50 protein-coding genes are annotated in these 50,094 nt (G+C 65.5%); 19 read left to right on the top strand and 31 right to left on the bottom strand.

Translation table 11 applies throughout. The features are described 5' to 3' along the window. From GPA27_RS18455 to GPA27_RS18465, 3 genes are all read right to left on the bottom strand, one after another. On the bottom strand, positions 1-1,267 hold a 1,267-nt coding region (locus GPA27_RS18455; RefSeq protein ID WP_169141958.1), incomplete at its 3' end, for a hypothetical protein. Between the two features lie 21 nt (positions 1,268-1,288). Beyond that, positions 1,289-2,393, bottom strand: a protein-coding gene (prfB, locus tag GPA27_RS18460) for a peptide chain release factor 2 (protein WP_169141959.1) whose coding sequence is annotated in 2 segments (ribosomal slippage) — positions 1,289-2,311 and positions 2,313-2,393 — 1,104 coding nt in all. Because the reading frame shifts where the segments join, the coding sequence is not laid out codon by codon here. A 147-nt stretch (positions 2,394-2,540) separates the two neighbouring features. Next, positions 2,541-3,218 (bottom strand): OmpW/AlkL family protein, encoded by a 678-nt coding sequence (locus GPA27_RS18465; RefSeq protein ID WP_169141960.1) that lies wholly within the window; start codon positions 3,216-3,218, stop codon positions 2,541-2,543. Positions 3,219-3,600: 382 nt separating this feature from the next. On the opposite strand from GPA27_RS18465, the gene GPA27_RS18470 reads away from it, so the two are divergent. Then, a complete protein-coding gene (locus tag GPA27_RS18470) occupies positions 3,601-4,107 on the top strand; it encodes a GNAT family N-acetyltransferase (RefSeq protein WP_256223030.1) in 507 nt (168 codons plus the stop codon). A 39-nt stretch (positions 4,108-4,146) separates the two neighbouring features. On the opposite strand, the gene GPA27_RS18475 is transcribed toward GPA27_RS18470, so the two are convergent. Next, entirely contained in the window at positions 4,147-4,842 is a 696-nt protein-coding gene (locus tag GPA27_RS18475) for a phosphatase PAP2 family protein (RefSeq protein WP_246261233.1), read from the bottom strand. Between the two features lie 93 nt (positions 4,843-4,935). On the opposite strand from GPA27_RS18475, the gene GPA27_RS18480 reads away from it, so the two are divergent. From GPA27_RS18480 to GPA27_RS18495, 4 genes are all read left to right on the top strand, one after another. Then, a complete protein-coding gene (locus GPA27_RS18480) occupies positions 4,936-5,178 on the top strand; it encodes an acyl carrier protein (protein WP_169141962.1) in 243 nt (80 codons plus the stop codon). Between the two features lie 3 nt (positions 5,179-5,181). Continuing rightward, positions 5,182-6,435: a beta-ketoacyl-[acyl-carrier-protein] synthase family protein gene (locus tag GPA27_RS18485; RefSeq protein ID WP_169141963.1), complete on the top strand. Its 1,254-nt coding sequence runs from the start codon at positions 5,182-5,184 to the stop codon at positions 6,433-6,435. A gap of 33 nt (positions 6,436-6,468) precedes the next feature. Further along, positions 6,469-7,014: a methyltransferase family protein gene (locus tag GPA27_RS18490; protein ID WP_169141964.1), complete on the top strand. Its 546-nt coding sequence runs from the start codon at positions 6,469-6,471 to the stop codon at positions 7,012-7,014. Between the two features lie 146 nt (positions 7,015-7,160). Next, the gene (locus tag GPA27_RS18495; protein WP_169141965.1) at positions 7,161-9,266 is read left to right on the top strand and encodes a DUF1631 family protein; all 2,106 of its coding nucleotides are present in this window, start codon (positions 7,161-7,163) and stop codon (positions 9,264-9,266) included. 39 nt (positions 9,267-9,305) lie between these two features. Here GPA27_RS18495 and map read toward each other — a convergent pair whose 3' ends face one another. The 3 genes from map to GPA27_RS18510 all read right to left on the bottom strand — a co-directional run bounded on the left by map (position 9,306) and on the right by GPA27_RS18510 (position 12,765). Next, positions 9,306-10,133: a type I methionyl aminopeptidase gene (gene map / locus GPA27_RS18500; protein ID WP_169141966.1), complete on the bottom strand. Its 828-nt coding sequence runs from the start codon at positions 10,131-10,133 to the stop codon at positions 9,306-9,308. Next, positions 10,133-10,366 carry a ParD-like family protein gene (locus GPA27_RS18505; RefSeq protein ID WP_169141967.1) on the bottom strand — a complete coding sequence of 78 codons (234 nt, stop codon included), beginning with the start codon at positions 10,364-10,366 and terminating at the stop codon, positions 10,133-10,135. The genes map and GPA27_RS18505 overlap by 1 nt, the downstream gene beginning before the upstream one ends. 158 nt (positions 10,367-10,524) lie before the next feature. Continuing rightward, positions 10,525-12,765 carry a DUF6351 family protein gene (locus GPA27_RS18510; RefSeq protein ID WP_211165090.1) on the bottom strand — a complete coding sequence of 747 codons (2,241 nt, stop codon included), beginning with the start codon at positions 12,763-12,765 and terminating at the stop codon, positions 10,525-10,527. 195 nt (positions 12,766-12,960) lie between these two features. On the opposite strand from GPA27_RS18510, the gene GPA27_RS18515 reads away from it, so the two are divergent. The 8 genes from GPA27_RS18515 (at position 12,961) to GPA27_RS18550 (ending at position 19,333) form a co-directional block, all read left to right on the top strand. Continuing rightward, positions 12,961-13,395, top strand: coding sequence for a M67 family metallopeptidase (locus GPA27_RS18515; RefSeq protein ID WP_256223033.1), 435 nt, complete (start codon positions 12,961-12,963; stop codon positions 13,393-13,395). After that, positions 13,392-14,843 carry a molybdopterin-synthase adenylyltransferase MoeB gene (gene moeB, locus GPA27_RS18520; protein ID WP_169141969.1) on the top strand — a complete coding sequence of 484 codons (1,452 nt, stop codon included), beginning with the start codon at positions 13,392-13,394 and terminating at the stop codon, positions 14,841-14,843. Before GPA27_RS18515 ends, moeB begins: the two co-directional genes overlap by 4 nt. 23 nt (positions 14,844-14,866) lie before the next feature. Beyond that, positions 14,867-15,805, top strand: coding sequence for a PLP-dependent cysteine synthase family protein (locus GPA27_RS18525; protein ID WP_169141970.1), 939 nt, complete (start codon positions 14,867-14,869; stop codon positions 15,803-15,805). 47 nt (positions 15,806-15,852) lie between these two features. Further along, positions 15,853-16,512: a peroxiredoxin gene (locus GPA27_RS18530; protein WP_169141971.1), complete on the top strand. Its 660-nt coding sequence runs from the start codon at positions 15,853-15,855 to the stop codon at positions 16,510-16,512. Between the two features lie 95 nt (positions 16,513-16,607). Beyond that, on the top strand, positions 16,608-17,036 hold the full coding sequence (locus GPA27_RS18535) for a hypothetical protein (RefSeq protein WP_169141972.1): 429 nt from the start codon (positions 16,608-16,610) through the stop codon (positions 17,034-17,036). Between the two features lie 163 nt (positions 17,037-17,199). Then, positions 17,200-17,820: a LemA family protein gene (locus GPA27_RS18540; protein ID WP_169141973.1), complete on the top strand. Its 621-nt coding sequence runs from the start codon at positions 17,200-17,202 to the stop codon at positions 17,818-17,820. A gap of 42 nt (positions 17,821-17,862) precedes the next feature. Next, the gene (locus GPA27_RS18545) at positions 17,863-18,762 is read left to right on the top strand and encodes a TPM domain-containing protein (protein ID WP_169141974.1); all 900 of its coding nucleotides are present in this window, start codon (positions 17,863-17,865) and stop codon (positions 18,760-18,762) included. A 31-nt stretch (positions 18,763-18,793) separates the two neighbouring features. Beyond that, positions 18,794-19,333, top strand: a complete 540-nt coding sequence (locus GPA27_RS18550) for a TPM domain-containing protein (RefSeq protein ID WP_169141975.1) — start codon at positions 18,794-18,796, stop codon at positions 19,331-19,333. On the opposite strand, the gene GPA27_RS18555 is transcribed toward GPA27_RS18550, so the two are convergent. Continuing rightward, entirely contained in the window at positions 19,236-19,712 is a 477-nt protein-coding gene (locus tag GPA27_RS18555) for a DUF423 domain-containing protein (protein WP_246261237.1), read from the bottom strand. The two genes, GPA27_RS18550 and GPA27_RS18555, sit on opposite strands and share 98 nt — an antisense overlap. A 405-nt stretch (positions 19,713-20,117) precedes the next feature. Here GPA27_RS18555 and GPA27_RS18560 point away from each other — a divergent pair, with 405 nt between their 5' ends. From GPA27_RS18560 to GPA27_RS18580, 5 genes are all read left to right on the top strand, one after another. After that, on the top strand, positions 20,118-21,323 hold the full coding sequence (locus tag GPA27_RS18560) for a TolC family protein (RefSeq protein WP_169141976.1): 1,206 nt from the start codon (positions 20,118-20,120) through the stop codon (positions 21,321-21,323). Beyond that, positions 21,320-21,883 carry a hypothetical protein gene (locus tag GPA27_RS18565; protein WP_169141977.1) on the top strand — a complete coding sequence of 188 codons (564 nt, stop codon included), beginning with the start codon at positions 21,320-21,322 and terminating at the stop codon, positions 21,881-21,883. The genes GPA27_RS18560 and GPA27_RS18565 overlap by 4 nt, the downstream gene beginning before the upstream one ends. 70 nt (positions 21,884-21,953) lie before the next feature. Next, positions 21,954-23,057, top strand: a complete 1,104-nt coding sequence (locus GPA27_RS18570; RefSeq protein WP_169141978.1) for an efflux RND transporter periplasmic adaptor subunit — start codon at positions 21,954-21,956, stop codon at positions 23,055-23,057. Between the two features lie 9 nt (positions 23,058-23,066). Continuing rightward, complete coding sequence (locus GPA27_RS18575) at positions 23,067-26,186, top strand: efflux RND transporter permease subunit (protein ID WP_169141979.1); 3,120 nt, start codon at positions 23,067-23,069, stop codon at positions 26,184-26,186. Between the two features lie 50 nt (positions 26,187-26,236). Next, positions 26,237-26,617, top strand: coding sequence for a hypothetical protein (locus GPA27_RS18580; RefSeq protein ID WP_169141980.1), 381 nt, complete (start codon positions 26,237-26,239; stop codon positions 26,615-26,617). A gap of 51 nt (positions 26,618-26,668) precedes the next feature. On the opposite strand, the gene GPA27_RS18585 is transcribed toward GPA27_RS18580, so the two are convergent. The 22 genes from GPA27_RS18585 to GPA27_RS18690 all read right to left on the bottom strand — a co-directional run bounded on the left by GPA27_RS18585 (position 26,669) and on the right by GPA27_RS18690 (position 49,040). Then, positions 26,669-28,027, bottom strand: a complete 1,359-nt coding sequence (locus GPA27_RS18585) for an MFS transporter (RefSeq protein WP_169141981.1) — start codon at positions 28,025-28,027, stop codon at positions 26,669-26,671. 73 nt (positions 28,028-28,100) lie between these two features. After that, entirely contained in the window at positions 28,101-28,817 is a 717-nt protein-coding gene (locus GPA27_RS18590; protein ID WP_169141982.1) for an ABC transporter ATP-binding protein, read from the bottom strand. Continuing rightward, positions 28,810-29,571, bottom strand: coding sequence for an ABC transporter ATP-binding protein (locus GPA27_RS18595; protein ID WP_169141983.1), 762 nt, complete (start codon positions 29,569-29,571; stop codon positions 28,810-28,812). Before GPA27_RS18595 ends, GPA27_RS18590 begins: the two co-directional genes overlap by 8 nt. After that, positions 29,564-30,541, bottom strand: a complete 978-nt coding sequence (locus GPA27_RS18600; protein ID WP_211165091.1) for a branched-chain amino acid ABC transporter permease — start codon at positions 30,539-30,541, stop codon at positions 29,564-29,566. Before GPA27_RS18600 ends, GPA27_RS18595 begins: the two co-directional genes overlap by 8 nt. A gap of 2 nt (positions 30,542-30,543) precedes the next feature. Beyond that, complete coding sequence (locus GPA27_RS18605) at positions 30,544-31,410, bottom strand: branched-chain amino acid ABC transporter permease (RefSeq protein WP_169141984.1); 867 nt, start codon at positions 31,408-31,410, stop codon at positions 30,544-30,546. Between the two features lie 179 nt (positions 31,411-31,589). Continuing rightward, positions 31,590-32,777 carry an ABC transporter substrate-binding protein gene (locus tag GPA27_RS18610; protein WP_169141985.1) on the bottom strand — a complete coding sequence of 396 codons (1,188 nt, stop codon included), beginning with the start codon at positions 32,775-32,777 and terminating at the stop codon, positions 31,590-31,592. Between the two features lie 62 nt (positions 32,778-32,839). Then, positions 32,840-34,441 carry a benzoate-CoA ligase family protein gene (locus tag GPA27_RS18615; protein ID WP_169141986.1) on the bottom strand — a complete coding sequence of 534 codons (1,602 nt, stop codon included), beginning with the start codon at positions 34,439-34,441 and terminating at the stop codon, positions 32,840-32,842. A gap of 49 nt (positions 34,442-34,490) precedes the next feature. Further along, positions 34,491-35,237: an SDR family NAD(P)-dependent oxidoreductase gene (locus tag GPA27_RS18620; protein WP_169141987.1), complete on the bottom strand. Its 747-nt coding sequence runs from the start codon at positions 35,235-35,237 to the stop codon at positions 34,491-34,493. Positions 35,238-35,392: 155 nt separating this feature from the next. Further along, a complete protein-coding gene (oah, locus tag GPA27_RS18625) occupies positions 35,393-36,523 on the bottom strand; it encodes a 6-oxocyclohex-1-ene-1-carbonyl-CoA hydratase (RefSeq protein ID WP_169141988.1) in 1,131 nt (376 codons plus the stop codon). A gap of 35 nt (positions 36,524-36,558) precedes the next feature. Further along, a complete protein-coding gene (gene had, locus GPA27_RS18630; RefSeq protein ID WP_169141989.1) occupies positions 36,559-37,626 on the bottom strand; it encodes a 6-hydroxycyclohex-1-ene-1-carbonyl-CoA dehydrogenase in 1,068 nt (355 codons plus the stop codon). A 168-nt stretch (positions 37,627-37,794) separates the two neighbouring features. After that, positions 37,795-38,574 carry an enoyl-CoA hydratase/isomerase family protein gene (locus GPA27_RS18635; RefSeq protein WP_076600689.1) on the bottom strand — a complete coding sequence of 260 codons (780 nt, stop codon included), beginning with the start codon at positions 38,572-38,574 and terminating at the stop codon, positions 37,795-37,797. Between the two features lie 45 nt (positions 38,575-38,619). Further along, positions 38,620-38,802: a hypothetical protein gene (locus tag GPA27_RS18640; RefSeq protein ID WP_169141990.1), complete on the bottom strand. Its 183-nt coding sequence runs from the start codon at positions 38,800-38,802 to the stop codon at positions 38,620-38,622. A gap of 10 nt (positions 38,803-38,812) precedes the next feature. Beyond that, the gene (locus tag GPA27_RS18645) at positions 38,813-41,362 is read right to left on the bottom strand and encodes an FAD-dependent oxidoreductase (protein WP_246261239.1); all 2,550 of its coding nucleotides are present in this window, start codon (positions 41,360-41,362) and stop codon (positions 38,813-38,815) included. Between the two features lie 57 nt (positions 41,363-41,419). Then, positions 41,420-42,061, bottom strand: coding sequence for a CehA/McbA family metallohydrolase (locus GPA27_RS18650; protein WP_169141991.1), 642 nt, complete (start codon positions 42,059-42,061; stop codon positions 41,420-41,422). Between the two features lie 30 nt (positions 42,062-42,091). Then, the gene (locus GPA27_RS18655) at positions 42,092-42,544 is read right to left on the bottom strand and encodes a GNAT family N-acetyltransferase (protein ID WP_169141992.1); all 453 of its coding nucleotides are present in this window, start codon (positions 42,542-42,544) and stop codon (positions 42,092-42,094) included. Between the two features lie 49 nt (positions 42,545-42,593). After that, a complete protein-coding gene (locus GPA27_RS18660; protein WP_246261240.1) occupies positions 42,594-42,890 on the bottom strand; it encodes a hypothetical protein in 297 nt (98 codons plus the stop codon). Between the two features lie 40 nt (positions 42,891-42,930). Continuing rightward, positions 42,931-43,215, bottom strand: coding sequence for a ferredoxin (locus GPA27_RS18665; RefSeq protein ID WP_076600695.1), 285 nt, complete (start codon positions 43,213-43,215; stop codon positions 42,931-42,933). A 91-nt stretch (positions 43,216-43,306) separates the two neighbouring features. Then, positions 43,307-44,212, bottom strand: coding sequence for a benzoyl-CoA reductase, bzd-type, subunit Q (gene bzdQ / locus GPA27_RS18670; protein ID WP_169141994.1), 906 nt, complete (start codon positions 44,210-44,212; stop codon positions 43,307-43,309). A 38-nt stretch (positions 44,213-44,250) separates the two neighbouring features. Further along, complete coding sequence (locus GPA27_RS18675; RefSeq protein WP_169141995.1) at positions 44,251-45,060, bottom strand: acyl-CoA dehydratase activase; 810 nt, start codon at positions 45,058-45,060, stop codon at positions 44,251-44,253. Between the two features lie 28 nt (positions 45,061-45,088). Continuing rightward, on the bottom strand, positions 45,089-46,399 hold the full coding sequence (bzdO, locus tag GPA27_RS18680; protein ID WP_211165092.1) for a benzoyl-CoA reductase, bzd-type, subunit O: 1,311 nt from the start codon (positions 46,397-46,399) through the stop codon (positions 45,089-45,091). A gap of 21 nt (positions 46,400-46,420) precedes the next feature. After that, positions 46,421-47,560: a benzoyl-CoA reductase, bzd-type, subunit N gene (gene bzdN / locus GPA27_RS18685; protein ID WP_169141996.1), complete on the bottom strand. Its 1,140-nt coding sequence runs from the start codon at positions 47,558-47,560 to the stop codon at positions 46,421-46,423. A gap of 583 nt (positions 47,561-48,143) precedes the next feature. Then, on the bottom strand, positions 48,144-49,040 hold the full coding sequence (locus GPA27_RS18690) for a helix-turn-helix transcriptional regulator (protein ID WP_169141997.1): 897 nt from the start codon (positions 49,038-49,040) through the stop codon (positions 48,144-48,146). A gap of 199 nt (positions 49,041-49,239) precedes the next feature. Between GPA27_RS18690 and GPA27_RS18695 the strand changes: the two genes are divergently transcribed. Continuing rightward, positions 49,240-49,707 (top strand): DUF4124 domain-containing protein, encoded by a 468-nt coding sequence (locus tag GPA27_RS18695; protein ID WP_169141998.1) that lies wholly within the window; start codon positions 49,240-49,242, stop codon positions 49,705-49,707. Between the two features lie 4 nt (positions 49,708-49,711). On the opposite strand, the gene GPA27_RS18700 is transcribed toward GPA27_RS18695, so the two are convergent. After that, positions 49,712-50,094 (bottom strand): YybH family protein (locus tag GPA27_RS18700; protein WP_169141999.1); only part of this gene is annotated, 383 nt, incomplete at its 5' end.

Genomic DNA, 50,094 nt, shown 5'->3' on the forward strand with positions numbered 1-50,094 from the left:
CTGTGGGGGCCTCCGGGCGGGGGATCACGCGGCCGTCGGACATGGCCGCGATCTCGTCTTCGCCGACCGGTACGAGCGTATCGCCGAAGTGGACATCCACGGGAAGGCGCATGAATTCGCCTACCGGGCCGTCGGCGGGGCCCGCGGACTCGCCGTCGGCCAGCAATGCCAGCAGCGACAGGCGGTAGGAGGCGGGCGCGAAGCCGCCGCCGGCCACCACGGTGTGCAGCGGGGCGGAGGCGGGCAGGATGTCGAGTCGCCGTGCAAAGTGTTCGAGCAGCGCGAGATCGTCCTGCTCGGGCGCGGCGTTCACCGCGGCGGCGTCCGGGGGCGGCAGTGCGGTGTCGGTTTCGCGGGCGCGGACTTCGTCGGAGAGCACGCTTTCGGCGCGGTCGATGAGCTCGTGGCCGCCCGCGAGCAGCGGCAGCTCGGGCACCACGAGGAGCGCGCCTTCGGCGAAGGCCGCGAAGGCAGCGGCGTCGAGTCCGCGTAACCACGCCGTCACGTCGGACGACGAGATGCCCGATGCGCCCAGGGTGACGCGCTGCGCCTCGATCTTGTTGAGCGCGCGCTGGAAGCTGGCGTCGGCACGCGCGAGCCGGGACTGGGCGAGGCCGATGCGCTGTGCGATGCGCGCGATCTCGAAATCGACTTCGGGGTCGGCCAGCAGGCTCTTGAGAATCTCGGTACCGCGCCCGAGCCAGCGCTCGTTGGCGGAAAGGCGGCGGCGTGCGCCGAGGATCTGGAACTCCGAGCCGGAGGCGATCGCCTCCTCGAAGTGCCAGGTGAGGTCGTTGAGCTTGGACAGCAGGTGGCCGAGCGCTTCGGGCGTGACGCTGCCGACCGCCTGCAGGCCGGCGAGCTGGGCGGTGAGGAAACCCAGCTCCGCGTCCTCTTCGGCCGAGAAGCGCAGCAGCATGGCGATGGCCGCCACGGCGTTGCGGCCGAGGTCCGAGAGGTGGTAGTTGCCGTCGTCCGCGTAGGCGAGGAGCTGGTTGTCGCGCAGGCGCTTCAGGACGGTTTCGAGCTTCACCGGGTCGAGGTAGGTGAAGCGCGCGCGCAGGGCATCGGGCGACCAGCGCGGCGTTTCCGCCTCCTGACCGATCTCGCGCAGCACCAGCAGGCGCAGCAAGACCTCGGCCTCGGAGCCGCGGAACAGCGTGATGAAGGCGTCGATCAGCGGTCGCGCCGCTACGAGCGGCGCGAGTTCCGGCACGTCGTCCGCGGCAACGCCGGGGGCGAGAAAATCGGCAAGCTCAGGCGTCATGCGTGCGCAGGGGCAGGGCGGTCAAACACCCTGCTTGAGGCTCGCCGCGATGAAGTCGTCCAGGTCGCCGTCGAGCACGCCCTGGGTGTTGCCGACTTCGTAGTTGGTGCGCAGATCCTTGATGCGCGACTGGTCGAGCACGTAGGAGCGGATCTGGTGGCCCCAGCCGATGTCGCTCTTGGAGTCTTCCAGTTTCTGCTGCTCGGCCTGGCGCTTGCGCAGTTCCAGTTCGTACAGGCGGGCCTTCAGCATTGACATCGCTTCGGCCTTGTTCTTGTGCTGCGAGCGGTCGTTCTGGCACTGCACGACGACGCCGGTGGGCTCGTGCGTGATGCGCACCGCGGAGTCGGTCTTGTTGATGTGCTGACCGCCGGCGCCGGACGCGCGGTAGGTGTCGATGCGCAGGTCGGCCGGATTGATGTCGATCTCGATCGAGTCGTCGACTTCCGGATACACGAACACCGACGAGAAGCTGGTGTGGCGGCGCGCGTTGGAGTCGAACGGACTCTTGCGCACGAGGCGGTGGATGCCGGTCTCGGTGCGCAGGAAACCGTATGCATAGTCCCCGCTGACCTTTATCGTGGCGCCCTTGATGCCGGCGACTTCGCCCTCGGACTCTTCCATGAGCTCGACCGCGAAACCCTTGCGCTCGCAGTAGCGCAGATACATGCGTTCGAGCATGCCTGCCCAGTCCTGGGCTTCGGTACCGCCGGCGCCGGCCTGGATTTCGATGAAGCAGGAATTCGGGTCCATCGGATTCGAGAACATCCGGCGGAACTCGAGTGCGTGCACCTTCGCTTCGAGCGGGGCGAGGTCGCCTTCGACGGCGTTCAGGGTGTCCTCGTCGTCCTCGGCCTGAGCGAGTTCGAACAGGTCCTTGAGGTCGATCGACGATTGCTCGATGTCGCGCAGGTTGATGACGATATCGTCGAGTTGACGTTTTTCCTTGCCGAGTTCCTGAGCCTTCTCGGCATTGTTCCAGACGGCCGGATCTTCCAGCGCGCGGGTTACTTCTTCGAGTTTCGACGCCTTTTCATCGTAGTCAAAGATACCTCCGAAGTTCGCGACCGCGGGCCTGCAGGTCGTCTAGTTTCAGGGCGAGGGCATTGATGCGTTCTGCTTCCATGGCGGGGCTCCGGGCGATTCTGGGAAACCCGTAAGTATACCCCGATCGGATCGCGCCGCGCGCTTGCCCGAGGGCGAGGTCTTTCGTGTGAGCCCAAAAACAACGGCGACCCGCGGGTCGCCGTTGTGTGTGCCGGGGAGGGCCGGATCAGAACTTGTAGCCGACGCCAACCATGTACACCCACGGATCGATCTCGACGCTGACCTTGACCTTCCCGAGCACGGGGTGCCGCGCGGTGGCATGACTGTCGATGCCGATACGCCACACGGCCGCATTCAGCACAATCCGGTCGGTCAGCATGTAGTCGATACCGGCCTGCAGGGCGAGCCCCCACGAGTCCTCGCGATCGAGGTGGGAAAAGCCCTGTGCCTTGCGCCCGTCCGTCAGGTCTTCATTGAAGAAGGTCGTGTAGTTGATGCCGGCGCCGACGTACGGCTGCCACTTCGAGCTGGAGTCCATCGGGAAGTACTGCAGCGTAACGGTCGGCGGCAGTTGCTCGATGGTGGCGAGCCTGCCGTTGAGACCCGCGGGCAGTCCCTTGACGCTGACGCTGTGCTTGAACGGGGTGGCTGCGAGCAATTCGACGCCGACATGGTCGGTCAGCATGTAGCCGAACGTCAGGCCGAGCTGGGTATCGTCGCTCACCGTGGCATTCGAACCCGCGATCTTGCCGGTGGCGCTGGACGAGACGTCGGACCCGCCCATTTCCGGGGCTACCCGCGCCGCACCTGCGCGGACGACGAAGTCTCCCGCCTTGTAGGCGTGTGCAAAGGGGCTTGCAGTGCCCAGGGCGAGCAGGGAGGCGATGACGAGCGATTTTTTCATGAGCTACTCCTCTTGCATGACGCGAATGAATTGTGGGGCATATTACCCACTTTTCGGGCGTGGCTATGTGCATTGCACAAAAATTTCACTCATGTTTGACGAAAGTCAAAAAAAGCCCGTAATGGAATTGTGGGATCTATCCATCCGGGGTTAATGCAGGCAGGCCGCTGGTTTCCAGCCGGCTCCCAGCTGACCGACATCCGCTGTTCGCTGATCGACCGATCTCGTTGGCTGAACGCATGGCGCAACCTTGCCCGCTTTTGCTGCAGTGCGGCAAAGATTGCGGTGATGCAGATGCCGTACGGACGCAGGTCCGCGAGCAGGAGCAATCCGCCACGGTATGATGGTTATCCGTCCGAAACGAACGTCCGAGAAAATACACGTGTCCATCGAAGTCATTCGTGCCGACTATCACGACCCCATTCATGCGAATGCCATTGTCGAGCTGCTGGACGCCTATGCGCGCGATCCGATGGGGGGCGGCGAGGCCTTGCCGGCCGAGGTCAAGGAAAGGGTCGTGCGCGAGCTTGCGCGCCTGCCGCATGCCTTCAGCCTGATCGCCTACGAGAATGGCGTCGCGGTAGGGCTGGCGAATTGCTTCGAAGCGTTCTCCACCTTCGCCGCAAGGCCGCTGGTCAACATCCACGATTTCGTCGTTCTCGCGGTGTACCGCGGACGTGGCGTCAGCCAGCATCTGCTGGAGGCGGTGGAAGCCGCGGCCAGGGAGCGGGGATGCTGCAAGCTCACGCTGGAGGTTCTCAGCGGGAATGAAGCGGCGCGGGCGGCTTATGCGAAGTTCGGTTTTCGCGATTACACGCTCGATGTGCGCGCTGGCAGTGCGCTGTTCTGGCAGAAGCCGCTTGGGAATCACCCGATCCCTATCGCCTGAAGCACGATGACGCCGCGCGGGATTGGCGGCGCCGCACCCTCAGAGCTCCTTCGGGGCCATCCGCGCCACATGCCGCAGCGAAGGCAGCGCGAAGGCCAAGCCGACAAGGACGCCGGCGATGACATCGAGCACGACATGCTGGCGCGTGGCGATCGTCGACCACACAATTGCCGCGCAGAGCAGGGCGTTTCCCCAGCGCAGCGCCGCCGGCGCCCCCACCGCCCGGGCGATGCGCTCGAGCCACAACGCCGTGAATACCGACGAGGCGACGTGCAGCGACGGGCAGGCGTTGCCGGCCGCGTCCACATTCTTGATCGCGGCCAGCTGCGGGTACGCCGACCAGTCGATGCCCGCTGGCGGCACCGACGTCGGAAGCAGCCAGTAAATGCCGAGGCAGAACAGGCACATCGCCGAGATCCATGCGCCGAACCAGAGCAGCGGGCGCAGGCTGCCAATGAAGGCGGGTGGGAGCGAGACATATGCCCACAAGCTTGCGTAAACCGGAAACGCGGCGGCGGAGAAGGGGATCCATTCATCGACGACGAGGCGGGGCATCATCGTCGGGGCCGTCAGCGGATGGCGGAGCACCGTGAAATAGCCCCAGAAGAACAGCACCATGAAAGTCATGGTGCCCGCCGCCTTGAGCGGCCAGAGAATGGCGAAACGGACAGCCAGCTGGCGGAACCAGGCGAGGCGAGGCGCCGCGACCAGCGGCAGGGCGGAGGGTGTCGGCATGGCCGCCGGATAGTATCAAACATCGGTGAACACACCGGAAATGCCCGACGAATCTATCGTGAAACATTTGATTTCATATAAAATTCGCGCCCTATGAATTCAATTGCACTTATTCGCGAATTTCTCGACGAACGCCTCGGCGTTGCGTCCGAAAAGGTGGTTGCAGACGCGCTGTTGGTCGACCTCGGCGTCGACTCGCTGATGATGCTCGAACTGATGTTCGCGTTCGAGGACCGCTTCGGGATCAAGGTCCCGAACGAGCTCGAAAATCCGAACAGTGTGGGCGACATGGTGGCCGCCATGGATGGCCTGATCACCACAACGAACGCGAGCTGAGTCATGGTCCGGCGTCGGGTTGCGATTACGGGCCTCGGTCTGGCCAGCCCCTACGGCGGCGATCTGGCGGATTTCTTCACCCGGCTGTGCGCCGGCGAATCGGCGGTCCGCCACCTGCTCACGGACGACCAGCCGCGGCCCTTGTCGATTCCGTTCGTCGCGTGTCCGGGCTTCGATGCCGATGCCGCGCTCGGCAAGCCCCTGGCCGCGATGATGGACCGTTTCGCCCAGCTCGGCATGGCGGCCGCCTTCAATGCATGGGACGCCGCCGGCCTCGTGCGCACGGCCGGCGACGAATCGCGCGACGACTGGGGCGTGTCCTGGGGCACCGCGCTCGGCGGCACCCTCGCGTATGAAAAGGGCTACCGTGAACTGTGGCAGCGGGGCCGCGAACGCCTGTCGCCGCTCTCGGTGCTGCTCGGCATGAACAACGCCGCCAACGCCCACATCTCGATCCAGCTGGGTTTGGGCGGCGTCAGCACCAGCCACACCGTCGCCTGCGCGTCCTCGGCCGTGGCGATCGGCGAAGCCTTCCGCCGCGTCCGCTCGGGCGAGGCGACGATCATGGTCACCGGCGGCTCCGACGTGCCACAGGCCTACGGCGTCGCGCGCGCCTGGGAAGCCCTGCGCGTCATGGCCCCCGGCGACGCCGAAACCTCGCCCGCAGCCTGCCGCCCCTTCGCCGCCGACCGCCGCGGCCTCGTCCTCGGTGAAGGCGGGGCCGCGCTGGTCCTCGAGGATCGGGATCACGCCCTTGCCCGGGGCGCGACCATCCACGGCGAGATCGTCGGCTACGGCGCGAGCTGCGACCACAGCCACCTCGTGCGTCCCGAGGCTGCCGGCCAGATCCGCGCGCTGCAGGCGGCGCTCGCCGACGCCGGGCTGGCCGCGGACGACATCGACTACATCAACGCCCACGGAACGGCCACCGCCGAAGGCGACCCGGTGGAGGTCGCGGCGCTGAGAACCGTGTTCGGCGAGCGCGCGAAAACGCTGCCGGTCAGCGCCACGAAGTCGATGCACGGCCACCTGCTCGGTGCCGCCGGCGCCATCGAGGCGATCGCCTCCGTGCTCGCACTGCGCGACGACGTCCTGCCGCCCACCGTCAACCTCGCCGACAATCTGGATCCCGCCTGTAGCGGCGTCGAACACCTGACCGTCGCCCGGCAAGGCGCGGCGCCGCGCGCTGCGCTGTCGAATTCCTTCGCCTTCGGCGGCAGCAACGCAGTCCTCGTCTTCCGCGCCGTCCGACAGTAAGGCAGGAAGATCCGCCGTTTTGCCGGAGAACCCATGAGCCTGCCCATCGCCAACCTGCCGCTGATGCTCACCGGCACCGCAGGCCTGCTGTGGTTCTCGCGCAAGCCGCTGCGCAATCCCGGCAGCCACGGCTTCTACCGCTTCTTCGCCTGGGAAACGATCCTCGCGCTGGCCGTTCTCAACCGCGAATCAACCGGCGATCAGCTGATTTCCGAAACCCTGCTGCAATTGAGCCTGCTGCCGCTGGTCTTCGGCTTTATCGCCCTGCGTCGTCGCGGCAAGCGCGACGCAACCCGGCGCGAGGACAGCTCCCTCTACGGTTGGGAAAAGACCACTGAACTCATTACCGGCGGCATCTTCGGCCTGATCCGCCACCCGATGTACAGCGCGCTTCTCGCCCTCGACTGGGGCATGTTCTTCCGCGCCGCGAGTTGGCCGGCGTTTGCGCTCGCGCTGTTCGGCAGCGCCTGTGTACTGCTGACCGCGCGGGCCGACGAAAAGGAATGCATCGCCTATTTCGGCCAGGCCTATATCGACTACATGCGAGGCACGCGCCGCTTCATCCCGTGGCTGTTCTGAACGGGGAATCGACAATGCGGAGGAGGGGCCGCTCGCACCGCGCGGCAGGGCGCCGCGGCGTTCAGGCCAGAATCTGCACGCGGCCGCTTCATGACAACGGGCAAATGTGATAATTGGGCCAAACGATTCTCGTGATCAGGCCGGACATGACCGAAAAAGTTGCCGCACCCCTCGGTGAGCTCGTGGCGGGTTGCCGCTCGCAGATGGAAAACGACCTCTGCGAGTTGTTCGAGGAACTGGGGCCCCTGCTGACTCAGATGGCGACCGCGCGCGGCAATACCAGCCGCGACCGCGCCGAGAGCAGAGCCGCCGCGTCGCTCAAGCTGGCCCTTCCGACACATTGGGAGAAGGTGGCCGCGTCCCTCAGGGCCAATCTCGCGGCGCGCGCCGTGGAAGCGACTAAGTCGGGCTATGGCCTGGCCGACCAGGAGAACCTGCGTCTGTTGAGCGCAGCGGAGGAATCCGTCCAGCTGGCAATGCGCGAGGTGCTGGATCGCGTGACCCTGGCCTGCCGCGACGAGACCAAGCCGCTTGAGCGGCGAATCAATTACCTCGTCCTGCGCAGGGCCATGCAGCCTGGTGACAAGACCTTCAATGTCTCGGCGCTGTGGTCCTGCATCGAGGCGGCCTGCGTCGAGGTCACGACCGACACGGGTCCGCTCATCCTGTTGCTGCAATTGATCGGCGACCAGATGGCCATAGAGATGCCGCAACTCTATCGGGTGGTCAACGAGGCGATGATCGAGGCCGATATCCTGCCGTCGCTCAAGCGCAGTTACCGGGACACTATCCCGGTTGACGCCCACGAGGTGGCGGAGGAATCCACCAGGGTGGCAAGCGCCCTGGACCGCCTGGTCGAAGCGCGCACCAAGGAGACGGGCGCCAGGGAGATGCCCAAGTCGGGGACTGCCAGCCAAGAACTGTTCAACTCCCTGAAGACCCTGCAGGCGGCGCCCGTGGCGGGAACGCCCGGCACGCACACCAACGTCGTGCGCATGGTGCGCGACAGCGGCGCCGCGCGCGACGTGAAGCCGCTTGAGGCGGTGACGCTCGACATCGTCGTCAAGCTGTTCGACCTGATTTTCAGCGATCCCAACGTCTCGGATGGCATCAAGGCGCTGGTGGCCCGCCTGCAGACGACGGTGCTGCAGGCCGCCATGCTGAACCAGCGCTTCTTCGCCGACCGCGGCCACCCCGCGCGACTCTTCCTCGACAGCCTTTCGGTGGTCGCCGTGCGCTGGGGCAAGGTTGTTAACGCCGAGGACCCGTTTTATCTGAAGCTCTCCGAGCTGGTCGACAAGGTGCAGAGCACCTACGACGGCGACATGGCGGTGTTCGAATCGGCCAACGCCGAGTTGGACGCCTTCCTCTCCGAGTGCGAGGAACGCGACGAGCTGCAGAACCGCGCGCTGGCCGACGCGGTGCTCGCCCGCGAGGAGGAAATGCGTCTCAGACGCGAGGCCCAGGCACGGGCGCAGAAGTTGGCGGATGCCTGCATCGCCCGCGTGCTGGTGCCGGAGGCGCCGTTGGAGATCGAGGAGTTCCTCCGCAGCTACTGGCGCGACGTCGTGCAGAGCCGTATCTCGCAGTCCGGCGAGGAAGGTGCGCCGACCGCCGCGGCCATTCAGGTCGCGACCGATCTGCTGTGGTCGGTAACGCCGAAGCAACGCGCGGGGGAGCAGCAGCGGCAGGCCGCTTCGCTGCCGACACTGCTGAGCGAGATCAACGTCGGTTTCGACGAGATTGGTTCGGCGCCCACCGAGCGCAAGGCCTTTTTGGACACGCTGCTCGACCTGCAACTCGCTGCCATGCGGGCGAAGAAGCCCGGCGCCGCCAAGGCGGCAAAGGTCGTGAAGGCGCGGCCGCGCGTCGCCGGGCCGACCCTGCAGGTCAGCCATGCGACGGACATCGGTGTCCGCGTCCAGGACATCTCGCTACCGGTCAGCGACAGCCTCGACGGGGAAAACGCACCGGATCGTGCGGACCTCCGCCGCGTGCGTCAGCTGGTGCGAGGCGACTGGGTGGACTTCACCACGGCGGGACAAACCCGCCGCGAGCGACTGACGTGGATCAACCGCAGCCGCACGCTCTTCCTGTTCAGCAACAGCGCCTCGCCCTGTGCAATATCGATCACGCCGGAAGCGCTGGCCGTGCGACTGAAGAACGGCACGGCGCAGATCGTGAAGCTCGACCGGCCGATCTTCGAGCGGGCCATCCATGGCGCCATCAAGTCGCTCGACCAGCGACCCTGAGCACGAATTCAGTAGCCGCTTTCGTCCAGAACCATGCGCTCAAAGTGCTTGTGCCGGCACAAGAGCTGCCGCCTCGATAGCCGGATAGTCCCCATACCCCTCCGGCCAAGGTGTAAGAATCTCGAACCCGTCCGCCGTCACCGCCACCATGTGCTCCCACTGCGCCGACAGCGAATGGTCCTTGGTGACCACGGTCCAGCCGTCGCCCAGTTCGCGGGTTTCGGGGCGGCCGGCGTTGATCATGGGCTCGATCGTGAACACCATGCCGGGTTCGAGCGTGAGTCCGGCGCCGGGGCGGCCGTAGTGGAGGACTTGCGGTTCGTCGTGATACACATCGCCGATGCCGTGGCCGCAATACTCGCGCACGACGGTGAAGCCTTCGCGGTGGGCGACGGTCTGGATCGCGTGGCCGATATCGCCGAGCGTGGCGCCGGGGCGGACGGCGAGGATGCCGGCGCGCATGGCTTCGTAGGTGGTCCGGACGAGGCGTCTGGCGAGGACGCCGGGCTTGCCGACAAAGTACATGCGGCTGCTGTCGCCGAACCAGCCGTCCTTGATCACCGCGACGTCGATGTTGAGGATGTCGCCGCTGCTCAGGCGCTTCGCGGACGGAATGCCGTGGCAGACGACGTGATTGGCCGAGGCACAGATCGTCTTCGGGTAGCCGTGATAGCCGATGTTCGCCGGAATGGCCTGCTGCACGTTGACGATGTAGTCGTGGCAGATGCGGTCGAGTTCGTCGGTGGTGACGCCGGCCCGGACGTGTTCTCCGATCATGCGCAGGACGTCGGCGGCCAGCGCGCCCGCGCGGCGTGCCATGGCGATCTCGGCCTGCGAGCGGATCGGGACCTGCTGCTTCCTTGCCATCAGGCCACCTTGCTCAGATTCGTCAGCGGGGAGGGCGCTGCGGGTGCGTCGTGCGCCTCTTCCTCCTGGATCAGGATCTGGCAGATTTCGCTGTAGCGTAGGGTCGGATTGAGCTCTGCGAGCATCCCGACGCGCAGCCAATGTTCGGCCTGGCTGTTGATGGAGCGGCTGAGCGCGCCGCTCGTCCGGCGCAGGGCTTCATGCATCTGCTCCGAGATCTTGACGATTCCCACAAGGTCACCCTATGTACGGTCTGTATATGCTCCGTATATTATCATTGCCCGAAAACACGCGGCCAATATCGTGGTTTACATAATACCAATTATGGCGGTTTCAGATGGTTCGCCAGATCGATTCAAACAGTCTCGAACCGGCACGATCTTCGTTGCCCCTAATGGACTCCCTTGACCTCGTCGCCGCCCGCCAGGTCAAGCGGACGCCCCTGGTCGGGCTGGCGATAATCGCACACGCCGTCGGGAAAGATCTGTTCGAGTTGTGACTGGTACGGACGCATGTCCACCGGCCCGTACACGCCACCGTCGAGCGCGGCCGACACGGTCTGCAAGGCGCACTTGAAGCGGTCGCCGGTGATCCCGTCGCCGGCAACCATGCGCGAGTTGCTGTAGATCGGATAGGCGCGCATGCAGGCGCCCGTGGGACGCTGGTTCCAGTTGCCGTCCCAGACCCGGTCGCCCTTGAACATGACCCGGCCGCGAGCGTCGAAACAGCGGTCGCTGGCCGTCCCGGGGCGAACCTGCGCCCACGACAGCTCGGGACGCGCGCGTTTCGCGCGCAGCCACTGGTCGATCGCGGCGAAGGCCCGCGGTGTCGGGTCGTAGGCCTTGTCACTCACCCAGATCGCCTGATTCCCCGCATCGCCCTGGGCCGCGATCATCCGCGCCCGTGCGGAGAACGATGCCGCCGTGTGGTGCATGTCCAGCTCGGCTTCGAGGTACAGGCGCTCGTCGATGACCGGAATGTCGATGCGACCGAGGAAGACCTGGCCCGAACGATACGCAGCTGCGATCGCTTCGAGGTCGCCTGCGAAGCGCGGCGCCGGACGAGTTCGCTCGGCGCCGAGGTTGATGTTGTGGGCGCTCCAGGGTGAAAAGGCGCTCAGCTCGCTCTCGCCGCCGTCGATCAGCCAATAATGCTCGCGCTGCATGTCTGCAGGCGGCTTCCAGCTGCCGATACGGGCGTTCAGCCGCAGGAACTGCTTCGGGGTGATCCGCTTGTTCTGCAGCGCCCCGAGGCCGTATTGCACGCCCACGTTGTCCCACGGAATGCGCGCGTAGCCCCGCGCGTCGGTGCCGAAGAAACGCTTCAGATCCTCGAAGTAACTCCAGCGCACCTGCTCGAAAACGTCGCGCGTTAGATGCGATTCGAAATGCGCGAACCGTGGATTCAGGACGAGCGGCGTAAGGCCTCGCCAGCCCACCACGCATTCCGTGTCGCCTTTACGTTCGGGCACCGATTCGCCGCGCATCATGAAGGCCACGCGGGTCGTGACCTCGATCTTCATCAGACCGCCCGAACTTTCATGGCGATTGCTGGCATTGAAGCCTTCGATCCAGCGTCGGTGTTCGGCCTTGCGCCAGGCGCGATTGTTGCCGTCTGTGACGTCGAAGTAATACTCGAGCAGTTCGCAGTCGAACACCGGGATCGTCTGCGTGATCATGTCCGGGTACGAATACTGGGCAATCGCCGCGTCGATTAGACCCGGGCGGTTCTGCGCGAGGAGATATTGCTGGATCGCGCCGCCCGAAGCGCCCACGCCCACCGTGTAGTCGGGCTCGCCGTACAGCGCGACGAACTGCTGTTTGACGCGCAGTGCGGTGTCCTCCGCGAGCCAGATGTCGAAGTGGTTCCGGCTCGTCGTTCCGGTCGATGCGACGACCGCGTAGCCCTGCGCAAGCTGTTCGCGGCGGTCGTCGAGAACGGCCTTCACGCTCGCCCTGCCCTGTCGATGACCGATTCCTACGCCTCCATAGAACTGGTAGATCAGGCGCCGGTTCCAGCGGTCGGCGGCGGGAGCGTCGATGAGCTCGCGCGCGCCCTTGAGCGCCGCGATGAGGTAGATGAAGCGATTGATCGTACCCATCTCGACACGCACGATGAAGGGTACGCGGGCGCCATTGACGGTGATCGTATCGACGTCCTCCGACTCGCCGTTCCAACGTGCAAAATGCTTCGCGCCCACCGGCTTGTAGAAGTACCAGGCTTTCGTCGGCGCCAGACAGTCCTTGCTGAAGGCCGCTGACTTGCGCGTGCCGTCCGTGGCGGCTTCGGTGGAATCGACCGGCGTCCCTATCCCCTCGGAATTGTCCGCGAGTGGAACCCCCAGGCCCGACTTTGCGGTGTCGCAGATGAAGGGATATTGCTTCGGCCCGGCAAAAAGGGGCTCGGCCGGGCCGACCTGGCCGAGCATGATGGGAAAGCGGAAGATTTCGGCCGGCCGTTCGAGGCGCGAGGGATGCGGTCCCGCATAGGGTTCCGTGGGCGCCCCGGCGTCATAGCCCGGCGGCAGGCCGACGACTTGGCGCTGGCCAAGTTGTCCGCGCCCGTCAGACTGGCCCCCGACGGCGAATCCGACAAGGATCAGCCCCGGCCACAGCCATCTTCTTCCCTTCATTATTGGCACCCTGCTGCGTATCCCGTCCGGCGGAGCCGTCCATGATTTATGTATAGATCACGGCTGGCCGGCTGCAACGCACGACGCCTCGGAACGAGCACCCGATGGAAATTTGCGTCTTCGGGGCCGCTTATGCGAACTCCGGCCGCCCGATCGCATTCCAAAGTAGACGAATTTAGTCGGTTATTGGATTTTGTGACCAAGGGCTCGCCCATGACGACCTTGCGACTGCCGTCCCCTCTGCGCGACACCATCATTGCTGCGGCGCAGACGGGCTATCCCGACGAGGTGTGCGGACTCCTGCTGGGGCGCCAGGACCCGGATGTCGTGACCGTGTGCGCGGTCCATCCCGCTCGCAACGTGCACCCGGATCGCACCGCGGACCGTTTCCTGATCGAGCCGCAGGATTATCTCGACGCCGAATACGCGGCCGCCGCCGATGGGCTGCAGGTGGTCGGCGTGTGGCATTCCCATCCCGACCATCCGCCCCGGCCGTCCGATACCGATCGCGAATTCGCGTGGGCGGGCTGGTCCTATCCGATCGTCTCGGTCAACGGCGGCGTCGCCACCGAGTTGCGATCGTGGCGGTTGGAGGGCGAAACGTTCGGCGAAGAGGAGGTGCTGCCATGAGCCGCGTCATCGTTCGCATTCCGACTCCGTTGCGTTCCTACACCGGCGGCGCCGACGAAGTCGAGGTCGAGGCCGCCACGGTCGGCGAGGCGCTGCACGCCCTCGCCCGTCGCCACGAAGGACTGCTGTCACGCGTATGTGCGGCGGATGGCTCGCTGCGTCCCTTCGTCAATGTCTACCTCGGCGCGGACAACGTGCGCGATCTGGGCGGACTCGCCGCCGCCCTGCCGCATGACGGCGCCGTGCTCGCGATCGTTCCGGCCGTCGCCGGTGGCGCCGGCGGCGCGCGCGAGCGACGGATCGCGGAACTCAAGGCGAGCGTGCCCGAGGTCAGTCCGCGCGAAGCCTTCGCCCAGCAGGCGCAGGGCGCCGCGCTGATCGACGTGCGCGAGGCGGACGAGATCGCCCAGGGCAGTCCCCGCGACGCATTCCGCCTCGGTCGCGGCTTTCTCGAACTGCGCGTGGAGGAGGCCATCCCCGATACCGACCGGCCGCTGCTGGTGATGTGCGGCGGAGGTGTCCGCTCGCTGTTTGCGGCCGAGGACCTGCAGCGGCTCGGCTATCGCAAGGTCGCGTCTGTGGCGGGCGGCTTCTCGCGCTGGAAGGCCGAAGGCCTGCCCTTCGAGACCCCGCGCGGCCTCGATCCGCACGCGCGCGAACGCTATGCGCGGCACCTGACGATGCCGGAAGTCGGCGAAGCCGGACAGCGGCGCCTGCTGGACAGCCGCGTGCTGCTGATAGGCGCCGGCGGTCTCGGTTCGCCGGCGGCCCTGTACCTCGCCGCGGCCGGCGTCGGCACGCTGGGCATCGTCGACCACGACGTCGTCGATCGCTCCAACCTGCAGCGGCAGATCCTGCACAACGACGAGCGCATCGGCCAGCGCAAGGTCGACTCCGCGCGCCGCACGCTGCAGGGTCTCAACCCGTCCGTGAATGTCGCGACCTACGCCGAGCGCCTGACCTCGGCCAACGTCGAACGCATCCTCGAAGGCTACGAGGTGGTCGTGGACGGGTCGGACAACTTCCCCACCCGCTACCTCGTCAACGACGCCTGCGTGCGCCTGCAGATCCCTTGCGTACATGGCTCGGTGTACCGCTTCGAAGGGCAGGTAACGGTGTTCTGGCCGCGTTACCCGGCGCGCCGCGGCCCGTGCTATCGCTGTCTCTATCCCGAACCGCCCCCCGCCGAGTTCGCACCCTCGTGCGCCGACGCGGGCGTGCTCGGCGTGCTGCCCGGCGTCGTGGGGCTGCTCGAAGCGGTCGAGACGATCAAGCTGCTGCTGGATCTGGGCGACCCGCTGGTCGGGCGGCTGCTGCATTACGACGCCTTGCGCGCACGCTTCGACGAATACCGCCTCGCCGCGAATCCCGACTGCGCCCTGTGCGCCGAAGGGCGTGCGTTCCCGGGCTACGTCGACTACGAAGCGTTCTGCGCGACGGCCGCGTAAGCGTGCCGCAATGGAAGACGGTCATGGCAGCGATCCCGATCCGCGAATCCGCCCTGCTCTCCGGCGTCGGACATGTCCCGCTGGTCGAGATCCACGCCGCCCGCGAGCTGGCGCCGGCTTGCCGCGTGTTCGCCACCCTCGAAGGCGTGAATCCCGGTGGCTCGATCAAGGACCGCCCGGTCGTGCGCATGTTGATGAAGGCCCTTCAGACCGGCCGCCTCGATGGCGGACGGCGGCTGCTCGATTCGTCTTCCGGCAATGCGGGAATCTCGTACGCCCTGTACGGCGCGGCGCTGGGCGTGCCGGTCACCCTGGTCGTGCCGGGCAATGCCAGCCGCGAACGCCTCGACCGCATCCGCGCCAGCGGCGCCGAACTGATCCTCACCGATCCGCTGGAAGGCTACGACTTCGCGGTAGCGGAAGCACGCCGCCTCGCGCGCGATCACCCCGAGCGCTACTGGTACAGCAACCAGTATTCGAACCCGGAGAACTGGCGCGCACATTACGACACCACTGGCCTGGAACTGCTGCGGGGCGTCGTGGCCAGCACCGGGAAACCGCCGGATGCCTTCGTTGCTGGCATCGGCACCGGCGGCACGCTCACGGGCGTCGCGCGCCGGCTCAAGGAAGCCCATCCGGCCACGATCGTGATCGCGGCGATCCCCGACGAATTCCCCGGCATCGAGGGCCTCAAGCCGCTCGGTCATCCGGGCGACATGGTGCCGGCGATTCTCGACGAGAGCCTGATCGACCGTCGCCTGCCGGTGCGCATGGAAGACGCGATCCCGATGTGCCGGAAGCTCGCGAAGACCGGCCTGTTCGTCGGCCCGTCGGCCGGTGCGCTGGTGCATGTCGCATGCCAGGTCGCGGCCGAGGACGGCTTGCGCTGCATCGCGACGGTGCTGCCCGACACCGGCGAGCGCTATGTGTCGACCGGACTCTGGGCTTGCGAGGACGGGTGACAGGGTAACGGGAACCACAGGGAGCAACGAATGCATGGAGGTGTGCGATGGCACTGCGACTAGGCGACGATGCACCGGACTTCACGGCGGAAACGACGCAGGGAACGATCCGGTTTCACGAGTGGATCGGGGATGGGTGGGCGATCCTGTTCTCGCATCCGAAGGACTTCACCCCCGTCTGCACCACGGAACTGGGTTATATGGCGGGACTCAAGGAGGAATTCGACAAGCGCAATACCAAGATCATCGGCCTGAGCGTGGACAGCGTCAGCGACCACGACCGCTGGTCGAAGGATATCGAGGAGACTCAGGGGCACCGCGTCAATTACCCGCTGATCGGGGATCCGGAGCTCAAGGTGGCCAAGCTCTACGACATGATCCACCCGAACGCCAGCGGCAGCGCGCAGGACCGCACGGCGCAGGACAACCTGACGGTGCGCTCGGTGTTCGTGGTCGGGCCGGACAAGAAGATCAAGCTGATGCTCACCTACCCCATGAGCACCGGCCGCAACTTCGATGAAGTGCTGCGCGTGCTGGACTCGATCCAGCTCACGGCCAAGTATAAGGTGGCGACGCCGGTCAACTGGAAGGCGGGCGAGGACGTGATCATCGTGCCGTCGGTTTCCGACGCGGAAGCGAAGACCCGCTTCCCGGACGGCTGGAAGGCTCCCAAGCCCTACCTGCGCATCGTTCCTCAGCCCAAGTAGCAAGTAACAGTGGCGAATACGTGGCCGGCTCTTGCGGTCTGTCAGGGCGGTGCTCTATACCGGGAATAGCCAGTCCTGAAGCCGAGGAGCCGATCATGCCAAGAAAAGCCATAGCTCACGAGTCCCCGCCTCCACCGCCGGTCGAGCCTGCACCCGATGAATCGCGCGCGACGTGGCCATTTGCCGACTTAACGGCGGCCTGGATGGGGATGCCATGGTTCGACCTGTGGATGCAGTCATGGGCAACGTGGCTCGGACAGCACGGCCCGGAGGGGGCTCCGACGCGTGCTTCCGGGCGCACCCGCTCGAAACGCCCGGAGCGTCGGCATGCAGAACTCCCATGGGTTCCCAAGATCGAGTCGACGGTCATTCCCTTCTGCCGTTCGGAAGATGAACCTGGGACCGAGGCGACAAAGTTGTCGATGCGCGTGCACGTGCCGATATTGCCCTGGATGGGCGGCAGCAACGTGATCTCAATCGATACCGTAATGCCCCACGGACCGGACAAGAAGCACGACGACTGAGCGGATACGTTGCCTTCCTCCTCGCCCAGTATTCCCGCCGCAGTCGCAATCGACGCGCGGCGGGTTATCATCACTCCCGCATATCGGGTGTCGCGGCAGCTATAGGCTGCGCGCGGCGCACTGAGCCGCCTGGTGCGGCTGACCTGATCCTTGGGAGTGTGACGTGTCGAGATCCTTCTTGCGCCGCCTTGCATCGGCCGCCGTTGTCGCAGCCGCGCTGAGCACTGCGGGCTGCGGCTACAACGATTTCCAGCGCCTTGACGAGCAAAGCAAGGCTGCCTGGGCCGAGGTCCTGAACCAGTATCAGCGACGCGCCGACCTGATTCCCAACCTCGTCGCGACCGTCAAGGGCGAGGCGAACTTTGAACAGGAAACGCTCACACGGGTGATCGAGGCACGCGCGAAAGCGACCTCGATCCAGCTCACCCCCGAAATGCTCGCCGACCCGCAGGCGATGGAACGCTTCCAGCAGGCTCAGGGCCAGTTGGGCAGCGCCCTGTCGCGCCTGCTCGTCGTCGCCGAGAATTACCCGAACCTGAAGGCCAACCAGGCTTTCCAGGATCTGCGCGTGCAGCTCGAAGGCACCGAGAACCGCATCACCGTTGCGCGCAACGGCTACATCAAGACCGTGCAGGAATACAACGTCCTTGCCCGCAGCTTTCCGACGAATCTGACGGCGATGGTGTTCAGCTACGCACCCAAGGCAGGATTCACCGTCACGAACGAGCAGGAGATCTCGCGGCCCCCGGCAGTGGAATTCGGCGGTGGCGCACCCAAGCGCTGACGTGCTCAGTCCCCTGCCCTGATGCCGGCCGTCGCCCGTCCCATGCTTGCGCTCGAATACGCCTTGCGCCTGGCGATGTGCGCCCTTGCACTGCTGCTGTGGCCGGGCGCCGCAAGCGCACAGGAACTGATCCCGGTTCCCCAGCTGACGGCACGCGTCATCGACCAGTCGGGAACGCTGTCGTCCGCCGAGCGGCAGGCGCTCGAAGACAAGCTCGCCCGATTCGAAACCGAGCGCGGCAGCCAGCTTGTCGTCCTGATCGTGCCGACGACGGCGCCTGAGGACATCGCCGCCTTCGCGTATCGCGTCGCGGCGGAGTGGAAGATCGGCCGGCGCGACGTCGGCGACGGACTCCTGTTGGTGGTCGCGAAGGATGACCGGCGCGTGCGCATCGAGGTCGCACGCGCGCTCGAAGGCGCGGTGCCGGATCTTGCCGCCTTCCACATCATCGACCGCGCCATCACGCCCGCCTTCCGCGAAGGCCGTTTCGCCGCAGGTATCGACGCCGGAGTCGAGGCGCTGATGGCACGCATCCGCGGCGAAAACCTCGCACTGCCCGAGCCTGAACCCGACGCCCGCGCCTCGCGCGGTTTCGGCTCGCTGCAGGACATCGCCGTCTTCCTCATGTTCGGCGTACCCATCGTCGGCGGCATGCTCTCTGCGGTCCTGGGACGCAAGCTCGGCGCACTGGCAACCGGAGGCGTCTTCGGTCTACTCGCGAAATTCCTGCTCGGCAGCTTCGTGCTGGGCATCATCGTCGCCGTCCTCGCCATCATTTTCGTCTTCGTGCTCGGCACCGGCGGCGGCGGACGCGGGGGCCGCGGCGGGCCCGGCGGACCGATCATCTTTGGCGGCGGAGGACGAGGCGGCTTCGGCGGCGGCGGTTTCGGCTCGGGTGGCGGCGGAAGTTTCGGCGGTGGAGGCGCGTCCGGGCGATGGTAGCAAAGATCAATCCGGCAACCGGGGGACGTCGATGAGCGCCCTCGCCCGTCTCGTCCGCCACCTTTGGCTGGATGCCGGCGATGCCCGACGGGCCGTCGGGCAGGACGCACTGCAGCGCCTCGAGGCGCGCGTGCGCGAAAGCGAACTGCAACACACCGGCGAGATCTGCCTGTGCGTCGAGGCGAGCCTTCCGTTGAGCTATCTGTGGCGCCACCTCAAGGGGGCTCCGATCGCCACCGTCGTGCGGGAACGTGCCGTGACGCAGTTCGGCAAACTGCGCGTGTGGGACACCGAACTCAACAACGGCGTCCTGATCTACCTGCAGCTCGCGGAACACCGCATCGAAATCGTGGCCGACCGTGCCGTGGCGCGGAACGTGAGCGACGCCGAGTGGCAGCGCATGATCGCCGAGGCCACGCCCGAATTCAGGGCCGGCCGCTACGAGGAAGGCTTGGGGCGCGCGATCGACGCCGTCAGCGCGGTTCTACGCTCCGCCTTTCCCGCGACGGATACCGGCGACGACGGCAGCGGACAAGTGAACGAACTGCCGAACCGGCCCATCCTGCGCTGACCGCCCCCCTCCGCTGCGCCACCTCCCCGCGCAGCGCCCGCCATGCGAGCAGCAGCCAGCCGGCGATCAGCAGCGTGCCGCCGATCGGGGTGATCATCCCCAGCACGCGCCATCCGCTCAGCGCCATCACGTACAGGCTGCCCGAAAACACGAGGGTGCCGAGCACGAGCAGGATCGCCGCGGGGCCCGTATGCGGCAAGCGCCAGGCGCCGAGCGCGAGGAGCCCGGTCGCGTGCCACATCTGGTACTGCACGGCTGTGTTCCACCATCCGAGTTCTGCGGCGCCGAGCACGTTGCGCAGGCCGTGTGCGCCGAAAGCACCCAGGGCAACGCCCAGGCCCGCGAGCAGGCTGCCTGCAATCAGGATGAATCGATTCATGGTTGGGTAAGAAGTCGGGTTTCCGCACGGCAAGCGCCGCGCGGCAGAGCGCTGACCGCAGCGAAAGCGTCGGGCAGGCTTGAGACCGATAGTGTCCGCTGCCGTACCCGACGGTGCAATGGCCCACCGCGACGCGGCCTGCCACACCCCCCGGCGCGTGACCCGATGCGCCGGTTGCGACGACAGGACCGCTGTCAGGCAAGCCTTGGGCAGACGTGATCGCGGCCGAAGCTTACAAAAATGTAATTCACCGGTCAGTGTTCTGTTCGTCCGGCGCAAGCATCATCGCCCCCATCATCCACGCCTGCGCGGATTGCCCGCGTTCGCCCCGACCTCATGCCAGTTCGATCCGCCCTTTCCTCTCCCCGGAGCGCCCGAGGCCGCACGAGCCGCCTGCGCTGGGGCATGCTGATCGTGCTCGGCATTTCGTCCTCGCTGGCTGCCCAGCAGCCGGATTCCCGCCCCGGAGGCGATGGCTCCGTCACGATCCGCGCCGTCGTCGCGGCCGCATGGCAGCGCAGCGCCGCGTCGCGTGCGACCGAGGCGCGGCGTGAGCTCGCGGACGCACGACGCGACGCAGCCGGCGGCTGGACGGCGGCTCCACCCAGTCTCACCCTGGTACACAGTTCTGATCGCCTGAACCGCAACGACGGCATGCGCGAAGTCGAGGCCGAACTCGAAGTGCCGCTGCGCACGCCCGGCGTGCGTGCCGCGGGTGCGGCAACGGCCGAGGCGGAAGCCGCGGCGTTCGAAGGCGACCTCGCGGCGGCACGGCTTCGCGTTGCCGCCGAGGTGCGCGAGGCCGTATGGTCGCTGCGGTTGGCCCGCAACGAACTCGACGCGAACGAACGCCGCGTCGCGCAGACGGAAGCGCTCGCCGCGGACGTCGAACGCCGCGTTCGTGCCGGCGATCTGGCTCGTGTCGATGCCAACACTGCACACGCGGCCGTGCTGGTCGCGAAGGCGGCCCTGGCCGAGGTGGTGGCGCGCGTACGACGCGAGCAAGGGCTCTACGAGGCGCTGACCGGTGTCGTGCAGGTGCCCGCAGATACGGAGTTGCCCCCCGCAACGGGCGACCTCGATGCCCATCCGGTGTTGATCGCGGCGCGCGGCACGGCAGACCTGGCACGCGCCCGGTTGCACGAGGCGGGCACTGCGACGCGCGACAGCCCGGAGCTGATCCTCGGCATGAAGCGCGAGCGCGGCGACTTTGGCGAGCGCTACGCGAACACGACGAGTGTCGGCGTGCGTCTGCCCTTCGGTTCCGATGCTCGCAACCGGCCCCTGATCGGCGCGGCGAACGCGGAACTCATCGAGGCCGAGACGACGGCCACGCTGCAGCACGAGCGCCTGAACGCCGAGGTCGAGGCGGCCCGTGCCGAAGTCGAGCAGGCCAGACAAGCCGAGACCTTTGCCGCCGAGCGGGCCCGACTTGCCGCCGACAGCCGGCAACTCCTGGTCAAGGCGTTCGAACTCGGACAGATCGACCTTCCCGCGCGGCTGCGTGCGGAAAACGAAGCATTCGACGCCGAGCTCGCGCTCGGCCGCGCGCGTCTCGAATCCGGCCGCGCGGCATCCCGACTGAAACAAGCCTACGGATTGCTTCCATGAACCCCGTATATCATCGCTTCACGCGACGCCTTCGATGGCTGGCCATCGCAGGTACGGTCATCTTTGCGACGCCCGTGCTCGCCGGCCCGGGGCACGACGGCGGACACGACCATGACGAGGTGCAGCCCGTCGCATCCGGCCCTGCGGTCCCGCGCTTCGAGGCGCACTCGGAGCTGTTCGAGGTGGTCGGCGTCGTTTCGCGCGGTGCACTAACGCTCACACTCGACCGCTACGCGAGCAACGAGCCTGTCCCGGATGCCCGGATCGAGCTCGAGTCGGGCGGATTTAAGGCGCAGGGCGAATACGTTCCCGAACGCCAGTCATATCGATTCGCGTCCGAGCCGTTTGCCACCCCGGGGAGCTATCCGGTGACGCTGACGATCACGGCCGGCGACGATGTCGATCTTCTCGCCGCGGACCTCGTCGTGCCGCAACTCGAGACCGCGCCCGCCGCCGCAGCGGCTCGCGCTTCGAACGGCATCTTGTGGTGGGGCGCCGGCGGTGCTGCCGCGCTGCTTGCACTCACCCTCGGCCTGCGTCGTCGTCGCCCGGCGTCCTGAGAACAGCTCGTATAAAAACATGAAAAACTTTCCCCGAACTTCGCCCGGCCGTGCAATTCCGACCTGGCTGATGCTCCCCTTTCTCGCAGTCGCCCTCGCCGCCCCCGCCTTCGCGGGGCCGGGCCATGACGGTGGCCACGACCACGACGAAATGCCCGTCGTGACCAACCCCGATGCGCCCAAACGCCTGCCCGACGGCTCGGTGTTCCTGCCCAAGCTTTCGCAGCGCCAGCTCGACGTCCGCACCGTCGTCGCCGAACCGCAGTCCCTGCCCCGGACCTGGCAGTGGGTCGGCAAGGTCGTCATGGATCCCAACGCCGGCGGCAAGGTGCAGCCGACCATCGAAGGCCGCGTCGAAGCCGGCCCGCGCGGCTTGCCGGTGCTCGGTCAGGCGGTGCGCAAGGGGGAGGTGCTCGCGCACGTTCGCGCGTCTGCCAACCCGATCGAGCGCGCCGCTCAGCAGGCGCAGGCGGCCGAATTGCGCGCCAGTCTGGATACCGCGAAGAAGCAACTTGCCCGCCTGCAGGAGCTGGAAGGCAGCGTGCCGCGCAAGGAGATCGAGGCCGCGCAGACCGAAGTCCGTAGCCAGGGAGAGCGCCTCGCCGCGGTCGCAGGCAGCCTGAACACGGCGGAGGCGCTCGTCGCCCCGGTGTCGGGCGTCATCGCCGCGAGCAATGTCGTCGCCGGCCAGGTCGTGGACGCACGTGAAGTGCTGTTCGAGATCATCGACCCCGCTCGCCTGCAGGTCGAAGCCATCGCGCATGACGCGACCCAGGCGGACGGCGTCGCGCAGGCCTCCGCATCCGTCGATGGCGGCCGCACCGCCTTCCCGCTGACATGGGTCGGCGCGGGCCGGGCGCTGCGCGAACAGAGCCTGCCGGTGCTGTTCCGCACCGTCGCGGGCAAGACGCCGCCGCTCGCCGTCGGGCAGCCGCTGCAGGTCATCGTGCAGACGCACGAGCAGATCACCGGCATCCCTGTGCCCGCCGCCGCGCTGGTGAAGAATCCTGCGAACCAGGAGATCGTCTGGGTCCATCGCTCCGCCGAACGCTTCGTGCCGCGTACCGTGCGCCAGCATCCGCTCGATGGCGCGACCGTCACCATCACCGATGGGCTTGCCGCCGGCGACCGGGTCGTCGTGCAGGGCGCCGCCCTCGTGAACCAGGTGCGCTGAGGACGACTCATGTTCGACTGGCTCGTCAATCAGTCCCTGCGCAACCGCCTGCTGGTGCTCGCGCTCGCCGCGGTGATGATGCTCTACGGCGGCATGACGCTGGTGCGCACGCCGGTCGACGTCTTCCCCGACCTCAACCGCCCGCAGGTCACGCTGCAGGTCGAAGCCGGCGGCATGGCGCCGGAGGAAGTAGAACAGCTCATCACGATCCCGCTCGAAGTCTCGATGAGCGGCCTGCCCGGCGTGAGCGCGGTACGCTCCGTGTCCTCGGTGGGTCTCGCTTTCGTGTATGTGAGCTTCGACTGGGGCGTCGACATCTACCGCGCGCGGCAGATGGTGAACGAGCGCTTCACCACGGTGCGCGACCAGCTGCCCGCCGGCATCGAACACGCCGCGATGGGGCCGATCAGCTCGATCATGGGCGAAATCCTGCTGATCGCGATCCCGATCGATCCGGCGAAGATCGACCCGATGGCCACGCGCGAATACGCCGATTTCGTGCTGCGCCCGCGCCTGCTGTCGGTCCCCGGCGTCGCACAGGCGATCCCCATCGGCGGCGAGGTGCGGCAGTACCAGGTGCAACCTGACACCGCGCGCATGGCCGCGCTGGGCGTCACCATCGACGACATCGCGGCTGCGCTGAAAGGCTTTTCCGCCAACACCAGCGGCGGCTTCCTCGAACTCAATGCGCGCGAATACCTGATCCGCCACATCGGCCACACCACCCGCCTCGCGGATCTCGAACGCCTGCCGGTCGCCGCCCGCGACGGTCGCAGCATTCTGCTCAAGCAGGTCGCCGCGGTCAGCTTCGCGCCCGCGATCAAGCGCGGCGATGCCGGCTTCAACGGCCAGCCGGCGGTGATCCTGTCGGTGCAGAAGCAGCCCGACGCCGACACCGTGAAGCTCACGCGCGAGATCGAATCCGCGCTCGACGAGCTGAAGAAGTCCCTGCCCACCGGCATGGACGCGCCGCGCGTGACCTTCCGCCAGGCCAACTTCATCGAATCGTCGATCGGCAACCTGCAGGGCAAGCTCGTCGCCGCCTCGGCCATCGTCGCGGTGGTGCTCTACCTCTTCCTCGCCAACCTGCGCACGACGCTGATCTCGCTCGTCGCGATCCCGGCCTCCATCCTCACGACCGTGCTGGTGTTCCGCTACTTCGGCATGTCGATCAACACGATGACGCTCGGCGGACTGGCGATCGCGATCGGCGAGCTCGTCGATGACGCGGTCGTCGGCGTCGAGAACGTGCTGCGGCGACTCAAGCAGGAGCGTCGGCGCGGCGCCGACGGCCACGCCCGCCTGAACCCGCTCGAACTGATCGGCAAGGCCACGCTGGAAGTGCGCTCCGCGATCGTGTACGCGACCTTCATCATCGTGCTCGTGTTCGTGCCCCTGTTCGCGTTGCCCGGTATCGAAGGGCGTCTCTTCATGCCGCTGGGCATCGCCTACATCACCTCCATCCTCGCCTCGATGCTGGTGTCCGTGACGCTCACGCCGGTGATGGCTTATTACCTCCTGCCGCGCATGAAGAGCCTGGACCACGGCGACACGCGGCTTGTGCAATGGCTCAAGGGGCGCTACGCCGCGGCGCTGGAATGGAGCTTCGACCACGCCCGCACGCTGCTCGCCGCCGCGGCCGTCGCGGTCGCTGCCGCGCTGGCGCTGGTGCCCTTCTTCCCGACGACCTTCCTGCCCCCCTTCAACGAAGGCACGGTGCTGGTTGGCCTGCGCCTGAACCCGGGCACCACGCTCACCGAGTCGGTACGCATCGCGACACAGGCCGAGCACCTCATCCGCGAGGTGCCGGAAGTGGTGCACGTCGGTCGCCGCTCGGGCCGCGCCGAGATGGACGAACATGCCGAGGGCGTGCATTCGTCGGAGCTGGACATCGCATTGCGTCCCGGCGAACGCCCGCTCGACGCCGTGTATGCCGACATCCGCGCACGCCTCGCAAGCCTGCCGGCGGCGATCGGCATCGGCCAGCCGATCAGCCATCGCATCGACCACCTGCTCTCCGGCGTGCGTGCGCAGATCGCGATCAAGGTTTTCGGCGACGACCTCGACACGCTGCGCGCCCAGGCCGATGCCCTGCGCGGTCGCCTCGCCGGCATCGAGGGCCTGGCCGACCTGGAGATCGAAAAGCAGGTGCTCACGCCGCAGATCAAGGTGCGCGTCGATTTCGACGCCGCCGAGGCCTACGGCCTGCCGCCGTCGAAGCTGCTCGAGGAGCTGACGATGCTGGTCGACGGCGAACGCATCGCGCAGGTCATCGAAGGCAACCGCCGCTTCAACCTGGTGCTGCGCCTGCCCGACACGGCACGCTCGGTGGACGGCCTCGCCAACGTCCTCATCGACACGCCGAACGGTCGCGTGCCGCTATCGAAGCTCGCGCGCATCGACGAATCCGACGGCCCCAACCAGATCAGCCGCGATGACGGCAAACGGCGCATCGTGCTGTCCGCCAACGCGTCGCAACGCCCGCTGTCGGACGTCATTGCCGATATCCGCAAGGTCATCGCCGATACGCCGCTGCCGGAAGGCTACTTCATCGACCTGGGCGGCCAGTTCGAGGCGCAGGAAGAATCCAGCCGCCTGATCGGCCTGCTGTCGCTGGTCTCCGCCGCGATGGTGTTCCTCGTCCTCTACAGCCGCTACAAGAGCACCGCGCTCGCCCTGATGATCATGGCCAACATCCCCCTCGCGCTGGTCGGCTCGGTGATCGGCCTGTGGCTGTCCGGTCAGCCGCTGTCGGTCGCGGCGCTGATCGGCTTCATCACGCTCGCGGGCATCTCGACGCGCAACGGCATCCTCAAGGTCAGTCACTACATCAACCTGTGCGCCTTCGAGGACGAAAAATTCGACCGCCACATGCTCGTGCGCGGCTCGCTCGAACGGCTGACGCCGGTGCTGATGACCGCGCTCGTCGCCGCCTTCGCGCTCGCCCCGCTGTTGTTCGAGGCCGAACAACCGGGCACCGAGATCCTGCATCCGGTCGCAGTGGTGATCTTCTCGGGCCTGATCAGCTCGACGCTGCTCGATACCTTCGTGACGCCCGCAATGGTCTGGATCTTCGGGCGCAAGCCGATGGAGCGTCTCGTCGCCGATTCCGGCGGCGAGGCGTATTGAACGATCTTTCCACCTTATCCGTCCCAGCATCGACACCAATGGAGAAACCGATGAAATCCCTCAACGCCTTGGTCGCCGCCCTCGCGATCCTGTCCGCGCCCGCCGTCTTCGCCGGCGCCGGTCACGACCTGACACCCCGGCACGGCGGTGCCGTCGTCGAGGTCAAGGATGTCGTGTATGAACTGGTCGCGACGCCCGATGGCCTGACGCTCTATCTGGACGATCACGGCCGGAAGGTCGACACGACCGGCGGCACGGCGAAAGTCACGCTGCTGAACGGCGCCGAGAAATCCGAGGCCACCCTCGCCGCGGCCGGCGACAACAAGCTCGAAGCGAAGGGCGCGTTCAAGGTCGGCTCCGGCACCAAGGCGGTGGCGGTGGTCACGCTCGCCGGCAAGGCGCCGGCGACAGCGCGGTTTTCGATCAAGTAGTCTGTCGCCCGGGCGCCCGCCCCGACGACGGGGCGGGCGTTCGCCGCAGTCTTACTCGGTCACGACACCCATTTCGCCAGCAAAGGCGAGCGGATCCTCTTCTTCGGGCGCGTGGAATGCGCTGCGCGAGATCAGCGAGACCGCGAATGCCGCGATGGCGCCGGGGATCGCGAAGAACAGGAAGTTGAAGTGCAGCGGCATCGCCATCGCCAGCAGCGTGCCGCCGACGATGGGTCCGAGGATCGCGCCGCTGCGTCCGACGCCCGAGGCCCAGCCGATGCCGGTCGAGCGGATCGCCATCGGATAGAACTGCGCCGCATACGCGTACAGCAGGATCTGCGAACCGATGGTGGTCGCGCCGGCCAGCGCGACGAGGATGTACAGAACCTCGGTCGGGCTCTTGTAGCCGAGCAGGCTGATCGATACAGATCCAATGACGAAGAAGACCATCAGCACCGTCTTCAGGTGCAGGCGATCCGCGACGACCCCGCCTCCCACCGCGCCAAAGATGGCACCGAGGTTCAGCACCAGCAGGAAGGACAGGCTCGAACCGAGACCGTAGCCCGCCTGCGTCATCAGCTTCGGTAGCCACGATGCCAGCGCGTAGACCATCAGCAGACACATGAAGAAAGCCACCCAGAACATCATCGTGCTGAGCGCGCGACCGTGCTTGAACAGTGCCACGAGGGGAGCGTGGCCGGTGTTTCCGGTCGGGAAATCATAGCGGTCCCCGGGCTGCGGAACGAAGCTCCCTTCGACGTGCGACAGCAGGATGGCTGCCTCCTGGTCGCGTTTCGCGTGCAGCAGAAAGCCGATGGATTCCGGCAGCAGGTAATAGATCACGGGAAGCAGTAGTAACGGCAACCCCGCGACGAAGAACACCGACGACCAACCGTACGCCGGGATCAGATACATGCCCAGCCCCGCCGACAGCATGCCGCCCACCGAATAGCCGCTGAACATGATCGCGACGAGCGTGGTGCGCAGTTTCTTCGGCGCGTACTCGGTCATCAGGGCGACGACGTTGGGCATCACGCCTCCTATCCCCAGTCCCGCCAGGAAGCGACAGACCGCGAACTCGGTGACGTCGCGCGCGAAGCCGTTGAGGAAGGTGAACAGGCTGAAGAGGATCACGCACACCGCGATCACCTTCTTGCGCCCGAAGCGGTCGGACATCGGACCGAACACCAGTGCGCCGAACATCATGCCGAACAGCGCGTAGCTGCCGAGGGTGCCGGCCTGGATCGGCGTCAGGCCCCACTCCTTCATCAGCACCGGCAGCACGACTCCGTAGATCACGAGATCGTAGCCGTCGAAGATGATGATCAGGGCACACAAGAACAGGACTTGCCAGTGGAAGCGATTGAATTTCGCCCCGTCGATCAGTTTATGTACATCGATATTTCTCATGCTGCCGTGTCTCCTGGTATCGTTTTAATCCCGCAAGGCTCCTTGTGGAGCCACACAGTTCGGTGACGGGCGATCAGCTCACGCCCAGATGTTTATGCAGCAGGTCGGGGTTCGCACGAAGCTCGGCGCTGCTCGCCTCGTGGGCCACCTTGCCCTTCACGAGGATGACGTTGCGGTCGGAAATCGACGTGACCGCCGCGTGGTTCTTGTCGATGACGACGGTGGCGATGCCGGTGGCACGGATCTGGCGAATGATGAACCAGATCTCCTTGGCGATCAGCGGCGCGAGCCCCTCCGTCGCCTCGTCGAGGATCAGCAGGTCCGGGTTCGTCATCAGCGCGCGGCCGATCGTCAGCATCTGCTGTTCGCCGCCCGAGAGCTGGCTGCCGCCGTTGTTGATCCGTTCGCCCAGGCGCGGGAAGGTGTCGAGCACGCGCTGGTAGGTCCAGTCGCGCCGCCCGTCGACGCCCGGTTTCGCCCCCATGATCAGGTTCTCGCGCACCGTCAGGTTCGGGAAGATCCCCCTGCCCTCGGGCACGTAGGCGATGCCCTTGCGCGCGATGAGATAGGGCCGCGCGCCCGTCATGGTCTTGCCGCGCACCGCGACGCGGCCGTGGCGCGGGCGCACGTGGCCGAGCATGCTGCGGATCAGCGTGGTCTTGCCCATGCCGTTGCGGCCCATTAAGCCGACCGTCTCGCCGCGGCTGATGTGGAAATCGATGCCGTGCAGGATGTGGCTGCTGCCATAGAACGCGTGCAGCCCTTCGGCTTCCAGGAGTACGTCACTCATCGTCCGACTCTCCATCACCCAGATAGGCTTCCTGAACCGCGACGCTGTCGCGGATCTGGTCCGGCGGTCCGCTTTCGAGCACCTGCCCCGCCACCATCACCGTAATCACGTCGGCGACCGCGAACACCGCGTCCATGTCGTGTTCGACGAGCAGGATGGCGTGGTCCGGGGTGAGCTTCTTGAGCAGCGCCACCATCGACTGCGACTCTTCGGGGCCCATGCCGGCAAGCGGCTCGTCGAGCAGCAGCACCGAGGGCGATGTCGCGAGCACCATCGCGATTTCCAGTTGCCGCTGCTCGCCGTGGCTCAGCGTCGCCGCAACGACATCGCGCCGCTCGGCAAGCCCGGCCTGCGCGATCGCGCGGTCGGCGGCGTCGCGCAGGTCGGCGAAAGAAATCGCCTTCGAGAAGATGCGCAGCGCCCGCGGTGCGCGCGACTGCGCGGCGAGGCGACAGTTCTCGAACACCGTGAAGGCGGGAAAGATGTTGGTGCGCTGGTAGCTGCGGCCGATGCCGGCGCGCGAGCGCTTGTCCGGGCTCCAGCCCGAGATGTCCTCGCCGCGGTAGAGGATCTGCCCCGCCGAGGGGGGCAGGTCGCCCGACAACAGGTTGATCAGCGTCGACTTGCCGGCGCCGTTGGGTCCCAGAACGGCATGCAACATGCCTTTGTGCATGTCCAGCGACACGTCCCTGTTCGCATACAGGCCCCCGAATCGGCGCGACATCCCGCGTGCCGAGAGAACGAGCTCAGCCATTGCGGTTGCCTCCCCCGATCAGCAGGCCCTTGAGGCGTTGCGGCAGGCTCGACAGGCCGCCGGGCAGCACCATCACGACGGTAACGATGACGACCCCCATCAGCAGCTGCCAGTGCTTCGTCAGTGCGGAAAACACCTCCTGCAGCACGACGAATGCAAAGGCTCCGATCGCGGCCCCGTTCAGCGTCCCCATGCCGCCCAGGATCACCATCAGCAGCACGTTTCCCGACTGGTGCCAGGAAAGGATTTCCGGCGTGACGAAACCGTACTGGCAGGCGGACAGGAATCCTGCCAGCCCCGCGAGTCCGCCTGCGGTGACGAACCCGGCGAGCTTGTACAGGAACACCGGAAAGCCGAGCGACAGCATGCGATGCTCGTTGCTCCGGATCCCCGCCAGCGCATGGCCGAGCGGGGAGCGCAACAGCACCCGTAGGAACACGTAGGCCACGACCAGCAGGACCAGCACGATGTAGTAGAACTGCATCGGCTCGTTGAGGTCGAGCAGCACCTTCTCGCCGATGCGCAGTTCCGGCTTCACGTTGAGGAAGGCCCCGTCCGAGCCTCCGCCGAGCGGCGTGTCGTGAAACACGAAGTAGATCATCTGCGCGAACGCGAGCGTCACCATGATGAAGTAGATTCCCTTCGTGCGCAGCACGAAGAGCCCCACGACGAAGGCGACCGCCGCGCCGGTAAGTACCGCTCCCGGCAGGACCAGCAGGAGGTTTCCCGGATCGTACTTCGGCGACAGCAGCACCACGCTGTAGGCGGCCACGCCGAAGAACGCCGCGTGGCCGAAGCTGACGAGACCGGTGAAGCCGACCAGCAGGTCCAAGCTCATGGCGAAGATCGCCATGATCATGATCTTCCCGATCAGTTCGTTGTAATAGCTCGAACCAAAGATGGGGAAAAGCGCCAGCATCAGCAGCACGAGCGGCAGGTAGTTGCGGGATTTCTTGCGCGCGAGCGGCATCGTCAGATCCTCCGGAAGATGCCTTCGGGCCGCCACAGCAGCACCGCGGCCATCAGCACATACACGGCAAGGCCCGCATAGTCGGGCGCGATGACCTTGCCGAAGGTATCGGCCAGGCCGATCAGCAGCGCGGCGACCAGCGCGCCCCACACCGACCCGACGCCACCGATCACGACGACGACGAAGCAGATGATCAGCACCTGGTTGCCCATGCCGGGATACACCGACGACACCGGGGCCGCAAGCATCCCGGCGAAGGCCGCGAGGGTGACCCCGAGGCCGAACACGATGCGGTAGATCAGGTCGATGTTGATGCCCAGCGCCTGCACCATCTCGCGGTTCGAACTGCCCGCGCGGATCATCATCCCGAGGCGCGTGTGGCGGATCAGCCAGTACATCACGATCGCGAGCAGGATGCAGACGGCGGACATGAACAGCCGGTAGACGGGATAGCTCAGCGTTTCGCTGAGCTGGATCGACGCCGACAGCAGCTCGGGGATCGGCACCCCGTGCACGTCGTCGCCGACGAGCAGGCTGCGCAGCTCCTCGAAGATCAGGATCAGGCCGTAGGTCAGCAGGACCTGGTCCAGGTGGTCGCGTTTATACAGCCTGCTGAACAACGCCCACTCGAGCAGGAAGCCGATCAGCACGCTCAACGCGACGCCCACCACAATCGCGACGAGGAGGTTGCCCGAGAGGGCGGTGAGCGAGAACGCCATGTAGGCGCCCATCATGTAGAAGCTGCCGTGGGCGAGGTTGATGATCCCCATGATGCCGAAGATCAGGGTCAGTCCACTGGCCACCAGGAACAACAGCAGTCCGTACTGAAACGAGTTCAGCAACTGGATCAGGAAGGTCGAGAAATCCATCGCCGTATCCCTCCGGGCGCACCGGGCGCCCGAGTGAAGGTGAAGCGGATCGCGCATTCGCCACCGGGATGGCGAACGCAGGCCGTAGCACTGGTGCCGCGCCGACGGGGCTCGTACTGCGCGGGGGCGCCCCCTTTGCTGCACGCCCGCACAAGCCCCGCCGGGGCAGGCAACCGGGGTTACATCCGGCAGCCGCGCGCCGGATCGGCCAGCGCCTTCGCGGCGACCGAAATAACCTTGTTCTGCTTCGCCTCCACCTTGCGGAGATAGATGTCCTGCACCGGGTTGTGCGCCTTCGACAGCGTGAAGCGCCCGCGCGGACTGTCGATCGTCGCCTTCTCCATTGCTGCGATCAGCGCCTCGCGCTTCGTGACGTCGCCACCGACGCCGGCCAGCCCCGCCGCGAACAGCTGCGCCGCATCGTAGCCTTGCACCGAATACACGTCCGGCTGCATCTTGAATGCCATCGCGTAGGCGGAACGGAAGGCCTTGTCCTTGGCGATGTCGAGGCCGTCGGCGTAGTGCAGTGTGGTCAGGATGCCCTCGGCCGAATCGCCCTGCGCTTCCAGCGTGCCGTCGGTGAGGAAGCCGGAGCCGTAGAGCGGGATCGTCTTCTTCAGGCCGGCCGCGTCGTAGTCCTTCACGAACTTGACCGCACCGCCACCGGCAAAGAACACGAACACGGCGTCGGGCTTGAGCGCCGCGATTTCGGTGAGATAGGGCTGGAACTCGACGTTCGGGAACGGCAGGTACATTTCCTTCACGACCTTGCCGCCCGCCTTCTCGAAGGCTTCCTTGAAGCCCGCGACCGACTGCTCGCCGAAGGAGTACTTCCAGCTCAGCGTGACGACGTTCTTGTGCTTCTTCTCGGCCATCACCTGCCCCATCGCGTAGGCGGGCTGCCACGCGGAGAAGGAAGTGCGGAAGATGCTGGGCGAACACAGCGGGCCGGTGATCTCGTCCGCGCCGGCATTCGGCACGATCAGCAGCGTCTTGGTCTCGCGCGCGACGCGGGTCATCGCCAGCGCCACGCCCGAATGCACGGTGCCGATCAGGACGTCGACGTTGTCGCGCTTGATCAGCTTGTTGGCGTTCTCGGGCGCCTTCGCCGCATCCGACTCGTCATCGACGGTGAAGTACTCGATCTCGCGCCCGCCGAGTTTGCCCCCACCCTGCTCCACGGCGAGCTTGAACCCGTTGGTGATCGCGGTCCCCAGCGCCGCGTAGGTTCCGGTATAGGGCAGCATCAGCCCGACACGGATCTTGTTTGCGCTTTGGGCGAACAGTGGTGCGCCGGGCAACGCGAGACCTCCCGCGATACCGGCAGTGGACAGCAGGAAACGACGGCGATTGAATCCTTGCTCCATTTCACACTCCTCCTTTGGTTAGGCCGCTTCGTGCGGCTCTGGTTATGTGCTGGCTGCGGGATCTACGCCCCTGACAGCGAACGCAGCTTGAATCGCTGGATCTTGCCGGTTGCCGTCTTGGGCAACTCTTCGACGAACTCTAGCCACCGCGGGTACTTGTACGGAGCGAGCTTGCTCTTGACGTGGAGCTTCAACTCGTCGGCGAGATCCGCCGCGGGCATGCGTCCGGGCTTCAGCACGACGAAGGCCAGCGGCTTGATCAGGCCGTCATCGTCCGCCTTTCCGACCACTGCCGCTTCGAGCACTGCAGCATGCGTGATGAGCGCCGATTCGACCTCGATCGGCGAGACGTAAATGCCGCCGACCTTGAGCATGTCGTCGTTGCGCCCCGCATACACGTAGTTGCCGTCAGCGTCCTGGCTGTACTTGTCGCCGCTGCGCGTCCATTGGCCGACGAAGGTCTCGCGGCTCTTGCTGCGGTTGTTCCAGTAGAGCGCCGCGCTGGTGGGACCGCGCACCTGAAGCTCGCCGGCCTCGCCAGGCGCGACCTCCTCGCCGTCGTCGCCGATCAGGCGCAGCTCGTATCCCGGCACCGGCTTGCCGCTGGTGCCGTAATGGACGTCCCCCGCACGGTTCGAGAGGAAGATGTGCAGCATCTCGGTCGAACCGAGTCCGTCGAGGATCTCGACGCCGAAATGCTCGGTCCAGCGCTTGCCCACTTCGGCCGGCAGGGCCTCGCCGGCAGAGGCGCAGCGGCGGATCGACAGCTCCTCGCGCCCGGGGAGCGCCGGGCTCGCCAGCATCGACGCGTACAGCGTCGGCACCCCGCAGTAGATCGTCGGCTGGTGCTCGCGCAGCACGCGGAACACCGCATCCGGCGTCGGCCGTTCGGCCATCAGCACGGCGGTGGCGCCCGCGGCGAGCGGGAAGGTCAGGCCGTTGCCCAGACCGTAGGCGAAGAAGAGCTTCGCCGCCGAGAACACGACATCGTCCTCGCGCACACCCAGGATCGGCGCCGCATACAGCTCGTACGTGTTGATCAGGCTGGAGTGCAGGTGCACCGTCCCCTTGGGGGCGCCGGTGGAACCGGACGAATACAGCCAGAAACAGGGATCGTCGCAACAGGTCTGGGCCGCCTCGTACGGCGGGCGCGGGGATGCGATGAGTTCGGCGAAATCGAGATGTCCGCCGCGCGTGCCCGCATCGCCGCCCGAGACGACGACGTTCTTGACGAACGGGCTGGCTTCGATCGCGCTGGAAAAGGCCGGCAACAGGACCGACGAGACGACCAGGCCGCGCGCGCGGCTGTCGCGCAGCATGTAGGTGTAATCGGATGCCGTCAGAAGCGTATTGACGGGAATCGGCACGACGCCGGCCTTGATGCAGCCGAGAAAGGCCGTGGGAAAATCAACGGTATCAGTCAAGCACAGCAGCACCCGCTCTTCCATGCGGATGCCCAGTTCGCCCAAGGCATGCGCGAAGCGGTCGATACGTTCGGCGAGCTGCGCGTAGGTATAGCTTCCCGCGTGGTCGATCACCGCAGTCTTGCTGCCGCGCCCGGCGCGCAGGTTGCGCTCGATGAGGTCGTGCGCAGCGTTGTACTCGCGCGGGATGGTGATGCGCGGAGGACTGACACTCTGATCCGCGACGCTGAGTTCTGCCATTTACTCCTCCTCTACTTATGGTTCTTGCTGGCGTGGCGTTGCGGATCTCTCAGTGAATCGTCATTCCGCCATCGGCCGCAAGGATCTGTCCCGTGACATAGCTCGACGCGTCGGATGCGAAGAACACGAACACCGGCGTGATCTCCTCCGGCTCGGCCCAGCGCCCGAGCGGGATCCGGTCGAGGTACTTTTCCTTGAAGCGATCGTCGGTGCGGATCGTCTCGGTCATCGGCGTGGCCGCTCCCGGCGCGATCGCGTTCGCGGTGATGTTGTAGCGCGCGAGCTCCTTCGCGGTGCTCTTGGTCATGCCGAGCACACCGGCCTTGGCCGCGCTGTAGTTGATCTGCCCGATCGTGCCGAGCACGCCGGCTGTAGAAGTCACGTAGATGATGCGGCCGTACTGGCGTTCGATCATGCCGCCGACCACCGCCTGCAGGCAGTTGAACGCACCCGTCAGATGCACGGCCAAGACCTGATTCCACTGATCGGGCGTCATCTTGCTGAGCATCGCCGTGCGGGTGATGCCGGCGTTATTGACGAGGATGTCGATGCGGCCCCATTCGGCATTGACCCTGGCGGCCATCGCCTCGACCTGCTCGCGATTCGCGACATCACAGGCCACGCCGATCGCCTGACCACCCGCTTCGACGATCTGTGCCGCGACCCGGTCGGCTGCGGCGAGATTCAGGTCGATGACTGCGACCTTCGCGCCTTCACGCCCGTACGCCTTCGCGACCGCCGCGCCGATGCCCTGCCCCGCTCCGGTCACGATTGCGACCCTGTCCTTCAACTGCATGCAAGTCCCCTTTAACCGCATGGCGGCGATGCACCGCCGGTGAACTGCAAATGCTCCCCCGCTTCAGAAAAGGCCGGGGTGGAAGGAAAACGGCCAATGCCGCGTCCACCACCCCGGGAAGGGAGAGACCTTATGAAACGTTTGGCGCCCTGGCGTCAGGCCTTCGGCTTCGCCAGCACCTGCTCGGCGAAGTTCTCGTCGAACATCGCGCCTTCGGCGATCAGCTGACGGTACTTGATGAAGTCGATGACGTCCTTGCCGGTCTGCTTCTTGCTGTCGAACGCTGTGAAACCCAAGTAGGCCTCGTGGTTCATGTTCGCAGCCAGCCAGTGGCGGTTCGCGACCTTGAGCTGATCCCAGAAGAACTTCTTCTTGCCGCGGATGCCCTCGATCGTCTTGACCAGGCAATGCGGGAACAGGTTCGTGAACTTCCACACCAGCGCATTGACCGCTTCGTCGAGCTTCGCAAAGTCCGTCGTGCATTGCCCGATCAGCTCCTTCGCTGCCTTCGCCTGCTCCGGGGAGACGGGTTCGCCGTACACCAGCTCGCCGTCGTCGACGTAGGCGTCGGTGCGCACGAGCGGGTTGCGCACCCACTGGCCATCTTTCTTCAGCACCGGAACGACCTTCGTGACGAGGTTCTTCGCCTTCATCTTGTACGCGCTCCACGGCTCGCACGAGATGCAGTTGTACATGGCGTCCTCCATGTTCAGCATCCACGGCAGGAAGTCGGTCGAGCCGCCGTCGGGCGCGCTGCCGTGCTTCGGGCCGGCCTGGCCGAACACCGCCATGTCGGAGGTCACGGTCAGGTCGGTCGCCATGCCGATCTCCTGGCCGCCACCGACGCGCATGCCGTTCACGCGACAGATCACCGGCTTCTTGCAGTTCAGGATGCCGTCGACCATGGCATTGAACAGATCCATGTATTCGCCATACTCGTTCGGGCGCTTCGAGTAGTAGCCTGCATACTCGGCCGTGTTACCGCCGGTGCAGAAGGCCTTGTCACCGACAGCGGTGAACACCGCGGCCACGACCGAGCGGTCCGACGACGCGCGTTGGAAGCCTGCAATGACCGCCTTGACCATCTCGGTCGTGTAGGAGTTGTACTGCGTCGGGTTGTTCAGGATGATCCAGGCGGCGTACAGGCCCGGGACCTGGTTGCCCTGCGGATCAGTGACGGGGCGCTTCTCGAAGATCACGGAAGGCGCTTCGGTGCCGAAATGCTCCTCGCCGAGGAGGGCGTGATCCTTGAGGTGGTTGTCGCGGCGCAGCCAATCGAGTGCCATGTGATGTCTCCTGTTTTGTCCAGTGGTGTGCGTGATCAGAAATCGGGCGTCAGGATGACGCGACGCTTGAGCTTGCCGTGGTGCGCCTCGTCGAACACCTGTTCGATCTGGCTCATCGGGCGGGTTTCGACGAAGGGTCCGAGCTTGATGCGCCCGTCGAGGCACATGTCGCGCACGGCGGCATAACGATCCGGCGGGCAGCCCCAGGTGCCGATGATCTCCGCATCGAAGGCCATCAGCTTCGACAGCATGTAGTTCGTTTCGGCCGTGCCGTAGCCGACGATGACGAGCTTGCCGGTGAAGGACAGCAGCGACAGCGCCAGCTCCTGGCCGGGCTTGCTGCCGGTGACCTCGAAGATCTTCCAGCCGTAGTTCGACGGCAGGCCGCGCTCCTTGCAGAAGCCCTTGAAGAGCTCCTTGACGTCCTTCGCGCTCTTGTCCTTCGGGTTGATGATGAAGTCGGCACCGAAGTCCTTCATCATCGTCAGCTTTTCTTCATTGATGTCGATGCCGATGACGGCCTTCGCGCCCATGCCCTTGGCGGTCTGCACCATGAAGCTGCCGACGCCACCGGCCGCGCCGACGACGATCACCAGGTCGTCCTTCTTCAGGTCGGCGCGCACGGCGGCCTGGTAAGGCGTCGTCACGGCATCGGCGACCACGGCGAGGTGCTCGAGCGGCGTGCTGCCGCGGTTCTCGACTACGCACAGGTACTTCGACTGCGCGACGATGTGGCTCGAATACCCGCCATAGATGCCCATCGAGTTGCCCGGCATCTTCTGGCTGAGACAACGATTCCCGCGGCCGGTCTTGCACAGCTCGCACTCGCCACAGGGGATCACGGCCGGCACGATCACTTCCTTGCCGATCATCGACGCTTCGCCGCCGATCACGGTGCCCGAGATCTCGTGGCCCAGCGACAGCGGGGGCTTCTGCACCGTCGGCACGCCCATGTAGTAGTAGGACAGATCGGTATGGCACACGCCGCAGCCGGCAATCTTCACGACGACGTCGCCCGGCCCCAGTTCGGGCATCGGCACGCGGGTCTTCTGCAGCTTGCCCGGCTCGGTCATCTGCCAGGTATCGATGAATTCAGGAATCACGCTTTGTCTCCCTTTAGCTTTCAGTAGTCATGTGAGGCGCTGCGGTTATCTCCCTCCCCTTCAAGGGGAGGGCCGGGGTGGGGATGGGTTTAATGCTTCACCGCAACCTAGACCCATCCCCATCCTGTCCTTCCCCTTGAAGGGGAAGGAACCTGCTAATCACATTTCTCAAGTATTCCGCCAAACCGGTTTCCGCTTCTCCAGGAAGGCAGCCAGCCCTTCCTTCGCGTCGTCGGTGTTCATCAGCTCCTTCAGGTAAATGTTCTCCGCGGTGTCGAGCGCGGCGCCGAAGGGCTTGTCTGCAACGGCACGGATCGTCTTGCGCGTGCTGGCGAGCGCGGCACGGCTCAGGCCCATGAAGGGCGCGACGAAGGCCTGCACGTCGGCGGCGAAGGTCTCCTTCGCGAACACGCGGTTCACCAGCCCGATCGCCTTCGCCTCGTCGGCGCCGATGTTCTCGCCGCCCAGCAGGAGTTCCAGCGCACGGGCCGGCGGCACCAGGCGCGGCAGCAGCACCGCGGCGATCGGCGGGAACACCGCGAGCTTGATCTCGGGCTGGCCGAACTTCGCATTGGAGGCCGCGACGAGCATGTCGCACGCGATCGCGACTTCCATGCCGCCGCCGAGCGCAACGCCATTCACCGCTGCGAGCGTCGGGATCTGCAGCTGCTGCATGCGGCGGAAGATGCCGTGGAAGACCTCGATCATGCGGTCGACCTTGTCCGGCGTGTGGTCCGCGACCTCGACGCCGGCGGAGAAGGCCTTCTCGCCCGCACCGGTGATCATCAGCAGCTTCACGCTGGTATCGGCCTGGCACAGATCGAGCGCGACGTTCATCTCCTCCATCGTCGGGATGTCGAGGACGTTGAACGGCGGGCGGTTGATCGTCAGCGTCGCGAGGCCGTCGGCCACGCCGTAGGTGATGAACTGGAATTGCGCTTTACTCATGGTGTCTCCCCTGGTTCTCGTTCGCTGTGCGCGTCTTCGGGTGTTTCAGTTTTCGTTCTTCATCTGCAGCCGGTAGGGGCAGACCGCGTCACAGTCCGCACAGCACACTTCGCCGTCGCAGCGGATGTGCCACAGGTCCGCGCCGCAGTTCGTGCATCGGCACTTGGCCTCGGGCTTGATGGCCGGGCGGAGCTCCTCCGCCGACCAGAAATCGATCACCTGTCCCATCGCGTGCTCCTCAGAACAGGTCGTCCAGCTCGTCCGATCCGCCGCCCGGCATCTTTCCGTACTGCTGCAGGTAGGCCTGGATCATCTGGCTTTCACGCGAGGTGAAGAGTGCGGCTTCCTCGAACACGAAGTTCGTCGCGTCGCCGCCCCGCTCGAGCTGCTCCATCAAGCCATCGCGGAGGTTCTCCACGCCCTTGATCATCAGCACGTTCTTGTCGCCATCGAGCAACTGGAACACGCCCGACTCGGTCGGCACGGAGGCGATCGTCGCCTCGTCGAACTTCAGCGAGGACTCGGGCGGCAGCACCGCGTCGGCAATCTTCGGCGCGAGGTTGCACTTGAAGCAGCGCGCTGCCTCGGCGCGTGCCGTCGCATCGTCGAAGCCCAGCTCGACCTCGTCCCAGCCGGTGCGCTGTTCAGGCGCCAGCATGATCGGGTGGAACTTGCGGATCTTGTTGAAGCCTTCCTTGCGCCCGATGTAGGGGCTGGTCTCCCAGCCGTCACGCAGCAGCACTTCCGAGATGTCGCCGTCGCCGCCGAGCACCACGTCCATCGCGGAGGCCGCGACGCGGCCCTGGGCGACCGACTCGATCAGCGTCGAAGGTCCGAGCACGCAGTCGCCGCCGGCATACACCTTCGGCCGGCTCGTCAGCATCGAATCCTCGCGCACCGTGATGCGGCCCTTGCGGTCGGTCTCGACGCCGAAACCCTCGAAGCGATTCGGGAACTGGCCGATCGCGGCGATCACCAGATCGACGCCCTCGACGACTTCCTCGCCAGTCTCCACCGGCTTGCGGCGGCCCGACGCATCGGCCTCGCCGAGCGCCATCTTCGCGTACGTGATCTGCAGGCGATAACCGTTGGTGCCCGGCTCGATCTTTTTCGGCGCGAGCAGGTAGCGGATATTCACGCCCTCCTCCACGCAGCCCTCGAACTCCTCCAGGCGCGCCGGCATTTCCTCGCGGGTGCGGCGATACACCATGTCGACCTCGGCACCGAAGCGGCGCGACGAACGCGCGTTGTCCGTCGCGACGTTGCCGCCGCCGATCACCGCCACCTTCTTGCCGGTCTGGATACCCTCGGGCGTATTCACAAGGCCCATCGTCACGGCCTTGAGGTAGGTGGGGCTGTCGACCACGCCGGGCAGGTCGTCACCGGGAATGCCCAGCCTGTCGCCGCCCTGCGCGCCGATACCGACGAACACCGCGCCGTAGCCATCGTTGAAGAGCGTATCGACGCTCTCGACCTTGGCACCGTAGCGGAACTCGACACCCAGGGCCGAAACTTCCGCGACTTCGTTGTCGATGACTTCCGCCGGCACCCGATAGGACGGGATACCGTAGCGCGCCATGCCGCCTGCGGCCGGCTGTGCATCGAAGATGGTCACGCCGTGGCCCTGCTTGGCGAGGTAGTACGCCACCGTCAGGCCCGCCGGACCGGCGCCGATCACGGCCGCCTTCTTGCCCGTCGCCGGCAGCTTCTTCGCATGCTCGCGCCACAGGCCGGTGTCGTTGTCCGCGGCGATGCGCTTGAGATTGCGGATCGACAGCGGATCGTCGAGGTCCTTGCGGCGGCACGCCGATTCGCACATCGCGAAGCAGGCACGGCCGAGGATGCCCGGGAACGGCAGCCGCTCGCGCACCACGGCGATCGCCTCGCCGTACTTGCCTTCCGCCGCGAGCTGCACGTAGCGCGGCACGTCGATGCCCGCCGGGCAGGCATTCTTGCACGGCACCATCGACTCCTCGCGCTTGGCCGGGTCGAGCGTGCGGTCCATCAGTGCCCCCGTCGGGCACACCGTCACACAGGCCTGGCAGAAGGTACAGCCGGATTCGATCAGGGTCGGCGCGATGGTGCCGACATAGGTGCGCTTGCCCTGGGGCGTCTCGACTTCCTTCACCTCGAGACAGCCCACGCCGCGCACGTCGTTACAGGCGACGAGGCAGCGGCGGCAATCGATGCACAGGTTGTAGTCGCGATCGAAGAACGGCTCGTCCTTGATGATCGGCAGCTGCGCGGGCTTGTAGGGCGGCGTCGTGTTCGGGATGCCGATGTAGTCGGAAACCTTGCGCAGCTCACAGGACGAGAAGATTGTGCAGCAGCGTGTCTCCGGCGGGTTGCCGTAGGAGCACTGCGAGCGCGAACAGCCGTCGCGCTGCGGACAGGTGAGGCAGACATGCGGGTGCGGGCCGAGGATCTTCGCCAGGTTGGCCTGGCGCACTTCCTTGATCGCCGCCGACGTCGTCGTCACGACCATGCCGGCCGTGACGGAGGTCGAACAGGCCTTGGACAGACCGTCCGTGCCCTCGATTTCGACCATGCACAGGTTGCAGCCGCCCTCGCCCGCGCGGCGCTGGCCGGCCGGGGGAAGATCGGGGTGCGCGCACAGCACCGGAATGTACAGGCCCGCGGCAGTCGCCGCATTCAGGACCGACGCGCCCGCCGGTGCCTCGACCTCGACGCCGTCGATGCTCAGCTTCACCGGCGCGCCGTACTCGGCCATCCCGACCGGCTTGCTCGCGTTCCACCACCTGATTTCCGATGTCTGTACGGCTTCCATGTCTCTCTCGTCCTCTATTCTGCGCCGGGCTTCGCGTGTGCCCGGTCCAAGCCGTTCTTAGGCAGCCTGCGCGAGTTGCACGTAGCCGGGGTAGTAGCTCCCCTGGCACGCTCCCGCGCGCACCGCTGCGATGAAACTCGCCATGTCGGTCACGGGCTGCGAGAACTTCGTCGCGCACCGTCCGACGGCAATCGTCTTGTGGCAATCGCTGCCGCCCAGCGCAGGCAGGGCCATGTGGCGAGCGGCACTGATTGCCAGGTCGTTGTCGCTGTCGAGATTGCCGCCGTTGTGCGTTTCCACGGCGGCGATCCCGGTGATGTCGAGCAGGCCGTGCAGCAGGCTCGACACCCCGACCTCGCGGAACGGATGGGCCGGCACGCAGATTCCGCCAATGCTGTTGATGTGCTCGATGACGTCGTTCATCGGGAGGTAGTTGTCGCGCCCCCAGATGTTCCAGCCGTCATCCTCGACACCGTATGCCAGCATGTGCCCGCGATCGGTTGCGATCTCCACGCCCCGCAGCACCAGGAAACCCTCGTCGCGCGCCACCTGTTCAACCGGCAGCGACGCTTCGTACGAGTAATGTTCGGTGATGCACACCCCGTCGAGTCCCAGCTCCTTCGCGCGGCGGATCAGATCCACCGGCTCGAGCCAGTTGTCGTAGGAATACTTGGTATGGCAATGGCAATCGATCCACATGGGACGGACTCCGTGCGCCGGCTTGGCCGCTCAGGAAACGCTGTACTCGAGGTTGATGCGCTTGGACGGCGAGAAGCGCTGGCGGGAGAAGAATTTCTCCAGCGCGAAGTCGTCCCAGTTCACCAGCGTGTAAACCTTCTTCACGCCCGCGGCCTTCATGTTCATCATGAACTGGTCGAGCAGTTCGCTCGCCACGCCGCGGTTCTGGAAGCGCGGATCGACGCCGATCGTGTCGATGGTCGCGGTCGAATCCGGAATGCCGAACTCGCCGAAATAGATGTCGCCCATCACGAAACCGGCGACCTTGCCGTCGATCTCGCACACCAGCGAGGAATTGATATTGTGCTTCGGGTTCAGGATCGCATCGAGCTTGCGCTCGTAGTAGTCGCGACGGTTCTGCTTTGAACCTGCTGCGTCGATCTCGACGATCGCGTTCAGGTCTTCCTTCTTCAGCACCCGCATCACACGCTTCTGGTCAGACATTTACCTATCTCCTTTGGTTGGCAGTTGCGCTTTCTTGCGTCACCGCCTCTCAGAACAGTTCGTCTTCCTGCTGGGGCTTCGCCGAGCGGCGCGTGTATACCGTGCCGATCACCTTCCCCATTTCCTGATCGGTGTCGAGGCAGGTCGTACAGCCATCGCCTTCCGTCTTGTAGCTCTCGACGTGCACCTCGAAACCCATGCCCCGGTAAGCCTCGGCGATCTCGGACAAGCGCGGTTCGCCGATCGTCGTCAGCCGCTTCCAGCCTTCACGCAGCAACCGCTCCTCGACGTCCTCTTCGCGCACGGCGGACGCCAGCTTGATCGGGATCGTCTTCTTCGTGCTCATCGCGGAACCCTCCGTCATCGCCGGGAACATGTTCTTCTCCTTACCAGGAATGCTTGATCGCGCCCGGCGTACAGGCGGTGGTACAGGGCAGGCTGGTGTAGCCGCCCGCAGGCTTGCACCCTGCGCAGTCGTAGGCGAGCGCGCGCGTGCACTCCTTCTTCACCCACGCCACTTCGTCGTCATAGTCGTCGGTGATGATTTCGAACATGTGCTTGGGGCACGCGGTCAGGCAGGCCCGATCCGCGGCACAGTCGATGCACTTGTCCGTGTCGATGCTGATGTAATACTCGCCGGAACCGTCCTTGTAACCGTAGTTCGCGATCATGTTCGTCCTCCTGGATTCGTTTGCGCCGCGCCCCGCCGAAACCCGCCATACCTCAGGCGGGTTCCGGCGACGGTCGTGGCCCTGGCACCAATTACTTGGCGGCCTGCTTCTGCATCAGCGTGTAGCCGAACAGTGCCGCGCCCAGCGCGCCGGCGATCTGGCTGTCGATCTTGGTCTCGACCTGCTTGATGCCCAGCAGCCGCTCGATCCGCTTCACGACGCCCGGGTTCTTCGCGATGCCGCCGGTGATGAAGAAGCCTTCCTCGACACCGATCCGCTCCAGCAGGCTCACGACCCGCTCGGCCATCGCCTGGCAGTAAGCCGCGATCACCATGTTCTTGGTGTAGCCGGCCTTCAGCAGACCCAGCGCTTCGGACTTCGCGAACACCACGCAGATCGACGACACCGCTTCCGGTTCGGTCTCGACGTCGAAGGAACGCGGGCCCAGTTCGGCGATGGGGATCTGCATCAGGTCGGAGATGACTTCCATGCCGCGACCGGTACCGGCTGCGCACTTGTCGTTCATCAGGAAGTTGGTGACCTTGCCCTTCTCGTCGCAGTGGATGGCCTTGCAGTCCTGGCCGCCCATGTCGAGGATGGTGCGCACCTGGTTGCCGCCCATGTAGTTCGCGCCGCGGGCATGGCACGCGATCTCGGTGATCGCCTTGTGGGCGAAGGGCACGTTCACCCGGCCGTAGCCGGTGCCGACGACATAGTTGATGTCCTCGAGCTTCATGCCGATCTTGTCCATGATGCCCTGCAGGGCGTTCTTGGCCGAGTCCGGCGAGTTGTTGCCCGTGCGCATGCTGTTGTAGCCATACAGCTCGCCGTCACAGACCAGCACCGCCTGCGAGGACACCGAACCGACGTCGATGCCGCAGGTGATGATCTTGGCGTCCTTCCAGTTCTTGGTCTCGTCGAACCAGGTGTTTTCCTGCCAGCGCCAGAATTCCTTCTTCTCGGGGGCGGCGGTGGCGGCAGCAACTTCTGCATTCATTTGATCGCTCCTTTATCCGTGTCGTTTCGCGTATCGGTTCAGTGCTGGCGTTCGGCCGCAATCAGCGCGCAGCCGATGGCGCTGACGAATTCCGGCATTTCGGGCAGCAGCACCTGATCAACGTCCATCGCGCTCTTCAGCGACTGGACGAAACCGGGGTTGTGACCCATGCCACCGATCAGCACGACGTTGCCTTCGATGCCGACGCGACGAACCATCGCGCACACCCGGCTCGCCACCGCATCCAGCACCGCCTTGGCGATGTCTTCCTTCGGCGTCGAGGAGTGGATCAGCGACACCACTTCGGATTCCGCGAACACCGTGCATTGCGCGTTCATCGGGATGCTCTTGTCGGAGCGCAGGCTGGCTTCGCCGAATTCCTTGAGCGACAGCTGCAGCGCGCGGCTCATCGCCTCGGCGAAGGAGCCGGCACCCGCGGCGCACTTCTCGTTACCGGCGAAGTCGATCGCCTTGCCGTCCGGATCGGTCTTGATGCCGCGACCTTCCTCGGCACCGACGTCCACCACGGTGCGGGCCTGCGGATACATGAACACTGCACCGCGCGCCCCGGCAGTCATCTCGGTGACGCCTTCGTTGGCGAAGCCGACCTGGCCACGGCCAGCGCCCGTGGCGAAGATCGACTTCACCTGGTCACGGCTCACGCCTGCCTCAGCGAGCGCAGCGCTGAAGGCGGCTTCGGCAGCCTGGTCGGCGTCAAGATCACCCGGCATCATCAGATGAGCCTTCTTGACCGCGAAGCTCGGCTCCTTGGCACCTTCCACCTTGATTTCTTCCAGCAGCACCACCTTGACGCTGCGGGAGCCCATATCGATTCCAGCGGTAATCATTCTCGTCTCCTCTTCGCTCTGTTTCAGATCAGGCGGCCTGGCGGCGCACGCCAAGCTGTTCCATGAAGGCGTCGACCCGTGCCTGAGTGCGCACTTCGTCGAACTCGCGCTCGTCGCCCATGTTTCCTTCGAACGTCATCACCGGAGTACCCGACTTCGCGATCGCAAGGCGGTTTTCCATGATGCCGACCGACAGACCTTCGCAACCGCGGTTCAGGTGCAGCATCACGCCGTCGACCTGCCATTCCTTGATGATGCGCAGCATCATGTCGCTCTTGATGGTGGGATCGTAGAAGTGCTGCCACTGCGGCTTCGACAGGTTCCAGTCGGCATACAGGCGCACCGCGGTGTCGCGATCCTTGATCTCGATGCCCTTGTCCCACGGCAGCGTGCGGCCACCCCAGGTACCATCGGCCTTCTCTTCCCAGATGCCTTCCAGCGCGAAGGTGTAGAGCGAGCCGATCGACACCGCACCGTAGGTCTCGAGGTAGCGGAAGATCTTCAGGAAGGACCAGGGCGGCTGCGTATCCGTCATCAGGCGGATCGTCTCGTTCGGCACGGCTGCGATGCCGCGGGCGACGCGATCCTTCACTTCCTCGTACAGCTCGTCCATGAAATCCGCGCACCATTGCGCCGACTTCGACAGCGTGCAGAGCACGTACAGCGAGTACATCGTCTTCTCGTCGAGCGGCGCCGGCTTCACCTTGTTCAGCGCGCAGATGTCCGCCCAGCGGGAGGTCGAACGCATCTCGTTCTTCACCGCCTTGATGAACAGCTCGTCGTCGAACTTGCGGCCGCTGGCCTTCTCGACGAACGCGATGCCGTCGTGCAGCTGGTTGGCGACATAGTCGAGACGGGCGTCCGTCATGTCCTTGTAAGGACCCACGCCGACGTCGAGGTAGAACTCGGGGATCTTCTCTTCCTTCGCGACGTGCTGGTACCACTTGGAGTGCGAGCAGCAGATCTGCGTCTGGAACACGAAGTCGGGCTTCGGGAACTCGCCGCCGAAGGCGTACTTGTTCAGGTGCATGCCACCCCAGTAGATCCGCATGTACGAGCACAGGTCACGGGCGAAACCGTAGGCTTCGGCCGCGTCCATGCACTCCTTCGCGAACTTGCGGTCGTGGGCGACGGCTGCGGCGTACGGCTCGCCGGTCAGCGAATAGACGTCCTCACCAAGACCGGCGGGAATGGCGTCGAGCGCCCAGGCCGAGCCGGACCAGCGGATGCCGCCCTTCTCCTTCGCCCGCGCGTAGTTCATGTAGTACTGCTCGCGCAGTTCCTTGGCTTTCTTCCAGAGCTTCAGCGGCTCGGTGGGGTACTTGTTCATTGCGTTCATCGTTAGCTCCGCAGTCTCGGTTCAGAACAGTTCTTCTTCGCTCAGCGTCTCGAGGAATGCCTCGATGCGGATGCGGAAGGGGCCGATCGGGTTCGTGATGTCGAACTCGAGGAACAGCGTCGGAATGCCGTTGTCTTCGAGATGACGCTTCAGATCCGGGTAATCGCCCTCGTGCGGATCGCAGAACTTCTGCTGCAGGAAGATCGCGCCCTGAACGTCGTACTCCTTGGCCAGACCGAGAACGTGGTCGAAGCGGGTGTGGGCCGGGTAATCCTTGGTCGGACAGGCCGGACGATCGCAGTAGCGCTCGGCGATCGCCTTGATGACATCGCCTTCGGGCTTCGAGGCATTCCAGAAGTAACGGCTGCCGGAGCACTGGTCATCGATGACGATGGTCGCGCCAACCGACTCCACCATGCCCATGAAGGCGATGTCGTCGTTCTCGGAACCGATGGTCATGAAGCGCGCACCCGTCTTGCGCTCGACCTTGCGGGTCGGCAGCGCAGCGAGGGTCTTCTTCAGCATCTCGTTGTGCTCGCGCTTGTCGATGAACTGCGCGGTCAGCGATGCGTAAAGCGCCTCGACGCCGGTGACCTTCGGGTCGGCTTCCTTGCGGTATTCATACAGTTCGCGCAGCAGGCGGCGGTTCTCGTCGCACACGGCGAGCGCGTCGCTCAGCATGGCGTCGGTGATTTCCTTGCCGATCAGCGTCTGCAGGAACACACGGAAGGACTGCACTTCCTCGTAGTGCGCCTTGCGGGCATGCGGCGACTGGACTTCGTTGGGCATCGGCACGTAGTAGTCCCACTTCACGGTGGGGACGTGCAGGCGCCACGAACCGAAGGTCTGGCGATACTGGATACACGACTGGGTCAGCGTGACGCCTTCCGCGTAGTCGAAGCGACCCAGCAGGCCCTGCGCGAGCGAGTCGCGGCAGAACGGGCAGAACATGCCGAAGATGTGCGGCTCGGTCACGTTTTGCGGCTCGTGCGCACCAAGGACGCGCACCGGCAGCATGCCGGCCGCGATCAGCAGCTCTTCCGGCGTGTAGGTGCACATCGTTGCCACCACCTGGCCACCTGTCCGCGCCTTCCAGTCGCGTGCATAATCGTGGCGCTTCTCGTACCAGGTTTTGAACTGGTCGAACAAACCATCGCTCATCGAACTATCTCCTCTGATGTGTTGCGGATCCCGTCCCTGAGTCCGCCCTTGCTGCATTATTGTGCCTGTACTGCATGATTTCGCATGTTACGCACTGCAGTGCAGGCGATGTTGATCTAAGTCAAATGTCGGACACGTTTGCATGCACTCGATTGCATTTCTTAGGTAGAAACCTGCAACAGCGCTTGCCGCAATGCAGCAACAAATGCATTTTGGTGCATCGCAGCACGCGCTGAAATGCGAGACCGGGGGAAGCGTGTCCGAGCGGACACGCCTCTCGAACGCTTGGCGCAAAGGGCTTGCAGGTAAAACGGGAATGTCGAGAGAGAAACCGGGAGCGCGGGATGCAGCATGCTGCACTGCGGAAGCCGCTTTTTCGAAGATATTCGGGGCCGGTTTGCCTTGCTGACTGCTGGCGCGCCTTCGCGCGTTGTTCCGGACCCGACGCGCACGAAACTGCATGCGCCAGATGACTCAGGCGGCGATCAGGACGCACCTTTCGCCTACCTTATCGAAGTCCCACCGCAGGGCTTCGACAAGCTTGGCCCGGCCCGAGTCCTCTTGCCGGATCAGTGATGCACGCTCAGCGTGCCAGGACTTCGAGGATGTCCAGGAAGGATTGCTCGACCGTTCGGCCGGATGTATCGATGATGGCGTCCGCCTTGCTGTACATGGTCGTCCGGCCAGCCAGGATGCGCTTCAGGTCGTCCATCGCCTCCTGGTTGCCGTGCATGGGGCGGTAGTCCCCCTGCGCCATGACGCGCGCCATGTGCTCCTCGGGGGATGCGCACAGCCAGATCGTGAAGCACGATGACAGCAGCAGATCGAAGTTGGCCGGCTCGGACACGATGCTGCCGCCCGCGATCAGCACAAAGGCCTCGTTGTTTGCGACCACCGACTCCAGCCCGCGACGCTCGTAGCGGCGGTATGCCGTCTGGCCGTACAGCGAAAAGATTTCGGACAGATCGGCCCCGGCTTCCTGTTCGATCACTTTCGCGAGCTCGAGGAAGGGCACCCCGAGGTGCTCGGCCAGCATCGTCCCCAGCGTGGTTTTCCCCGCCCCGCGCAAGCCGATGAAGGCGATGCGCTGCCTGCGCGCGCTGCGCCCCGACGATTCGAGCTCGTTCTGGAGCAGCCGGCGCGCCCAGTCATGCGTCTTGGGCGGAAAACGGCTCAGGTACTGGATCAGCAGCGTCAACTCGGGCGACTGCTCCGTCTCCTCGCGCACGAGGTCGACGATGGGAAAGCCGAGCCCCTGCGCGATCTGACGCAAGAGGATGATGGAGATATTGCCGTGCCCCGTTTCCAGCTGCGCAAGATAACGCTCCGACACACCGGACTGCTGCGCCAGCATCTTGCGTGTCATTCCCCGCTGCGCTCGCAGGTCGCGAATGCGGTCGCCCAACATCAGCAGGTAGTTGTTCTCTTCTAACGACAGGTCCGGGCGTTTGAGCCGTGATGAGTTCTCGTCGTTGGACATCGGGCTACCCCTATTTGTGCGGCAGTAAAGTGCCGGTGAATTATAGTGCTCAAGGTTGGGCGCGATTGCAACATGCGGATGGGTCGCCGGGCATTCGTGGTAACCGCAAAAAGTTGCCCGCGAGTGCTCCCGCGCCGAAGCAGGAGACGCCGGATAATGCATATGGCATCATTCATGACTCCACCCGCAAGTGAAAGTCATGAACCGCGGAAAACTGCATAGCCTCGCCGTCGTTGCGACGGTTTCCACCTTCTTCGCGCCCGCCTGTCCGGCACAGGTGTTCAAGTGCGTGTCCGGCAACGGCCACGCAAGCTATCAGGCACTCCCGTGCGAACACGACGGGGCACACATGGACCTCTCCGTGCGCGTCCCCGAGCCGGCGGAACAGGCGGCCGCAAGGACCCGGGCACGCAAGGAACAACGGTTCGTCACCGAAATCGAATCCGCCCGGGAAGTCGCGCAGCGCAGCGCACGCGCCGAGCACAAGCAGCGCGACGCGGAGCGGCAGGCACACGCAGCGCGCTGTGCGAGCTACCAGGAGCGTGCGGAACGGGCCGAGGCGGACGCCAGACAACACCTGCGGCGAAACCGCTACAAGCGCGATCACGAATTGCGTGCGCGCACGCTGCGGGACCGCTACTTCAGCGAATGTCTCGCGGCCGATTGAACGTCTACTTGCCCGTCTTTTCCTCGACGATGCGCCAGCTGCCCGCCACGTTATCGAGCACGACGGTCTTCCGGTCAACGGATTTCAGCGTATCGCTGCGGTAATCCTGTCGGAATTGCGCCACGGCACGACCACCGTCGACAAGGATCTTCACGTCCGAGAGCTTCACGTCGATCGAAGACGCACCGCCGATACGTTCCCGCCGCAGCGCACGCCATTGCTCCAGCGGGCGACCATCGGCCGGGCGGAAGTCGGCAGCGTAATGGTCCAGATAGGCGTCGATGTTGCGTGCAGACCATGCGCCGGCCCAGGCATCCAGAGCATTCCGGACTGAGGTCTCGGCGCCTTGCGGATTCGTCGGAGCAGCATTCTCGGCGGCTGGGGCCC

This window comes from Aromatoleum toluolicum (genome assembly GCF_012911005.2).
In the GTDB taxonomy this organism is placed as follows: domain Bacteria; phylum Pseudomonadota; class Gammaproteobacteria; order Burkholderiales; family Rhodocyclaceae; genus Aromatoleum; species Aromatoleum toluolicum.

Excerpts from the sequence above, each read along its gene's own strand:
- GPA27_RS18465 (WP_169141960.1), bottom strand. The coding sequence starts at position 3,218 with ATGAAAAAATCGCTCGTCATCGCCTCCCTGCTCGCCCTGGGCACTGCA.
- GPA27_RS18475 (WP_246261233.1), bottom strand. The coding sequence starts at position 4,842 with ATGCCGACACCCTCCGCCCTGCCGCTGGTCGCGGCGCCTCGCCTCGCC.
- GPA27_RS18480 (WP_169141962.1), top strand. The coding sequence starts at position 4,936 with ATGAATTCAATTGCACTTATTCGCGAATTTCTCGACGAACGCCTCGGC.
- GPA27_RS18485 (WP_169141963.1), top strand. The coding sequence starts at position 5,182 with ATGGTCCGGCGTCGGGTTGCGATTACGGGCCTCGGTCTGGCCAGCCCC.
- GPA27_RS18490 (WP_169141964.1), top strand. The coding sequence starts at position 6,469 with ATGAGCCTGCCCATCGCCAACCTGCCGCTGATGCTCACCGGCACCGCA.
- GPA27_RS18495 (WP_169141965.1), top strand. The coding sequence starts at position 7,161 with ATGACCGAAAAAGTTGCCGCACCCCTCGGTGAGCTCGTGGCGGGTTGC.
- map (WP_169141966.1), bottom strand. The coding sequence starts at position 10,133 with ATGGCAAGGAAGCAGCAGGTCCCGATCCGCTCGCAGGCCGAGATCGCC.
- GPA27_RS18510 (WP_211165090.1), bottom strand. The coding sequence starts at position 12,765 with ATGAAGGGAAGAAGATGGCTGTGGCCGGGGCTGATCCTTGTCGGATTC.
- moeB (WP_169141969.1), top strand. The coding sequence starts at position 13,392 with ATGAGCCGCGTCATCGTTCGCATTCCGACTCCGTTGCGTTCCTACACC.
- GPA27_RS18525 (WP_169141970.1), top strand. The coding sequence starts at position 14,867 with ATGGCAGCGATCCCGATCCGCGAATCCGCCCTGCTCTCCGGCGTCGGA.
- GPA27_RS18530 (WP_169141971.1), top strand. The coding sequence starts at position 15,853 with ATGGCACTGCGACTAGGCGACGATGCACCGGACTTCACGGCGGAAACG.
- GPA27_RS18535 (WP_169141972.1), top strand. The coding sequence starts at position 16,608 with ATGCCAAGAAAAGCCATAGCTCACGAGTCCCCGCCTCCACCGCCGGTC.
- GPA27_RS18545 (WP_169141974.1), top strand. The coding sequence starts at position 17,863 with ATGCTTGCGCTCGAATACGCCTTGCGCCTGGCGATGTGCGCCCTTGCA.
- GPA27_RS18550 (WP_169141975.1), top strand. The coding sequence starts at position 18,794 with ATGAGCGCCCTCGCCCGTCTCGTCCGCCACCTTTGGCTGGATGCCGGC.
- GPA27_RS18555 (WP_246261237.1), bottom strand. The coding sequence starts at position 19,712 with ATGAATCGATTCATCCTGATTGCAGGCAGCCTGCTCGCGGGCCTGGGC.
- GPA27_RS18560 (WP_169141976.1), top strand. The coding sequence starts at position 20,118 with ATGCTGATCGTGCTCGGCATTTCGTCCTCGCTGGCTGCCCAGCAGCCG.
- GPA27_RS18565 (WP_169141977.1), top strand. The coding sequence starts at position 21,320 with ATGAACCCCGTATATCATCGCTTCACGCGACGCCTTCGATGGCTGGCC.
- GPA27_RS18570 (WP_169141978.1), top strand. The coding sequence starts at position 21,954 with ATGCTCCCCTTTCTCGCAGTCGCCCTCGCCGCCCCCGCCTTCGCGGGG.
- GPA27_RS18575 (WP_169141979.1), top strand. The coding sequence starts at position 23,067 with ATGTTCGACTGGCTCGTCAATCAGTCCCTGCGCAACCGCCTGCTGGTG.
- GPA27_RS18580 (WP_169141980.1), top strand. The coding sequence starts at position 26,237 with ATGAAATCCCTCAACGCCTTGGTCGCCGCCCTCGCGATCCTGTCCGCG.
- GPA27_RS18585 (WP_169141981.1), bottom strand. The coding sequence starts at position 28,027 with ATGAGAAATATCGATGTACATAAACTGATCGACGGGGCGAAATTCAAT.
- GPA27_RS18590 (WP_169141982.1), bottom strand. The coding sequence starts at position 28,817 with ATGAGTGACGTACTCCTGGAAGCCGAAGGGCTGCACGCGTTCTATGGC.
- GPA27_RS18595 (WP_169141983.1), bottom strand. The coding sequence starts at position 29,571 with ATGGCTGAGCTCGTTCTCTCGGCACGCGGGATGTCGCGCCGATTCGGG.
- GPA27_RS18600 (WP_211165091.1), bottom strand. The coding sequence starts at position 30,541 with ATGCCGCTCGCGCGCAAGAAATCCCGCAACTACCTGCCGCTCGTGCTG.
- GPA27_RS18605 (WP_169141984.1), bottom strand. The coding sequence starts at position 31,410 with ATGGATTTCTCGACCTTCCTGATCCAGTTGCTGAACTCGTTTCAGTAC.
- GPA27_RS18610 (WP_169141985.1), bottom strand. The coding sequence starts at position 32,777 with ATGGAGCAAGGATTCAATCGCCGTCGTTTCCTGCTGTCCACTGCCGGT.
- GPA27_RS18615 (WP_169141986.1), bottom strand. The coding sequence starts at position 34,441 with ATGGCAGAACTCAGCGTCGCGGATCAGAGTGTCAGTCCTCCGCGCATC.
- GPA27_RS18620 (WP_169141987.1), bottom strand. The coding sequence starts at position 35,237 with ATGCAGTTGAAGGACAGGGTCGCAATCGTGACCGGAGCGGGGCAGGGC.
- oah (WP_169141988.1), bottom strand. The coding sequence starts at position 36,523 with ATGGCACTCGATTGGCTGCGCCGCGACAACCACCTCAAGGATCACGCC.
- GPA27_RS18635 (WP_076600689.1), bottom strand. The coding sequence starts at position 38,574 with ATGAGTAAAGCGCAATTCCAGTTCATCACCTACGGCGTGGCCGACGGC.
- GPA27_RS18640 (WP_169141990.1), bottom strand. The coding sequence starts at position 38,802 with ATGGGACAGGTGATCGATTTCTGGTCGGCGGAGGAGCTCCGCCCGGCC.
- GPA27_RS18645 (WP_246261239.1), bottom strand. The coding sequence starts at position 41,362 with ATGGAAGCCGTACAGACATCGGAAATCAGGTGGTGGAACGCGAGCAAG.
- GPA27_RS18650 (WP_169141991.1), bottom strand. The coding sequence starts at position 42,061 with ATGTGGATCGATTGCCATTGCCATACCAAGTATTCCTACGACAACTGG.
- GPA27_RS18655 (WP_169141992.1), bottom strand. The coding sequence starts at position 42,544 with ATGTCTGACCAGAAGCGTGTGATGCGGGTGCTGAAGAAGGAAGACCTG.
- GPA27_RS18660 (WP_246261240.1), bottom strand. The coding sequence starts at position 42,890 with ATGAGCACGAAGAAGACGATCCCGATCAAGCTGGCGTCCGCCGTGCGC.
- GPA27_RS18665 (WP_076600695.1), bottom strand. The coding sequence starts at position 43,215 with ATGATCGCGAACTACGGTTACAAGGACGGTTCCGGCGAGTATTACATC.
- bzdQ (WP_169141994.1), bottom strand. The coding sequence starts at position 44,212 with ATGAATGCAGAAGTTGCTGCCGCCACCGCCGCCCCCGAGAAGAAGGAA.
- GPA27_RS18675 (WP_169141995.1), bottom strand. The coding sequence starts at position 45,060 with ATGATTACCGCTGGAATCGATATGGGCTCCCGCAGCGTCAAGGTGGTG.
- bzdO (WP_211165092.1), bottom strand. The coding sequence starts at position 46,399 with ATGAACGCAATGAACAAGTACCCCACCGAGCCGCTGAAGCTCTGGAAG.
- bzdN (WP_169141996.1), bottom strand. The coding sequence starts at position 47,560 with ATGAGCGATGGTTTGTTCGACCAGTTCAAAACCTGGTACGAGAAGCGC.
- GPA27_RS18690 (WP_169141997.1), bottom strand. The coding sequence starts at position 49,040 with ATGTCCAACGACGAGAACTCATCACGGCTCAAACGCCCGGACCTGTCG.
- GPA27_RS18695 (WP_169141998.1), top strand. The coding sequence starts at position 49,240 with ATGAACCGCGGAAAACTGCATAGCCTCGCCGTCGTTGCGACGGTTTCC.